We start from the raw sequence: 57,671 nt of genomic DNA on the forward strand, positions 1-57,671 counted from the left end.
ATTGAAAACAAAAACGCACTATGACAGTGCACAGTGCGTTGCATTTTTGCACCAACGATGAAATTTTGCGCTAATCAGGCGCTCAACGATTCCTCTTCACGTACGCTGGCAGCCAGTTCTTCTCCTGCAAGTTGCAGTTGGTACATCTGCCAGTAACGTCCCTGAGCCGCAAGCAGTTGCTGGTGCGTCCCCTGCTCCACGGCTTGTCCACGATGAAGCACCAGAATGGTGTCGGCATCAACAATGGTCGATAAGCGGTGAGCGATCACCACCAGCGTAGTATGTTCGCGCACCGCCGCCAGGGCGTGCTGAATCGCCTGTTCAGTACCGGAATCAATACTGGCGGTTGCTTCATCAAGGATCAGGATTTGCGGTGTTTCTACCAGCACACGCGCCAGCGCCAGCAACTGTTTTTGCCCGACTGAGAGATTATTCCCCTGCTCGCCCAACGGCGTATAAATGCCGTCGCTCATGCTGCGCGCCAGCTCTGCCAGTTGCACCGTTTCCAGCGCTTGCCAGACGCGTTCTTCGGAGATATCACGCCCCAGCGTAACGTTCGCCAGGAAGGAATCCGCCAGCACAACCGGATCTTGCTGCACCATTGCCACGCCCTGGCGCAGCGCGCTGTGACTTAGCGAACTTAACGGACGGCCGTCGAGACGAATCTCGCCTTCCGTTAGCGGGTAATAGCCCATCAGCAAACTTGCCAAAGTGCTTTTGCCACTGCCGGTATGCCCGACCAGCGCCACAAAGTTGCGCGAAGGCACAGACAGATTAATGTTTTTCAGTACCAGATTGTCATCACGATAGGCAAACGACACATTATCGACGTCAATGGTGCCGCTCTGTAACGGGCGATCATCATTGCCATATTGCTGGCGCGGCCCGTCCATCAGTTCAAATACACGCTCACCTGCGACAACAGCCTGTTGCAGCATTGCCTGTTGCGTGGTCAGTTCGATTAATGGTTCGTTAAGTCGCCCCAGATAGCTGATAAACGCATACAACACGCCCACTTCAATAGTGCCACTGGCAGAGAAACCAAACAGCATCAACAAACCGCAAAGAATGAGCGATGAAAACAGACTAAGCAGTGGTCGCAGTAAAAAGCCGTCGAGCCGCAGGGTTTGCATTCGCGCCATATAGTGCGAACGGCTGGCCTCCCCCATACGTTCACCAAATCGCGCCTGCTGACGGAACTGCTGGATAACGCTCATGCCATTGATGATTTCGTTAAAACCGTCGTTGATATCCGCCAGATAGGCGCGCACGCGGCGGACAATCGGCGTACTGTAACGCTGGTATATCACCATCACCACCAGCACGACCGGGAAGATCATTATTGCCACCAGCGCCATTCGCCAGTCGAGACTGAACATCGCCACCAGCATCGCACCCACAAGTGCGGCGCTACGCAAAACGGTTGCTACCACGGTAACGTAGAGATCGCGGATCACTTCTGTGTCATTGGTGACGCGGGAAATGACCTGCCCGACCGGCTGGGTATCAAACTCACTTAATGGCTGGCGTAGCGCAGCATCCATCACATCGGTACGCAACTGTTGTACAACGCCAACCGCCGCCCGGTTAAACAACAACGACTGCGCGTAGTGCAGTCCGGCGGCAAGCAGTTGCAGCCCAACATACGCCACCGCCAGACCAACAACCATCTTCAACGGCAGATTATTTTTCGCCACCATATTGTCGATAAAATAGCTGATGAGCAGCGGCCCACTCACTTCTGCCGCTGCTGCAACCCACATCATCAGAACCGCAATACCCAGCGGCTTACGCCACGGCGAACCGTATGCTAACAGGCGCTTCAGAGTCGGCCACAGTTGGCTAAAACTACGCATCAACGGCCTCCTCGTGAATTTCAGGGGCATCGTCAAGCGCCGCCTCCAGTTGTTGATAGCGATACATATCGCGATACCAGCCGCTTTGTTGCGCCAGCACATCATGATCGCCGCGTTGAGCGATATGCCCGTGCTGCATCACAATTATTTCACTGGCTTCTGTCAGTGCAGAAAGACGATGGGCGCTGATGATGACCGTTCGCCCCTGTCCCCACTGGCGCAGGTTATGCAGGATCTGGTACTCTGTGCGTCCGTCCACCGCAGAAAGCGCATCATCCAGAATGAGGATTTCCGCATTCACCAGTAACGCCCGGGCAATGGAGATACGCTGTTTTTGGCCACCGGAAAGCATCACGCCACGTTCGCCCACTTCTGTGTCGTAACCTTGCGGCAGACGAAGAATATCGTCATGCACACTGGCCAAACGCGCTACGTGCTCAATCTCTTGCTGGGTAGCATTCGGGCAACCCAGCGCAATGTTATTCGCCACGGTGTCGGAAAAAAGGAACGGCGTCTGACTGACGACTGCCAGGCGGCTACGCCAACTGTCGAGTTGTAGCTGCGTCAGAGGAATATCATGAAAGCGAATATCCCCCTCGCTGACGTCGAAATGACGCTGAATGAGTGACAGCACGGTACTTTTGCCGGAACCGGTCGGCCCGCAAATGCCCAGCATCTGACCGGGCTTCAATACGAAACTGACGTTTTCCAGCGCAGGATGGTGAGTTTGCGGATAGGTAAACTGGCGAATATTCACATCCAGTTTACCGCGTCCTTCCGGCACACTTTCGCTACCATCTTTGACGACCGGCGCTTCCGCCAGCATCGTTCGAATACGGCTGTACGCCGCGCTGCCGCGTTCCACAATGTTAAACATCCATGCCAGCGCCAGCATCGGCCAGATCATCAGGCCAAGATACATCATAAAACTGGTGAGCTGTCCCAGCGTTAAACTGCCCTGCACAACCATCCAGCTTCCCCCACCAATCGCCAGTAAATTCGCCATCCCAATAGCGATATAGATGGTCGGATCGAAACGGGCATCAATACGTGCCACACGCATGTTTTTCTTGCCAGTGTCCTCGGCATCTGCGGCAAATAGCGCCGACTGGCGATCTTCCAGACCAAAGGCTTTAATCATACGGATACTGGTGAGGCTCTCCTGGGTGCGGTCGTTGAGGCTGGAAAACGCCGCCTGCGCCAGCTTAAAACGCTCATGTAAAGCGTCGCCATTACGTTTGATCATGATCGCCATCACCGGCATCGGCAGCAGCGCTATTAAGGTCAACTGCCAGCTAATTTGCGTTGACATCATAATCAGCACCGCGCAGCCCATCACCAGCGAATCCACCAGCGTCAGCACCCCTTCCCCGGCGGCAAATACCACGCGATCAACGTCATTCGTCGCGCGGGCCATTAAGTCCCCCGTCCGGTGACGCAGGTAAAATTCTGGATGCTGGCGGCTTAACTGGCGGTAATAATCTTCACGCAGTTCAACAGCCAGTTGATAAGACGCACCGAACAACAGTACACGCCAGACATAACGCAGTAGATAAACCACGACTGCAATCAGCACCATAGTGGCGATCCACATCAGGATCTGTCCGGTCGTAAAGTGTTGTTCCGTCACGCCATCGACCACAATCCCGACTACTTTCGGCGGAACCAGTTGCAGCATCGCGATAATGACAAGCAAGGCCACAGCCCCGAGATAGCGACGCCATTCCCGACGGAAATACCAGCTTAGTTGAGCAAATAATCGCACGCGTTGTGTCCTGACCTGATTTTGGATATTTATTCGATGGGTAAAGAAGTGGTGTATTTAATCTGTTCCATCGCGAAACTGGAAGTAACGTCCGACAGCCCTGGCACGCTGTTTACCAGACGCTTATAAAACTCGTCGTAGCGTTTCATGTCGGCAACCTGGACACGCATCAGATAATCGTATTCACCGGCCATGCGCCAGAACCCCAGCACTTCTGGCATTTCCGTTACCACCGTGACAAAGCGGCAATACCATTCGCTGCTGTGATGTTGCGTTTTAATCAGTACAAAAGCGGTCAGCCCGAGGCCAATTTTTTCCGGGTCCAGTAAGGCAACTTTGCCGATAAGGATACCGTCATCCTCCAGCCGTTTCAGACGCTTCCAGCAAGGCGTGGTTGTCAGATTAACGGCTTCTGCCAGAGCCTGCAAAGAGAGGGTACAATCCTGCTGTAGTAAGGCCAGCAGCTTACGATCAATTTTATCTAACATAGCCCACCCACAGAGAATTATTTTCTCTTTTCATTCTATTTTAAAGGTCAAATACCGACAATTTATTCTGTGCGGTTTAAACGCCACTGCACAAAATGACAAATTCAAAGCAAAAAAAACCGGGCTATTGCCCGGTGCTGGAAGGGATCTCGTTATTCGGGGGAATAAGGTAGATGTGGATTGTCCAGCCAGTGCGTCAAATAGTGAGAGACAGCCTGATTTCGGCAGTGTCCAATCACCGGTAAATGAGGGAGTTCCGCGCGAAGTTGCGGCATCGCATTGCCCATAATAAAGCCGCTGCCGACGCTGCCTAACATTTCACGATCGTTCATCGCATCGCCAAAGGCCATGCAGTCGCGCAGCGAAAAACCTAAATATTGGGTCAGCACCACCAACGCTGCGCCTTTATTGCACCCCACCGGCAGTACTTCCAGGCAATTAATCGCGGAAAAACACAAATGTGCCCGCTCGCCTAATGCTTCCTGTAGTTGGATCTGCAAGCGCGTAAGATCGTCATGATCGCCACAGAAACAGACCTTGGTGACGCGGTCGAGAGGCATTTTTTTAACATTGATAATCTGATAACGAAACTTGCTATAGACAAATGCCTGCAACAACGCCGGAATTTCGCGTTCGGTAAACCAGCCATCATCATTGAAGATATGCATGCTGGCCTGGGTATCCCACTTCTGATAGAGCACCCGTTCCGCTACATCTGCAGGTAAATCATCACGATGTAACAATTCACCTTCCAGAGAATGCACGCGCGTACCGTTGCCGGTAATCAAATACGCATCCAGCGATAGCGCCCCGAGAATGTGCTGCATCTCCAACGCATGGCGACCCGTAGCAAAAGTAAGGGTGATATCGCGTTCACGCAGGCGCGCCAGAGTAGAGAGGGTTTTCTCACCTAAGTGGTGGTCAGGCATCAATAAAGTGCCGTCCATATCAAATGCTGCCAGACGAGCCATTTCTTTCTCCACTCTGTGGCAGGGTTAATGGTGATTGAGTATCACCTGATATATACGGAAGTAATAGTGAATAGTTAAATAATATTGTTCCGGGTTTATATGCGACTGCTTAACCGTCTTAACCAGTATCAACGTCTGTGGCAACCTTCCGCGGGAGAGACGCAGTCCGTGACCGTCAGCGAACTGGCCGAACGCTGTTTTTGCAGCGAACGGCATGTGCGCACACTGTTACGTCAGGCACAGGAGGCTGGATGGTTGGAGTGGCAGGCGCAATCAGGACGCGGAAAGCGCGGGCAACTACGCTTTCTGGTGACGCCGCAATTCCTGCGCAATACGATGATGGAACAGGCGCTGGAAACCGGGAAACAGCAGGATGTGCTGGAGCTGGCGCAACTGGCTCCTGGCGAGCTGCGTACCCTGTTACAACCGTTTATGGGCGGGCAATGGCATAACGATACACCGACGTTGCGTATCCCCTATTATCGCCCACTCGAACCGCTACAACCGGGCTTTTTGCCCGGCCGTGCCGAGCAGCATCTCGCCGGGCAAGTTTTTTCCGGCCTGACCCGCTTCGACAATAATACGCAACGCCCAATTGGCGATTTAGCGCACCACTGGGAAACGTCTACTGACGGGCTACGCTGGGATTTTTATCTTCGTTCAACGCTGCACTGGCATAACGGCGATGCTGTAAAAGCAACGCAACTGCATCAGCGGTTGTTGATGCTGCTCCAGCTACCTGCATTGGGTAAATTATTTATTAGCGTGAAGCGTATTGAAGTCCCCCATCCACAGTGCCTGACCTTCTTTTTACATCGCCCCGATTACTGGCTTGCCCACCGGCTGGCAAGCTATTGCAGTCATCTCGCGCATCCACAATTCCCGCAGGTGGGAACCGGTCCTTTTCGCTTAACACAATTCACAGCGGAACTGGTGCGTCTGGAAAGTCACGATTATTACCATTTACGTCATCCACTGCTAAAAGCGGTTGAATACTGGATAACTCCACCGCTTTTTGAAAAAGATTTGGGAACCAGTTGCCAGCATCCAGTGCAAATCACTATCGGTAAACCCGAGGATCTGCCTCTGGTCAGCCAGGTCAGTAGCGGCATCAGTTTAGGTTTTTGCTATTTAACGTTGCGCAAAAGCTCCCGACTAACCCTCTGGCAGGCGCGAAAAGTGATCACCATTATTCATCAATCTGGTTTACTGCAAACGTTAGAAGTCGGAGAAAACCTGATCACCGCCAGTAATGCATTGCTGCCTGGCTGGACTATTCCGCAATGGGAAGTGCCTGATGAGGTCAAACTACCGGAAACATTGACGCTGGCTTATCACCTGCCAGTGGAACTTCATGCTATGGCAGAACAGCTACGGACGACGCTGGCAGCAGAAGGTTGCGAATTAAAGATTATTTTTCATCATGCGAAAAACTGGGATGACACAACCCCACTGGCTCAGGCAGATTTGATGATGGGCGATAGACTAATTGGCGAAGCACCGGAATATACCCTTGAGCAATGGCTGCGTTGCGATCCGCTCTGGCCACATGTTTTCACTGCCAGCACATATGCACATCTGCACTCAACACTGGATGCCGTGCAATTGATGCCTGATGAGGAAAACCGACATAACGCCCTGAAAGCGGTCTTCACACAATTAATGGATAACGCCACGCTGACACCACTGTTTAACTATCACTATCGCATTAGCGCGCCGCCCGGTGTTAACGGTGTCCGTCTGACGCCGCGCGGCTGGTTTGAATTTACCGAAGCCTGGCTTCCCGCACCGTCGCAATGAAGCACTGGTCGGGGTTAACCACAGGCGTTACCATAAGGTTTTTACCGATTTAGCAGGATGATTTATGAAACGTGCTGTCGTTGTGTTCAGTGGAGGCCAGGATTCCACCACCTGTCTGGTACAGGCATTGCAGCAATATGATGAAGTCCATTGCGTGACATTTGATTACGGCCAGCGCCATCGCGCAGAGATCGACGTGGCCCGCGAACTGGCGCTAAAACTAGGGGCACGCGCGCATAAGGTGCTGGATGTGACGCTGCTCAACGAGCTGGCGGTTAGCAGCCTGACGCGTGACAGCATTCCAGTGCCAGATTATGAACCTGAAGCCGATGGTATCCCGAATACGTTTGTCCCAGGGCGTAATATTTTGTTCCTGACGCTGGCGGCAATATATGCGTATCAGGTAAAAGCAGAAGCAGTAATTACCGGCGTCTGCGAAACGGATTTCTCCGGTTACCCGGATTGCCGCGATGAGTTTGTGAAAGCACTGAACCATGCCGTCAGTCTGGGCATGGCGAAAGATATTCGCTTTGAAACACCGTTGATGTGGATTGATAAAGCGGAAACCTGGGCGCTGGCGGATTATTACGGCAAGCTGGATTTAGTCCGTAACGAAACGTTGACCTGCTATAACGGCATTAAAGGCGACGGTTGCTGTCATTGTGCTGCGTGTAATCTGCGTGCCAACGGGTTGCATCATTATCTGGCCGATAAATCGGCGGTGATGACGGCGATGAAACAGAAGACCGGATTGAAGTAATTATTCGGGGTGTCGCCTGATCCGATCTACGATTGTATCACGCCTGGAGGCCGGATAAGACGCACCCCGCGTCGCATCCGGCACAACAAAACGTTTACTGAACCATCTGCTCCAGCTTTTCGCGCAGTTCCCCCTCCAGGGCTAATGCTTTCTGCGTTTTGAGATCAATACAAACAAAGGTGATGAGCGCATCCGCCACCACCTGTCCTTCCGGCTCAAGGGTGATTAGTTGACTTAAAATGCCGCTTTTACCGTTTAATTGCTGCAACTGACTGGTAATGGTCAGCAGGTCGCTCAACACCGCCGGGCGGCGATAGTTAATATTGATATTGACTACCACAAAAGCGATGTTATGGGCGGTCATCCATTGAAAGCTGTCGCTATTTTCCAGCCCATCCCAGCGGGCTTCTTCGAGAAACTCAAGGTAGCGAGCGTTGTTAACGTGCTGGTAAACATCGAGATGGTATCCACGAACTTTGATTTGTGTTTGCATAGCGCAATAGCCTTACGTTGTTGTTATAAGAACAGTTATAAGCACAGAGGTCATAACTGGTATGACCTCTTCAGTCTGGCAAAAAATTGCCACTATGCAAATTAATTACAGACTTAATACCGCAAGGTTACGTTCCACCAGCGAATTGCCCATCCCCGGCACCTGTTTTAAATCTTCCACCGTTTTAAACGGACCGTACTCTTCCCGATAACTGACAATCGCCTGCGCTTTCTTCAGGCCAACACCATTCATAACGCGGGCTAACTCTTCCGCACTGGCATTGTTAATACTGACTCTGGTGCCTTCTTCGTCACTGGCTTTCGCCGGTATTGCCGCTTTGCTTTGTGCTGCGGGTGCCTCCGCTTTGGTTTCTACCGCTGCCGGTTTCGCCGTAGGGGCAGCCGCCAGCGCGCTATGAGACATTCCGGCACAAGCCAGAGACAGAGTAATGAGAAGTGCTTTGATTCCGTGTTTCATACTGTTTTCTCCTTGTTTGTTAACAGTGGAATCACCTTAACGGCAGTGAAAACAGTAAACAAATGGCAATATTCAGAAATGGAAAAGGCCGCGAAAGCGACCTTTTCTTGTTACAGCTACAAAGCATTTTTTTGCGAAGCGGCTTCAGGATTATTGCTGTTCCAGCGCGTCGCCAATTTTGATTTTCGCCTCTTTACGCAGGTTACTCATCAGCGCTTCAAAGACGATTTGTGCGTTGTTCTGGGTGATACCCTGCACCATCGCTTTTTTCTGATCTTCCGGCATTGAGCCTTGTTTCACTTCGTCCAGCGCCAGAAGAACCACATTACCTTGCATATCGGTCGCCATACCGTAGCTCGGTTTGTCTTTCGCTGGCAGAGGCAGTGCAAACGCGGCCTGGCTAATTGGGTCACGGCCGGAACGACTTAAGGTTTTAGGCTCGCCAAATTTCAAACCGGCAGCTTGCATAGCTTCCGCACCCTTGCCCGCTTTCAGATCAACCAGCAGTTTTTCAGCATCGATTTTCGCCTGCTGTTCAGCTTTGTTGTGCTGAACCAGCGCTTTAACCTGTTCCTGAACATCTGCCAATGGTTTAACCGCTTCTGGTTTATGCTCGCTGATGCGCAGCACGAATGCGCGATCGCCGTCTACGGTGATGATGTCAGAGTTGATGCCCGGCGCACCGTTTTCACCAACCAGACCGCCGTTGAAGATAGCGTCCGCAACCGGCTTAAAGTTTAACTCTTCCGGCAGTTTATCTTTACTAAACCAGCCAGTCTGGGTGGCTTTAACACCCGCGGCCTGCTCTGCACCGGCCAGAGATTCGGTGTCGTTGCTTGCCGCATCGCTCACTTTCTGCTGCAGCGCGTAGTACGCATCCAGGGCTTTTTCGTGTTTCACTTTCGCCGTGATGTCGTCACGGACTTCGTCTAACGACTTCACTTTCGCAGGCTGAATATCGTCCAGACGCACGATCAAGAAACCCACAGAAGATTTGATGACGCCGGACAGTTGGCCTTTTTCTTTCAGACCAGCATTTTTCAGTTCATCCGGGATAGTGGCATCTTCTAACCAACCCATATCGCCGCCGTTACGGGCAGAGATAATATCGGCAGATTTTTCTTTTGCTAACGCAGCAAAATCACCACCTTTGTTCAGCTCATCAAGTACCGCTTTCGCTTCATCTTCAGTTTTGGTCTGGATGATGCTGTAACGGGTACGCTGCGGCTGGGTGAATTGATCCTGATGCTGATCGTAGTAACTCTGGATATCCGCATCACTAACCGGTTGCTGCATCGTTGCGGCATCCAGTTTGATGTAGCTCACGCGGAATTGTTCCGGAGTCATGAAGCTGTTTTTGTTTTGCTCGTAGTAGCTGGCGATTTCCTGTTCGGTCACTGCCTGCTTAGCCGCCAGAGCGTTAACGTCGATAGTCGCTTCACGCACTACACGTTGTTGAGCAACCAGCGCTGCCAGCTCGTCGGTTTCACCTTTTAGCATAAAGTCAGTGCCCGCAACGCCGTTAATCAGTTGTTGGGTCATAAGCTGGTTACGCAGCGCCTGTGCGTACTGATCGGCACTCATCCCCATCTGGTTGAGGATACCGTTATAGCGGCTGTTATCAAACTTGCCGTCAACCTGAAAGGCTGGGGTTGCGAAAATAGCCTGTTTAACCTGCTCATCGCTGACACCCAGTTTTAGTTCGCGGGCGTACTGATCCAGCAGCGCCTCGTCGATCAGACGATTCAGCACCTGTTGACGCAGGGTTTTCATGTAGCCTTCGTTCGCAGCCAGCTCAGAGTATTGATCGCCAAGCTGTTGCTGCATCCGATTACGCTCGCTGTTGAAAGCGTTCTCAAACTGCCCGCGGCTGATTTCCAGGTCATTCACTTTTGCGGCGTAGTTATTGCCTCCGCCAATCAGGTAACCACTCACGCCGGTCAATATGAACGACACGATAATGATACCGAAAATAATCTTGAGCACGAGACTGTTTGCAGCCGTGCGTAAGCTGTCCATCATGGTGTAACAACACTCCGCTGTAGGTGACTGTATACCTCACGCAACATATCGCTGCGTGCAAAGGCCTATTGTGACAAGAAACGGGGGCAATTGTCAGCCCACAACTTGCAGAAAGTCACGGAATACAAATAAAAAAGGCACATCAGTAGATGCGCCCTTGAACTTCGTCACATCCCCAATGGGGACAATACTTAGTTTACCGCGTCTTTCAGCGCTTTACCTGCACGGAAGCTCGGTACTTTAGCTGCAGCGATGGTGATCTCTTTACCGGTCTGCGGGTTGCGACCAGTACGGGCAGCACGCTCTTTAACGGCAAAAGTACCAAAACCAACCAGTGCTACATCATCCCCTTCTTTCAGGGATTCAGTTACGGAAGCAATAATAGCATCTAACGCACGGCCAGCCGCAGCTTTAGAGATATCAGCCCCTGCAGCAATCTTGTCAATCAATTGAGATTTATTCACTCTTCTCTTCCTCTTTATAATTTATCCCGCACTTGAATCCTTCAAGGTGCGAACGCGCAGCAGTTATATCAGGCCAGCCATCCCCTTACAACACCCCTTAATAAGGGCAAGCCTAATCCGCCCTCTAACTTAACGAGACAAAAAAAGGCTGGCAAGCCCGAATTGACCCACCAGCCCTTTTTTTATTAGTGCAATTTGCGCGAAGTCACTATTTTGCAGTTACAACCTGCATTCCAGACGGTTCATTTTGCAGCGCCAGAGTCAGAACTTCCTCAATGCGCTTCACAGGATGAATGTCCAGATCGGCAATCACGTTGTCCGGAATCTCTTCCAGATCGCGTTTGTTCTCAAACGGAATTAACACTGTTTTAATCCCGCCGCGGTGCGCTGCCAGCAGTTTTTCTTTCAAACCGCCGATTGGCAACACCTGACCACGCAGAGTAATCTCACCAGTCATCGCCACATCAGCGCGAACCGGGTTACCGGTCAGGCAAGAAACCAGTGCGGTGCACATGGCAATACCGGCGCTCGGACCATCTTTCGGCGTCGCACCTTCCGGTACGTGCACGTGGATGTCGCGTTTTTCGTAAAAATCTGGATTGATCCCCAGTTTTTCCGCACGCGCGCGAACCACAGTTAACGCCGCCTGAATGGACTCTTGCATCACTTCGCCCAGCGAACCAGTGTAAGTGAGTTTACCTTTGCCTGGAACACACGCTGTCTCGATGGTCAGCAAGTCGCCGCCGACTTCCGTCCACGCCAGACCAGTTACCTGACCAACGCTGTTTTCGTTATCCGCGCGACCATAGTCGAAACGCTGAACACCGAGGTAGTCATGCAGGTTATCGCCGTTAATTTCGATATGTTTTAATGACTTATCGAGCAACAACTGCTTAACCGCTTTACGGCATAGTTTGGAGATTTCACGCTCCAGACCACGCACGCCCGCCTCACGGGTGTAGTAACGAATAATGCCAATAATGGCGCTATCGTCGACGGTCAGCTCACCTTTTTTCAGTGCATTACGTTCAATCTGCTTCGGCAGCAGGTGACGTTTGGCGATGTTCAGTTTTTCATCTTCGGTATAACCAGAGAGACGAATAACTTCCATACGATCCAGCAGTGGCGCCGGAATATTCATGGAGTTCGACGTCGCAACAAACATCACGTCGCTAAGGTCGTAATCCACTTCCAGATAGTGGTCGCTGAACGCCACGTTCTGCTCTGGATCCAGCACTTCAAGCAGTGCGGAAGCTGGATCGCCACGCATGTCAGAAGACATTTTGTCGATCTCATCGAGCAGGAACAGCGGGTTTTTCACGCCCACTTTCGCCATTTTCTGGATCAATTTACCCGGCATAGAACCGATGTAAGTACGGCGGTGACCACGGATTTCCGCTTCGTCACGCACACCGCCCAGCGCCATACGGACATATTTACGTCCGGTAGCTTTAGCGATGGACTGCCCCAGAGAAGTTTTACCTACCCCCGGCGGTCCAACCAGGCAGAGGATCGGCCCCTTGATTTTATTTACGCGGCTTTGAACCGCGAGATACTCAAGGATGCGATCTTTCACACGTTCCAGACCATAATGGTCGGTATCGAGGATTTCTTGCGCCTGACGCAGGTCTTTTTTGACCTTGCTACGTGCATTCCACGGCACCTGCACCATCCAGTCGATATAACCTCGCACCACGGTCGCTTCTGCCGACATTGGAGACATCATTTTCAGCTTCTGCAATTCTGCTTCCGCTTTCTCTTTTGCCTCTTTTGGCATTTTCGCCGCGTCGATTTTGCGCTTCAACGCTTCATTTTCGTCTGGCGCGTCGTCCATTTCACCGAGTTCTTTCTGAATAGCTTTCATTTGCTCGTTCAGATAGTACTCACGCTGGGATTTCTCCATCTGCTTTTTGACGCGGTTGCGAATACGTTTCTCAACCTGCAGCAGATCGATTTCCGACTCCATCATAGCCATCAGATATTCCAGACGTTCGTTAACGTCGGACATCTCAAGAACGGACTGTTTGTCAGCCAGTTTTAGCGGCATATGTGCGGCAATGGTGTCCGCCAGACGCGCCGGATCGTCGATGCTGTTCAGCGACGTCAGCACTTCTGGTGGGATTTTCTTATTCAGCTTGATGTAGCCTTCGAACTGGCTGATTGCGGTACGCACCAGCACTTCCTGTTCGCGCTCATCAATAGTCGGGGACTCCAGATACTCCGCCTTCGCAGAAAAGTGTTCGCCATTGTCAGAGAGCGCAGAAATACGCGCGCGCTGTAACCCCTCGACCAGCACTTTGACGGTGCCGTCAGGCAGTTTCAGCATCTGCAATATAGAGGCCACGGTCCCGACGGTGAAAAGATCGTTTACACCCGGCTCATCCGTTGAAGCTTCTTTCTGCGCGACCAGCATAATTTTTTTATCATGGTCCATCGCCGCTTCCAGACAACGGATAGATTTTTCCCGTCCGACAAATAAGGGGATGACCATGTGCGGATAAACCACCACATCGCGCAGCGGCAATACGGGGATTTCAATGCGTTCAGAACGCTCAGGATTCATAGAGCTCTCTCTTAGTTTAATGTCCGCCAGGTAATCAGATGACATGACTGTGCTTCACGCCATCTATTAACATGTACGTCAGTATATGGGGATGTTTCTCCCACATTCAACGTCGGGAATAGAGGAAAAATGAAAGGGGAGATAAAATCCCCCCTTTTTGGTTAACTAATTGTATGGGAATGGTTAATTATTCACCAGACGCCTGTTGCGCTTCCGGCTTGCCATAAATCAGCAGTGGCTTGCTTTGCCCTTCAATAACCGACTCGTCAATAACCACTTTTTCCACATCTTCCATAGAAGGCAGATCATACATGGTATCAAGCAGCGCAGCTTCTACGATGGAACGCAGACCACGGGCACCGGTTTTACGCGCCATCGCTTTCTTGGCGATAGCATCCAGCGCTTCGTCACGGAATTCCAGATCCACGCCCTCAAGGTTAAACAACGCCTGATACTGCTTGGTCAGGGCGTTTTTCGGCTCTTTGAGGATCTGAATCAAAGCTTCTTCGCTCAGTTCATTCAGCGTTGCCACAACTGGCAGACGACCGATGAACTCAGGGATCAGACCAAATTTGATCAAATCTTCCGGTTCAACCTGCGCCAGCAACTCACCTTCGCTTGCTTTGTCAGATTTCGCTTTTACCGTCGCACCAAAACCAATGCCGGAGCCAGTTTCGACACGATGGGAAATCACTTTATCCAGACCGGCAAATGCACCGCCACAGATAAACAGGATCTTGGAGGTATCAACCTGCAAGAATTCCTGCTGCGGATGCTTACGTCCGCCCTGCGGTGGAACGGCGGCAACCGTACCTTCGATCAGTTTCAACAGTGCCTGCTGTACGCCTTCACCGGAAACGTCACGGGTAATGGACGGGTTGTCAGACTTACGCGAAATCTTGTCGATTTCATCGATGTAGACAATCCCGCGCTGCGCTTTCTGTACGTCGTAGTCGCACTTCTGCAACAGCTTCTGAATGATGTTTTCAACATCTTCACCCACATAACCCGCTTCGGTCAGGGTGGTGGCATCAGCCATAGTGAACGGAACGTCCAGCAGACGCGCCAACGTTTCCGCCAGCAACGTTTTACCAGAGCCAGTCGGACCAATCAGCAGAATGTTACTTTTGCCCAACTCGACGCCATTGCTGGTATCGCCGTTGCGCAGACGTTTGTAGTGGTTGTACACCGCGACCGCCAGCACTTTTTTCGCCTGTTCCTGACCGATGACGTAATCGTCCAGGTGGTTGCGAATTTCATGCGGCGTCGGTAGCGAACTGCGTTCACGATGCGGTGCTACTTCTTTAATCTCTTCGCGAATGATGTCGTTACATAAATCAACACATTCGTCGCAGATATACACGGATGGACCGGCAATCAGCTTACGCACTTCATGCTGGCTTTTGCCGCAAAAAGAGCAATACAGCAACTTGCCTGAGCCATCTTTGCGTTTATCTGTCATGGGTCAAAACCTCTTCTTTGTTCTTTGTGCCGCACACGACGACGCAAATGCCATTCTCAGGCGCAAGCCGCTTACAGCGTTGTGCCAACCTGAATAAGTATAGCGGCACAGTTGCGCCTCTGGCATCAATTACGATGGGTCAGAATCGAATCGACCAGACCGTATTCCACCGCTTCAGGCGCGGAAAGGAAGCGATCGCGCTCAGTGTCACGTTCAATCTGTTCTAATGATTGACCCGTATGAAGCGCCATAAGTTCATTCATCCGCCCTTTAACTTTCAGAATTTCACGGGCATGAATTTCGATATCAGTCGCCTGGCCCTGATAGCCGCCCAACGGCTGGTGAATCATCACGCGCGAATTCGGCAGGCAGAAACGTTTACCTTTTGCCCCTGCGGTCAGCAGGAATGCCCCCATTGAGGCTGCCTGGCCCATACAAATGGTGCTGACATCAGGCTTGATAAACTGCATGGTGTCATAGATAGACATCCCGGCAGTGATCACCCCACCTGGGGAGTTAATGTACAGATAGATATCTTTTTCCGGGTTTTCTGCTTCCAGGAACAGCATCTGCGCCACAATCAGGTTAGCCATATGGTCTTCAACCTGGCCAGTCAGAAAAATAACGCGTTCCTTAAGTAGACGAGAATAGATATCAAAAGAGCGCTCACCGCGTGAGGTCTGTTCAATGACCATCGGCACCAGCGCCATATGGGGTGCAAAGTTATCTCGTTCGCCGCTGTATGACATTTCCGTCTCCTGGATAAAATTGAAAAAACCTGCTGTACCGATTGTAACCTTATGGACGGATTATCAGCTAGTCCCTGTGTTATGGGTACGGCATCATCCTATTTCAAGCATAACAATCTTTTGTTGTTACGCTAACACCGAAAGAGGGTTTTCGCACGGTTCCATGCAAAATTCATGACAAAAAAAAGCCCACCACCTGGCGGTGACGGGCCTTTGTGCGAATTTAGCGCGTTAGGCTGCGCAAATTACGCCTGCTGGTTCATCAGCTCGTTGAAAGTGGTTTCTTTTTCAGTCACTTTCGCTTTCGCCAGAACGGCTTCAACAGCCTGTTCTTCCAGAGCCACGTTACGCATGTTGTCCATCAGCTCTTTGTTTTTGCTGTAGAACTCGATAACTTCTTTCGGATCTTCGTACGCAGAAGCCATCTCTTCGATCAGGCCTTTAACACGCTCTTCGTCAGCTTTCAGCTCGTTAGCGCGAATAACTTCGCCCAGCAGCAGGCCAACAACTACGCGGCGTTTAGCCTGTTCTTCGAACAGTTCACGCGGCAGTTCCAGAGCTTGTTTTTCGTTGCCACCGAAACGCTGTGCAGCCTGGCGACGCAGAACGTCGATTTCGCTGTCGATCAGCGCAGCCGGAACGTCGATGTCGTTAGCTTTTACCAGACCTTCGATCGCCTGAGACTTAACGCGGTTACGAATGGCGCTCTTCAGCTCGCGCTCCATGTTTTTACGCACTTCAGCGCGCAGACCTTCTACGGAACCATCTTCAACGCCGAAACGTTTGATGAATTCAGCAGTCAGTTCCGGCAGTTCACGCTCTTCAACTTTCTTCAGGTTGATAGCGAATTTCGCTGCTTTACCTTTCAGGTTTTCTGCGTGGTATTCTTCCGGGAAGGTCACGTCGATGGTGAACTCTTCGCCTGCTTTGTGGCCTTTGATACCGTCTTCAAAGCCCGGGATCATACGACCCTGGCCCATCGCCAGTACGAAATCAGACGCTTTTCCACCTTCGAACTCTTCGCCGTCTACAGAACCGGTGAAGTCGATGGTCACGCGGTCTTCAGCTTCAACAGCGCCGTCTTTTTCTTTCCAGGTCGCCTGCTGTTTACGCAGAGTATCCAGCATGCCGTCAACGTCAGCGTCGGTCACTTCCACGATCGGTTTTTCAACTTCGATCGCTTCCAGACCCTGCAGTTCAACTTCCGGATAAACTTCAAACTCTACAGAGTAGGTGAAGTCTTCACCCGGCTTGTATTCGCCCGGAACGTAGGTCGGTGCGCCAGCCGGATTGATTTTTTCTTTAATGATGGCGTCAATGAAGTTACGGCTCATCAGGTCACCCAGAACGTCCTGGCGTACAGACGCGCCATAACGCTGAGCAACGATATTCATTGGCACTTTGCCTTTGCGGAAGCCGTCAATACGTACTTTTTTCGCAACGTTGACCAGCTCGCTTTTAACAGCGGTCTCGATGCTGTCAGCAGCGATAGTAATCGTTACACGGCGGCCAAGGCCTTGAGTGGTTTCAACTGAAACTTGCATCTTGTTACCTCAAAAAATCACAGTGCTCGGTCAACTCTTACCCCGCAAGCACAGGTTGTTGGCTTCGCGGAACCGGGATGTTCTTATAATCAATCACATTCCCTGTTACCAGAATCATCCCGAAAGCATTCAAATAGGACGCGGCATTATAGCGGCATCACTTTTATGAGTCGAGAACGGTTATTGCGCGCTGCCGCGTATTTTTTCACAATTCCCGGGCAATTTTCGTCTGAATGCTGGGCAAAAAGCGCAAAATCCAGACAAAACAAAACGGCCCGCAGGCCGTTTTTCATAAAATCTTTAGCAACATACTGGAAAAACGCTAACTGTTGCAAATGCGTTTTTAGGCGATGCTTCCCGCTCCACGACAAGGAGGAGAAGCAAAGATGGTATCCTGCAATCCTTCCCACTCCTTAATGGTATAAGTATGCAGAGCCAGCGCATGAACGGTAGTAGAGAGTTCCTCCGCTAAAGTACTGTAAATCATTCGATGACGATTCAGAAAACGTTCACCCATAAAACGATCGCTGACCAGCACAACTTTAAAATGGCTTTCAGAGCCGGCTGGGACATTGTGACGATAGCTTTCATCCACAACTTCGAGGAATACGGGTTGGAACGCAGTCCTTAATTTTTCTTCTATCCGCTCACGTATCATCATGAAATATCTCCTCCGACAACGCTGAGATGTCACCCATCCCTTTAAATACTAGCCGCTTTAACCGTTTCCATTACAGCTTAACAACAAATAATTAGCTTTCATCCTGTTTTTTCTGTCAAGCGTATGAAGTTTACTGATTTAAAGATTGATTCACCGGCTTCACATCGGTGTTTCTTTTACCTAAGGCGATTATTTCGTCAACATAATGAATTTACATGTCTTACCCACTTCCCCTCGTCGTTGGCGATGTTATGATGGCGGGAATCTTTACCAAACACGCTTAAAAGTCTCTGAGAGCCAGAACATGTTCAAAAAAATCCTCTTCCCGTTAGTTGCTCTGTTTATGCTTGCAGGATGCGCGAAACCGCCAACAACCATTGAAGTTTCTCCGACGATGACACTGCCACAGCAAGATCCAAGTCTGATGGGCGTCACCGTTAGCATTAATGGTGCCGATCAGCGTACCGATCAGGCGTTAGCAAAAGTCACCCGTGACAACCAAATTGTTACCCTGACCGCGTCCCGCGATCTGCGTTTCCTGCTGCAAGAAGTGCTGGAAAAACAAATGACCGCTCGCGGTTATATGGTTGGCCCGAATGGCCCGGTTAATCTGCAAATCATCGTTAGCCAGTTGTATGCCGACGTGTCCCAGGGCAATGTGCGCTACAACATTGCTACCAAAGCGGATATCGCCATCATCGCCACCGCGCAGAATGGCAACAAAATGACCAAAAACTATCGTGCCAGCTACAACGTTGAGGGCGCTTTTCAGGCCTCTAACAAAAACATCGCTGACGCGGTTAACAGCGTGCTGACCGACACCATCGCTGACATGTCTCAGGACACCAGCATCCACGAATTCATTAAGCAGAACGCACGTTAATTTCTGCCCTCTGGCCCGGTGCAAGTCGGGCCTGTAGACGCCCATGTCCAGTCAATATTTACGTATTTTCCAACAGCCTCGTTCAGCTATTTTGTTGATTCTGGGTTTTGCTTCCGGGCTGCCGCTCGCCCTGACATCCGGCACGTTACAGGCGTGGATGACAGTCGAGAATATCGATCTTAAAACCATTGGTTTCTTCTCGTTGGTGGGTCAGGCTTACGTATTTAAATTTCTCTGGTCGCCGCTGATGGACCGCTATACTCCGCCGTTTCTCGGGCGACGGCGCGGCTGGCTGCTCGCCACGCAAGCGTTATTGTTGCTGGCGATTGCGGCGATGGGTTTTCTCGAACCTGGTACGCAACTTCGCTGGATGGCGGCACTGGCAGTCGTTATCGCTTTTTGCTCGGCCTCCCAGGATATCGTCTTTGATGCGTGGAAAACGGATGTGCTTCCCGCGGAAGAACGCGGCGCAGGTGCGGCAATCAGCGTGCTGGGTTACCGTTTAGGGATGCTGGTTTCCGGCGGTTTAGCCTTATGGCTGGCGGATAAATGGTTGGGCTGGCAAGGCATGTACTGGCTAATGGCAGCTCTGTTAATCCCGTGCATCATTGCGACTTTGCTTGCGCCAGAACCAACCGACACCATTCCTGTACCCAAAACGCTGGAGCAAGCTGTTGTTGCGCCACTACGTGATTTCTTTGGTCGCAATAACGCATGGTTAATTCTGCTTTTAATTGTGCTGTATAAGCTGGGCGATGCTTTCGCCATGAGCCTGACAACCACCTTTTTGATTCGCGGTGTCGGATTTGATGCCGGCGAAGTGGGCGTGGTTAACAAAACGCTCGGCTTGCTGGCGACCATCGTCGGCGCATTGTACGGCGGTATTTTGATGCAGCGTCTTTCACTGTTCCGTGCGCTGCTGATTTTCGGCCTTTTACAAGGTGCGTCCAACGCCGGTTACTGGCTGCTTTCTGTGACTGATAAGCATCTCTACAGCATGGGCGCGGCAGTCTTTTTCGAAAACCTGTGTGGCGGGATGGGCACATCGGCATTTGTGGCGCTGTTAATGACCCTGTGTAATAAGTCATTTTCCGCTACTCAGTTCGCCCTGCTCTCAGCGCTTTCTGCTGTAGGACGGGTTTATGTAGGCCCCGTAGCGGGCTGGTTTGTTGAAGCTCACGGCTGGTCGACATTCTATCTGTTCTCTGTTGCGGCCGCTGTACCTGGACTTATTTTGCTGCTGGTTTGCCGCCAGACGCTGGAGTACACGCGGGTCAACGACAACTTTATCCCACGTACCGAGTATCCATCTGGTTATACCTTTGCCATGTGGACACTGGCAGCAGGCGTCAGTCTGTTGGCCATGTGGTTACTGCTGTTAACGATGAATGCGCTGGATTTGACTCACTTCTCTTTCCTGCCTGCACTGCTGGAAATCGGCGTTTTAGTCGCTCTGGGTGGTGTCATACTTGGTGGTTTATTGGACTATCTGGCACTACGAAAAACGCATTTGACGTAATCAGTGAATATTATTTAGCTGTAGTAATCACCCGGCGTAATTATTACGGCTAAATAAACATCAGCAGCGCTTAATAATATTTGTTCTTTTGTGCGGCTTAGCTTTCGGAAATTATTGACCCCATCTATATATTTTATTTTTTACACGATTCAGCTAATGACTCTTTATTTCCCCACGCCCGTTTTGTCACCTTAATGATAATTATTTGTTAAATAATTGTTTTATTTTGAGATTGGTTATACCAATTGCCATCCCCACCCCCTCCTTCAGTCCCCTTTCGTTATAACGCCCTTTTGCAACAGCTTCTTAAAATCAATCCGATATGTTTTGCAACATATGTGACCTGCAAGCCAAACTCAAGTAACAGTAATTTAATCATGTTTACAGTAATGTAACCTTCCCGTAAAATGCCCACACACTTTAAACGCCACCAGATCCCGTGGAATTGAGGTCGTTAAATGAGACTCAGGAAATACAATAAAAGTTTGGGATGGTTGTCATTATTTGCAGGCTCTGTATTGCTCAGTGGCTGTAATTCTGCGCTGTTAGATCCCAAAGGACAGATTGGTCTGGAGCAACGTTCGCTGATACTGACGGCATTTGGCCTGATGTTGATTGTCGTTATTCCCGCAATCTTGATGGCTGTCGGTTTCGCCTGGAAGTACCGTGCGAGCAATAAAGATGCTAAGTACAGCCCGAACTGGTCACACTCCAATAAAGTGGAAGCTGTGGTCTGGACGGTGCCAATCTTAATCATCATCTTCCTTGCGGTATTGACCTGGAAAACCACTCACGCTCTTGAGCCTAGCAAGCCGCTGGCACACGACGAGAAGCCCATTACCATCGAAGTGGTTTCCATGGACTGGAAATGGTTCTTCATCTACCCGGAACAGGGCATTGCTACCGTGAATGAAATCGCTTTCCCGGCGAACACTCCGGTGTACTTCAAAGTGACCTCCAACTCCGTGATGAACTCCTTCTTTATTCCGCGTCTGGGTAGCCAGATTTATGCCATGGCCGGTATGCAGACTCGCTTGCATCTGATCGCCAACGAACCCGGTACTTATGACGGTATTTCCGCCAGCTATAGCGGTCAGGGCTTCTCCGGCATGAAGTTCAACGCTATCGCCACACCGGATCGTGCCGCATTCGACCAATGGGTCGCAAAAGCAAAACAGTCGACGAAAACCATGTCTGACATGGCCACCTTCGAAAAACTGGCTGCGCCTAGCGAATACAACCAGGTGGAATATTTCTCCAACGTGAAACCCGACTTGTTTTCCGATGTGATTAACAAGTTTATGGCTCACGGTAAGAGCATGGACATGACTCAGCCCGAAGGTGAGCACAGCGCACACGAAGGTATGGAAGGCATGGACATGAGCCACGCGGAATCCGCCCATTAAAGGGGTTGAGGAAGAATAAAGATGTTCGGAAAATTAACACTTGATGCAGTCCCGTTCCATGAACCTATCATCATGGTTACGATCGCTGGCATTATTTTGGGAGGTCTGGCGCTCGTTGGCCTGATCACTTACTTCGGTAAGTGGACCTACCTGTGGAAAGAGTGGCTGACCTCTGTCGACCATAAACGCCTTGGTATCATGTATATCATCGTAGCGATTGTGATGCTGCTGCGTGGTTTTGCAGATGCCATTATGATGCGTAGTCAACAGGCACTGGCCTCGGCTGGCGAAGCAGGCTTCCTGCCGCCACACCACTATGATCAAGTTTTCACCGCTCACGGTGTGATTATGATCTTCTTCGTGGCGATGCCTTTCGTTATCGGTCTGATGAACCTGGTGGTTCCGCTGCAAATTGGCGCGCGTGACGTTGCGTTCCCGTTCCTCAACAACTTAAGCTTCTGGTTTACCGTTGTTGGTGTGATTCTGGTTAACGTTTCTCTCGGCGTGGGCGAATTCGCGCAGACTGGCTGGCTGGCCTATCCACCGCTATCGGGAATAGAGTACAGTCCGGGAGTCGGTGTCGATTACTGGATATGGAGTCTCCAGCTATCCGGTATAGGTACGACGCTAACCGGTATTAACTTCTTCGTTACCATTCTGAAGATGCGTGCACCGGGCATGACCATGTTCAAGATGCCGGTATTTACCTGGGCATCACTGTGCGCAAACATTCTGATTATCGCCTCCTTCCCAATTCTGACGGTTACCGTCGCGTTGCTAACCCTGGATCGCTATCTGGGCACCCATTTCTTTACCAACGATATGGGTGGCAACATGATGATGTACATCAACCTGATTTGGGCATGGGGACACCCGGAAGTTTACATCCTGATCCTGCCTGTTTTCGGTGTGTTCTCCGAAATTGCAGCGACCTTCTCGCGTAAACGTCTGTTTGGTTATACCTCGCTGGTATGGGCGACTGTCTGTATTACCGTGCTGTCGTTCATCGTCTGGCTGCACCACTTCTTTACGATGGGTGCGGGCGCGAACGTAAATGCCTTCTTCGGTATCACCACGATGATTATCGCCATCCCGACCGGGGTGAAGATCTTCAACTGGCTGTTCACCATGTATCAGGGTCGCATCGTGTTCCATTCTGCGATGCTGTGGACCATCGGTTTTATCGTCACCTTCTCGGTGGGCGGTATGACTGGCGTGCTGCTGGCAGTACCGGGCGCAGACTTCGTTCTGCATAACAGCCTGTTCCTGATTGCACACTTCCATAACGTTATCATCGGCGGCGTGGTCTTCGGCTGCTTCGCAGGGATGACCTACTGGTGGCCTAAAGCGTTCGGTTTCAAACTGAACGAGACCTGGGGTAAACGCGCGTTCTGGTTCTGGATTATCGGCTTCTTCGTTGCCTTTATGCCGCTGTACGCGCTGGGCTTCATGGGCATGACCCGTCGTTTGAGCCAGCAGATTGACCCGCAGTTCCACACGATGCTGATGATTGCAGCCAGCGGTGCGGTACTGATTGCGCTGGGTATTCTCTGCCTCGTGATTCAGATGTACGTCTCTATTCGCGACCGCGATCAGAACCGTGATCTGACTGGCGACCCGTGGGGTGGCCGCACGCTGGAGTGGGCAACCTCTTCCCCGCCTCCGTTCTATAACTTTGCCGTTGTGCCGCACGTTCACGAGCGTGATGCATTCTGGGAAATGAAAGAGAAAGGCGAAGCGTACAAAAAGCCTGACCACTATGAAGAAATTCATATGCCGAAAAACAGCGGCGCCGGTATCGTCATCGCTGCTTTCTCCACCATCTTCGGTTTCGCCATGATCTGGCATATCTGGTGGCTGGCGATTGTTGGCTTCGCAGGCATGATCATCACCTGGATCGTGAAAAGCTTCGACGAGGACGTGGATTACTACGTGCCGGTGGCAGAAATCGAAAAACTGGAAAATCAGCATTTCGATGAGATTACTAAGGCAGGGCTGAAAAATGGCAACTGATACTTTGACGCACGCGACTGCCCACGCGCACGAACACGGGCACCACGATGCAGGCGGAACCAAAATCTTCGGATTTTGGATCTACCTGATGAGCGACTGCATTCTGTTTTCTATCTTGTTTGCTACCTATGCCGTTCTGGTGAACGGCACCGCAGGCGGCCCGACAGGTAAGGACATTTTCGAACTGCCGTTCGTTCTGGTTGAAACTTTCTTGCTGTTGTTCAGCTCCATCACCTACGGCATGGCGGCTATCGCCATGTACAAAAACAACAAAAGCCAGGTTATCTCCTGGCTGGCGTTGACCTGGTTGTTTGGTGCTGGATTTATCGGGATGGAACTCTATGAATTCCATCACCTGATTGTTAACGACATGGGCCCGGATCGCAGCGGCTTCCTATCAGCGTTCTTTGCGCTAGTGGGTACGCACGGTCTGCACGTCACTTCCGGTCTTATCTGGATGGCGGTGCTGATGGTGCAAATCGCGCGTCGCGGCCTGACCAGCACTAACCGTACCCGCATCATGTGTCTGAGTCTGTTCTGGCACTTCCTCGATGTGGTGTGGATCTGTGTGTTCACTGTTGTTTATCTGATGGGGGCGATGTAATGAGTCATTCTAACGTGAGCGGCGGCGCGTCCCATGGCAGCGTAAAAACCTACATGACAGGCTTTATCCTGTCGATAATCCTGACGGTGATCCCGTTCTGGATGGTAATGACAGGAACTGCCTCCCCGGCCGTAATTCTGGGAACGATCCTGGCAATGGCAGTGGTACAGGTTCTGGTGCATCTGGTGTGCTTCCTGCACATGAATACCAAATCAGATGAAGGCTGGAACATGACGGCGTTTGTCTTCACCGTGCTAATCATCGCTATTCTGGTTGTAGGCTCCATCTGGATTATGTGGAACCTCAACTACAACATGATGATGCACTAAGAGCGGCGGTTATGATGTTTAAGCAATACCTGCAAGTAACGAAACCAGGCATCATCTTTGGCAACCTGATCTCGGTGATTGGGGGATTCCTGCTGGCCTCAAAGGGCAGCATTGATTATCCCCTGTTTATCTACACGTTGGTTGGGGTGTCACTGGTTGTGGCGTCGGGTTGTGTGTTTAACAACTACATCGACAGGGATATCGACAGAAAGATGGAAAGGACGAAGAACCGGGTGCTGGTTAAAGGCCTGATCTCTCCTGCTGTCTCGCTGGTGTACGCCACCGTGCTGGGTATTGCTGGCTTTATGCTGCTGTGGTTTGGCGCGAATCCGCTGGCCTGCTGGCTGGGGGTAATGGGCTTTGTGGTTTATGTCGGCGTTTATAGCCTGTACATGAAACGCCACTCGGTCTACGGCACGTTGATTGGTTCTCTCTCCGGCGCTGCGCCGCCGGTGATTGGCTATTGTGCAGTGACCGGTGATTTCGATAGTGGCGCAGCGATTCTGCTGGCTATCTTCAGCCTGTGGCAAATGCCTCACTCTTATGCTATCGCCATTTTCCGCTTTAAAGATTATCAGGCGGCAAACATTCCGGTACTGCCGGTAGTGAAAGGCATTTCCGTGGCGAAGAATCACATCACGCTGTACATCATCGCCTTTGCCGTTGCCACACTGATGCTCTCTCTCGGCGGTTACGCAGGGTATAAATATCTGGTGGTCGCCGCGGCAGTTAGCGTCTGGTGGTTAGGTATGGCCCTGCGCGGTTATAAAGTCGCTGATGACAGAGTCTGGGCGCGTAAACTGTTCGGCTTCTCGATCATCGCCATCACTGCTCTCTCGGTAATGATGTCCATTGATTTTATGGTGCCGGACTCGCATACGCTGCTGGCTGCCGTCTGGTAACGCAACATCCCTGTTAAAAAAGGTGCTACGGCACCTTTTTTCTTAGCATTAGAAACATATCCCCCACGAAATATTTACTAAAAAATCCGCTTGTTTACCCCATTCGTTTACCGCTTTACACTAGTCGCGAATTTAAAATAGAGGTGGTAATGAACGATTATAAAATGACGCCAGGTGAGCGGCGCGCGACCTGGGGTTTAGGGATCGTATTTTCATTGCGCATGCTGGGCATGTTTATGGTTCTGCCGGTTCTGACCACGTATGGTATGGCTCTGCAAGGAGCCAGCGAAGCGTTGATCGGTATTGCGATTGGCATTTACGGTCTGACTCAGGCCGTTTTTCAGATTCCGTTTGGCCTGCTTTCTGACCGCATTGGTCGCAAGCCATTAATTGTCGGCGGGTTAGCCGTATTTGTCGCCGGTAGCGTTATCGCCGCGCTCTCTGACTCCATCTGGGGAATTATTCTGGGCCGGGCGTTACAAGGTTCCGGTGCAATTGCCGCTGCCGTTATGGCGTTGCTGTCCGATCTCACCCGCGAACAAAACCGTACCAAAGCGATGGCGTTTATCGGCGTTAGCTTTGGCATTACCTTCGCCATTGCGATGGTGCTTGGCCCAATTATCACTCACAAACTTGGGCTACATGCGCTGTTCTGGATGATCGCTATTCTGGCAACGACCGGCATTGCGTTGACCATTTGGGTTGTACCCAACAGCAGCACGCACGTACTTAATCGTGAGTCCGGGATGGTGAAAGGCAGTTTCAGCAAAGTGCTGGCAGAACCGCGACTACTGAAACTCAACTTTGGCATTATGTGTCTGCACATGCTACTGATGTCGACGTTTGTCGCTCTTCCTGGGCAACTTGCTGGCGCGGGTTTTCCGGCAGCGGAACATTGGAAAGTCTATCTGGCAACGATGTTAATCGCCTTTGGCTCTGTCGTGCCTTTCATTATCTACGCTGAAGTTAAGCGTAAGATGAAGCAAGTCTTTGTCTTCTGCGTCGGGCTGATCGTGGTTGCGGAAATCGTGCTGTGGAACGCGCAAACGCAGTTCTGGCAACTGGTGGTCGGCGTGCAGCTTTTCTTTGTGGCGTTTAACCTGATGGAAGCCCTCCTGCCCTCGCTTATCAGTAAAGAGTCGCCAGCAGGTTACAAAGGTACGGCGATGGGCGTTTACTCCACCAGCCAGTTTCTTGGCGTGGCGATTGGCGGTTCGCTCGGCGGCTGGATTGACGGCATGTTTGACGGCCAGGGCGTATTTCTCGCGGGCGCAATGCTGGCAGCAGTGTGGCTGGCAGTCGCCAGTACCATGAAAGAACCGCCGTATGTCAGCAGTTTGCGCATTGAAATCCCGGCGGATATTGCCGCAAACGAGGCGTTAAAAGTGCGTTTACAGGAAACTGCAGGCGTCAAAGAAGTGTTGATTGCAGAAGAAGAACATTCAGCTTACGTGAAAATCGACAGCAAAGTGACGAATCGCTTTGAGGTTGAACAGGCAATTCGTCAGGCATAAAAACGAGGCGAAATTGCCTGATGCGCTATGCTTATCTGGCCTACAAAGTTGCAGCAATCTTTTGAATTCACAAACTTTTGTAGGCCAGAAAAGGCATTCACGCCGCAGCCGGCATGAACAAAGCGTATGTTATCGCGATTAATCGCGGAAATTTTTGAACTGGAATGGCTGGCCGAGATCGCCACCACGCACCATCGCCATCACTGCCTGCAAATCGTCACGAGATTTACCCGTTACGCGGATCTCATCACCCTGAATTTGCGCCTGCACTTTCAGTTTGCTGTCTTTGATCATCTTGACGATTTTCTTCTGGGTCGCGCTTTCAATGCCCTGCTTCAGTTTCGCTTCCACAAACCAGGTTTTACCGCTATGAACGATATTTTCCGGTACATCCAGCGAGCTGCCTTCAATGCCGCGTTTCAGCAATTTGGCACGCAGAATGTCCAGCAACTGATTGACCTGGAAATCGGACTCGCTCAACACTTTAATGGTTTTGCTGGCGTCGTTCAGCTCAAACGACGCTTCAACGTTACGGAAGTCAAAACGAGACTCTACTTCGCGACTCGCGTTATCGACCGCGTTACGCGCTTCCTGAAGATCAACTTCAGAGACAATATCGAAAGATGGCATCTTTTTCTCTCCCTTCATTTTTGATGCGAAGCATAATACCTGCAAAGTTAAATAACAGACAGTCCTGCGCCAGGACGCATCCCTTAATTGTGCATGGTCACAACACCATGCACAATTAAGGGATAGCCTTATTGAACACCCGGTGTGGTTGCGGGTGAGGAGGAACAATGAAAATTACCGTATTGGGATGCGGTGCCTTAGGGCAATTATGGCTTACAGCACTTTGCAAACAGGGCCACGAAGTTCAGGGCTGGCTGCGGGTGCCACAACCGTACTGTAGCGTGAATCTGGTTGAAACAGACGGTTCGATATTTAACGAATCTCTGACCGCCAATGATCCAGATTTTCTGGCCACCAGCGATCTGTTACTGGTGACGTTGAAAGCCTGGCAGGTGTCTGATGCCGTCAAAAGTCTGGCATCAACACTACCTGTAACCACGCCAATTTTGCTGATCCACAACGGCATGGGCACCATTGAAGAGTTACAGAACATTGAGCAACCTTTACTGATGGGCACGACCACCCATGCAGCGCGCCGCGACGGCAACGTCATCATTCACGTGGCAAGCGGTATTACTCATATAGGCCCGGCGCGTCAACAGGATGGTGATTACAGCTATCTGGCAGATATTTTGCAAACCGTTTTACCTGACGTCGCCTGGCATAACAATATTCGCGCCGAGCTGTGGCGAAAACTGGCGGTTAACTGTGTGATTAATCCGCTGACTGCCATCTGGAATTGCCCGAATGGCGAATTACGTCATCATCCGCAAGAAATTATGCAGATATGCGAAGAAGTTGCGGCGGTGATTGAACGCGAAGGGCATCATACTTCTGCGGAAGATCTGCGTGATTATGTGATGCAGGTGATTGATGCTACGGCAGAAAACATCTCGTCAATGCTGCAGGATATTCGCGCGTTGCGCCATACAGAAATCGACTATATCAACGGTTTTCTGCTACGTCGTGCCCGCGCGCATGGGATTGCTGTACCGGAAAACACCCGCCTGTTTGAAATGGTAAAAAGAAAGGAGAGTGAATATGAGCGCATCGGCACTGGTTTGCCTCGCCCCTGGTAGTGAAGAGACTGAAGCGGTCACCACTATCGACCTGTTGGTTCGCGGTGGCATTAATGTCACTACTGCCAGCGTCGCCAGCGATGGCAACCTGGCAATTACCTGCTCGCGCGGCGTGAAGCTGCTGGCGGATGCGCCGCTGGTCGAAGTGGCCGATGGCGAATATGACGTGATTGTACTGCCTGGTGGGATCAAAGGTGCAGAGTGTTTTCGTGACAGCACCCTACTGGTCGAAACGGTTAAACAGTTCCACCGTTCCGGGCGTATCGTTGCGGCGATTTGTGCTGTGCCAGCCACGGTGTTGGTGCCGCACGACATCTTCCCGATTGGCAATATGACCGGCTTCCCGACGCTGAAAGATAAAATTCCCGCAGAACAATGGCAAGACAAGCGCGTCGTCTGGGACGCACGCGTAAAATTGCTGACCAGCCAGGGGCCAGGCACGGCTATTGATTTTGGTCTGAAAATTATCGACCTGCTGGTTGGGCGCGAGAAAGCCCATGAAGTCGCATCACAACTGGTGATGGCGGCAGGGATTTATAATTATTACGAGTAATGTCGATGCGGTAAGCGTCGCATCTGGCCAGATGCGACGTAAATACCCATAATTACGGGCGATACACTTTCACATTCTTAAAGCCCTGCTCGCGCAGATAGAGCGCCTGCAAGCGGCTCATCACCCCGCGCTCACACCACAACAGCCAGGTTTTGCTCTGGTCGAGATCGCCAAATTTAGTGCTCAATTTGTAGAACGGCAGGGAAACTACATCGATCCCTTCGACTTTCAGCGGTTTATCTTCCTGTTCATCGATAGAGCGAATATCGAGGATCACGTCATTCGGGCCGAAGCCATTGACGGTTTCCACTTCCACCACTTCCTGCTCGGTCTGCTGGGCGATTTCGCGAATATCAACGTTATTCGCTTCCTCAACCACTTTGTCGAGAATGCTGAAGTCGAACTTCTCTTCTTCCGCTTCAATCTTCGACTTAACCGCTTTCACCGTCGGGCTTTTGGAGATCACGCCGCAATATTCCGGCATCGTGCGGGCAAAGTCTTCAGTGCCAATCTGACGAGCAAGGTTAATGATGTGCTCTTTGTCGTAAGAGATCAGCGGACGCAGGATTAGCGTGTCAGAAACGTTATCAATCAGACGCAGGTTGGTCAGCGTCTGACTGGACACCTGGCCCAACGCCTCGCCGGTCACCAGCGCCTGTACGCCGTAACGCTCAGCCACTTTAGATGCGGCACGCACCATCATACGTTTGAGAATGACGCCCATCTGACCGTCGTCGATTTTCTCAAGAATTTCACCGACTACCGGTTCGAAGTTAATGGCGACAAAACGCACGCGGTGAGAGCTGCCAAAGCGATTCCACAGATAATGTGCCACCTGACGAACACCAATTTCGTGTGCCGCGCCGCCGAGGTTAAAGAAGCAGTAATGCACACGGCAACCGCGGCGCATCAGCATATAACTGGAAACGCCAGAGTCGAAACCACCAGAGATCAGCGACAGCACATCTTCCTGGGTGCCTATCGGGAAACCACCAATACCTTCGTAGCGGCCTTTGATCAGCAGCAGACGATCGTCTTCCACTTCCAGATGGACAGTCACATCCGGGTTAGTCAGCTTCACGCGAGCGGATTCAATATGTTGATTCAAGCCACCGCCGACGTAACGTTCCACATCAATCGAGCTAAAATCGTGCTTACCGCGACGCTTCACGCGTACACAGAAGGTCTTACCTTCCAGTTGGTCACGGTACTGAACCAACGCTTTCTCGAAAATATCGTGCATGTCGGTAAACGGCACGTCTTCGACTTCGAGAATATGGTGGATACCCGGAATGCGGGTCAAAGCGTCGCGAATTGCCAGACGCTGGTTTTCATCTTTCGCGCGAACTTCGATGTTATCCCAGTGACGGACAACTGCGAGCGTCTCATCATAGTGCTTTAAAACGTTACGAATATTCCCGGTAAGGATTTTTATAAAGCGCAAGCGCACAGATTGGCTCTTGATGGTGATTTCCGGGAACAATTTAATGATAAACTTCATGGCGGCAATGGTTCTTTGGCAAGTCTTAAGCGACTTGTTTGGGGAAAAATACAGCAGCCCACACCTGCGGCTGCATCCAGGCGCGGAAGTATACCACTAACATCGCTTTGCTGCGCATATCACCTTACCATTGCGCGTTATTTGCTATTTGCCCTGAGTCCGTTACCATGACGGGGCGTAAAATATTGAGAGTCAGACATTCATTATGCCGAAGAAAAATGAGGCGCCCGCCAGCTTTGAAAAGGCGCTAAGCGAGCTGGAACAGATTGTGACCCGTCTGGAAAGTGGCGACCTGCCGCTGGAAGAGGCACTGAATGAGTTCGAACGTGGCGTGCAGCTTGCACGTCAGGGGCAGGCCAAATTACAACAAGCCGAACAGCGCGTACAGATCCTGCTGTCTGACAACGAAGACGCCTCTCCAACACCTTTTACACCGGACAATGAGTAATGGACTTTCCGCAGCAACTCGAAGCCTGCGTTAAGCAGGCCAACCAGGCGCTGAGCCGTTTTATCGCCCCACTGCCCTTTCAGAACACTCCCGTGGTAGAAACCATGCAGTATGGCGCATTATTAGGTGGTAAGCGCCTGCGACCTTTCCTGGTTTATGCTACTGGTCAAATGCTCGGCGTAAGTCTGAATACTTTGGACGCACCAGCAGCAGCCGTAGAGTGTATCCACGCTTACTCATTAATTCATGATGATCTACCGGCAATGGATGATGACGATTTACGTCGTGGTTTACCCACCTGTCATGTGAAGTTTGGCGAAGCGAACGCCATCCTCGCCGGGGATGCTTTACAAACGTTAGCATTCTCGATTTTAAGCGATGCGGATATGCCAGAAGTTTCAGACCGTGACAGAATCGCGATGATTTCAGAACTGGCAAATGCCAGCGGTATTGCCGGAATGTGTGGCGGCCAGGCGTTAGATTTAGACGCGGAAGGCAAACACGTACCTCTGGACGCACTTGAACGTATTCATCGTCATAAAACAGGTGCGTTAATTCGTGCCGCCGTTCGTCTTGGTGCGTTAAGCGCCGGAGATAAAGGACGTCATGCCCTGCCAATACTCGACAAGTATGCAGAGAGCATCGGTCTTGCCTTCCAGGTTCAGGATGACATCCTGGATGTGGTGGGAGATACTGCAACGTTGGGTAAACGTCAGGGTGCCGACCAGCAGCTTGGCAAAAGTACTTACCCTGCACTTCTGGGACTTGAGCAAGCCCGGAAGAAAGCCAGAGATCTTATCGACGATGCTCGCCAGTCGCTGAAACAACTGGCTGAACAGTCGCTCGATACCTCGGCACTGGAAGCGCTAGCGGACTACATTATCCAGCGTAATAAATAAACAATAAGTATTAATAGGCCTCTGATGAGTTTTGATATTGCCAAATACCCGACCCTGGCACTGGTCGACTCCACCCAGGAGTTGCGACTGCTACCAAAAGAGAGTTTACCGAAACTCTGCGACGAACTGCGCCGTTATTTACTCGACAGCGTGAGCCGTTCCAGCGGACACTTCGCCTCTGGGCTGGGCACGGTCGAACTGACCGTGGCGCTGCACTATGTCTATAACACTCCATTTGACCAGTTAATCTGGGATGTGGGGCATCAGGCTTATCCGCATAAAATTTTAACCGGGCGCCGCGACAAAATCGGTACTATCCGCCAGAAAGGCGGCCTACACCCGTTCCCGTGGCGCGGCGAAAGCGAATATGACGTGTTAAGCGTCGGGCATTCATCAACCTCCATCAGTGCCGGAATCGGTATTGCGGTGGCTGCCGAGAAAGAAGGTAAGGATCGCCGCACCGTCTGCGTAATTGGCGACGGCGCGATTACCGCAGGCATGGCATTTGAAGCGATGAACCATGCGGGCGATATTCGTCCTGATATGCTGGTGATCCTCAACGACAACGAAATGTCGATTTCCGAAAATGTCGGCGCGCTCAACAACCATCTGGCACAGCTACTTTCCGGTAAACTTTACTCATCACTGCGCGAAGGCGGTAAAAAAGTCTTCTCTGGCGTGCCGCCAATTAAAGAACTGCTCAAACGCACTGAAGAACATATTAAAGGCATGGTAGTGCCTGGCACGCTGTTTGAAGAGCTGGGCTTTAACTACATCGGCCCGGTTGACGGTCACGACGTGCTGGGGCTTATCACCACGCTAAAAAATATGCGCGACCTGAAAGGCCCGCAGTTCCTGCATATCATGACCAAAAAAGGTCGTGGTTATGAACCAGCAGAAAAAGACCCAATCACTTTCCACGCCGTGCCTAAATTTGACCCGTCCAGCGGTTGCCTGCCCAAAAGCAGCGGCGGTCTGCCGAGCTATTCAAAAATCTTTGGCGACTGGTTGTGCGAAACGGCAGCGAAAGACAACAAGCTGATGGCGATTACGCCGGCGATGCGTGAAGGTTCCGGCATGGTCGAGTTTTCGCGGAAATTCCCGGATCGCTACTTTGACGTGGCAATCGCTGAGCAACACGCGGTGACTTTTGCCGCTGGTCTGGCGATTGGCGGGTACAAACCGATCGTGGCTATTTACTCCACCTTCCTGCAACGCGCCTACGATCAGGTGCTGCATGACGTCGCAATTCAAAAGCTACCGGTTCTGTTCGCTATCGACCGCGCGGGCATTGTTGGTGCTGATGGTCAAACCCACCAAGGGGCTTTTGATCTCTCCTTCCTGCGCTGCATCCCGGAAATGGTCATTATGACCCCAAGCGATGAAAACGAATGTCGCCAAATGCTTTACACCGGTTACCACTACAACGATGGCCCGTCAGCGGTGCGTTACCCGCGCGGCAATGCAGTTGGCGTGGAACTGACGCCGCTGGAAAAACTGCCGATTGGTAAAGGTATCGTGAAGCGTCGCGGTGAAAAACTGGCGATCCTCAACTTTGGTACTTTGATGCAGGAAGCGGTGAAAGTCGCTGAATCGCTAAATGCTACGCTGGTCGATATGCGTTTTGTGAAGCCGCTTGATGAAGCGTTAATTCTGGAAATGGCCGCCAGCCATGAGGCGCTGGTCACCGTTGAAGAGAACGCCATTATGGGCGGCGCAGGCAGCGGCGTGAACGAAGTATTGATGGCACATCGTAAACCGGTGCCAGTGCTGAATATTGGCCTACCGGACTTCTTTATTCCACAAGGAACGCAGGAAGAAATGCGCGCCGAGCTCGGCCTCGATGCCGCCGGAATGGAAGCCAAAATCAAAGCCTGGCTGGCATAATCCCTACTCCACTCCTGCTATGCTTAAAAGATTGTTCATAGACTCTAAATAATTCGAGTTGCAGGAAGGCGGCAAACGAGTGAAGCCCCAGGAGCTTACATAAGTAAGTGACTGGGGTGAACGACAAATCCGCATGGAGCGGATTTGAACGCTGTTTGCAGCGGCCCTGTTAAGGGTGAGGCCATGGATGGGCCGAATAACTCGCAGCCGCAGCACATGCAACCTGAAGTATGACGAGTATAACGGGAGTGGCAGCATGCAATACAACCTCTTAGGGAAAACCGACCTTCGCGTTTCCCGACTTTGCCTCGGCTGTATGACCTTTGGCGAGCCAGATCGCGGTAATCACGCATGGACGCTGCCGGAAGAAAGCAGTCGCCCAATAATCAAACGCGCCCTTGAGGGCGGCATTAACTTTTTTGATACCGCGAATAGCTATTCCGATGGCAGCAGCGAAGAGATCGTCGGTCGCGCATTGCGGGATTTCGCCCGTCGCGATGACGTGGTCGTCGCGACAAAAGTTTTCCATCGTGTCGGTGACTTACCAGAAGGATTATCCCGCACGCAAATTTTGCGCTCTATTGACGACAGCCTGCGTCGTCTCGGCATGGATTATGTCGATATCCTGCAAATTCATCGCTGGGATTACAACACGCCGATTGAAGAGACGCTTGAAGCCCTGAACGACGTCGTAAAAGCCGGAAAAGCGCGTTATATCGGCGCGTCATCAATGTACGCCTCCCAGTTTGCTCAGGCGTTGGAACTGCAAAAACAGCACGGCTGGGCGCAGTTTGTCAGTATGCAGGATCACTATAATCTGATTTATCGTGAAGAAGAGCGCGAGATGCTGCCGCTGTGTTATCAGGAAGGCGTGGCGGTTATTCCGTGGAGCCCGCTGGCACGGGGCCGTCTGACGCGTCCGTGGGGTGAAACCACTGCACGACTGGTTTCTGACGAAGTGGGAAAAAATCTCTATAAAGAAAGCGATGAGAATGACGCGCAAATAGCTGCCCGTTTAGCCGGTGTAAGTGAAGAACTGGGCGTTACGCGGGCACAAGTTGCACTGGCATGGCTATTGAGCAAACCCGGCATTGCCGCACCGATTATCGGAACTTCGCGGGAAGAACAGCTAGATGAGTTACTGAATGCGGTGGATATCACGTTGAAGCCGGAACAAATTGCCGAGCTGGAAACGCCATATAAACCGCATCCGATAGTGGGATTTAAATAGGTATGCAGGTCTGATAAGACGCGGCAAGCGTCATATCAGACATCGCGCACAACCGCCGGATGCAGCGTGAACGCCTTACCCGGCCTGCTACAGAATACCCATCGGCCAGTGATGGCCGATAAAATAGAGTATTCCAGCGGAAATCACTCCGGCGACAATATCGTCGATCATGATCCCCATGCCCATGCACATTGCGATCAAACCAGCGGATCGGCCACGGTTTCCACATATCCAGAATCCGGAAAATGACAAACCCGGCAGCGACCCACTGCCAGTCATTGGTCGGCAGCGCCATCAGGGTGATCCACATGCCGATAAACTCATCCCAGACGATACTGCCGTGATCGTGCACACCCATATCTTTCGCCGTCTGATGGCAAAGATAGACGCCGATGCAGATCCCCAGCATTACCACCAGTGAGTAGAGTTGCCAGGGCAAAAAAGTCATCAGATACCAGAAGGGGATCGCCGCCAGCGAGCCCATCGTACCTGGAACAATCGGGCTTAACCCACTCCCAAACCCTGTAGCCAACAAGTGCCACGGGTTACTCATCTTCAGGCGACTTTTCGCGACATCTTTATGGCGTGGCAAAATGGTCATATCCTTTCCAGTCAACCGTGACAGGTTCGCCGTCACGCACAAAATAAAGCCCTTCGATATCGGCGGTCATTTGCCCGATACAAGTAAACGGTACGCCCAGGTGCCCCAGAGCAACATCCAGCGCGCCACGGTTAAGCTCCGGCACAGTAAAGCACAACTCATAATCTTCGCCACCAGAGAGCGCCCAACGCAGCGCCTGTTCCGGTTCAACATGACGTGAAAGTGCGTCAGAGAATGGCAACAATGTCAGATCAATTCGTGCGCCGCAGTCGCTGGCTTTCACGATATGCCCGAGATCGGAGATCAGACCGTCAGAGAGATCGATGGCTGAACTCGCCAGATCGCGCAGTGCCTGCCCCTGTAAAATACGCGGCGATGGGCGGAGATGACGTTTTATTAAATACTCCGCATCTTTAGCATCTGCAACCTGCAAACGGTTTTGCAAAATCGCCAGCCCGGCGGCGCTATCGCCCGGCGTACCGGTCACATAGATCCAGTCACCCGGTTTCGCACCTGAGCGCGTTAAAGCTCGTCCCATCGGGACAAAGCCGTGGATACCCAACGTCATTGATAGCGGTCCACGCGTGGTATCGCCGCCAATGAGCTGCATATCGTAATAATTGAGGAGCTCGAAAAGACTGTCGCTGAAGGATTCAAGCCACGCTTCGTCCACGTTCGGTAAAGTCAATGCCAGCGTCAGCCAGGCTGGATCGGCCCCCATCGCCGCCAGATCGCTTAAGTTTACCGCCAGTGCTTTATACGCCAGATCAGCAGGATCGATGTCAGGGAGGAAATGGTTACCCGCCACCAGCGTATCAGTGCTGATTGCCAGGGTCTGTTTCTCGGGGATATTGAGAAGTGCACAATCGTCACCGATGCCAAGTTCGACATCAAGACGAGAGCTTCTTACTCGGTCAAAATAACGGGCAATCAGGGAGAACTCGCCACATGCCATACGTTACGCCTCAGCAGGTAAAAAAGAAAAGGCCGGCGAGTGCGGAACTGTTTTCCGTTACTCTACCGGCCTGGATATCACTTTTTGTTAGGGCGAATCACAGGTGCTGCTTTATCGAGTACACCGTTGACGAACTTATGGCTGTCTTCTGCGCCGAACGATTTCGCCAGCTCGATCGCTTCGTTAATAGCCACTTTGTACGGCACATCGCTACGTTTAGACAGCTCGTACAGCGCAATGCGCAGTACCGCTTTTTCTACCTGGCCCAGCTCTTCCAGCAGGCGAGACAGATATGGCTTCATCAGTCCGTCGAGGTATGCGGTGTTAGTCGCCACCCCGGCCAGCAGCTCACGGAAGTACAGGATGTCAACGTCTTTTACATCCTGTTCAGCCAGGAACTGGTATTCAACATCAGCGATGTCGTTCTGGGACAACTGCCAGGAGTAGAGCGCCTGGACGGCACACTCACGAGCGCGGCGACGAGCAGCAGGTTTCACGGATTTCCCCTTACTAATTTCAGGCCTTGATGGCTTTCAATACATTAATCATTTCAAGCGCGGTCAGTGCAGCTTCTGCACCTTTGTTACCAGCTTTGGTGCCAGCACGTTCGATCGCTTGTTCAATGCTTTCGGTGGTCAACACACCAAAAGCAACCGGAATTTCGCTGTCCTGGGCAACATGCGCCAGGCCGTTGCTTGCACCGCCAGCGACATATTCAAAGTGGGCAGTGCCACCACGAATAACGGTTCCCAACGCAATCACCGCGTCGTATTTACCGGTTTTTGCCAGTGCGCCTGCCGCCAGCGGCAGCTCATAGGCACCAGGCACCCAAACAACGGTAATGTTTTCATCTTTTACCTGACCGATACGTTTCAGTGCGTCAATCGCACCTTCCAGCAGGCTGTCATTGATAAAGTTGTTGAAACGCGCAATGGTGATGGCGACGCGAGCGTCCGGGGTAGCAACGTTAGCTTCAATAATGTTCATTTTTTTCCTTCGGGTTCGAGTATGGCCCCGCAGGGGGGCGGATTTTAGCATAATATTTCGTGCGCTGCTTCCCTTTCGAGCCGGGAGATCATGCGCCCACTAAATGCAGGCAAACATCCGGGCCTACATGACGTATCTCTTTGAATTTAAATTGGGGCGCGTCGGCTAATTTCTCAAGCCCCGGCAGCGTACATAATCCGCGGGCGTCGCTGCCTAATAGTTTAGGTGCGATATAGACAATCAGTTCATCGACTAAACCCGCCTGTAGCAGTGCTCCAGCGAGCGTTGGCCCCGCTTCCACCCAGATGCTGTTAATTTGCTGTTTACCCAGTTGCATCATCAGCACAACCAGATCCAGATGACCTTTATGTTCTGGAATCAGCAAGGTGCGCACCGTTTCCGGCCATTCACGAGAATCATCCTGAGTGCGCGCGAACCAGGTTTCACCCGGCTGCTGCACAATGCGATGTTCCGGCGTTACGCGATTTTGGCTATCAATCACAATGCGTACCGGCTGGCGTAGATTTTGTTGCGGATAAAGCGCCTGAGTTTGTTCATCCAGTTCAGACCAACGCACCGTTAAAGCCGGATCGTCCGCCAGCACCGTGGCGCTGCTGGTTAAAATAGCATGACTTTGCGCACGCAAACGCTGAACATCGCGACGCGCCTGGGGAGAAGTGATCCACTGGCTTTCGCCGTTGGCCATCGCCGTGCGGCCATCAAGCGACGCGCCAAGTTTCAGTTGGATATAAGGAAAGCCAGTGCGCATCCGCTTAAGAAAGCCTTTATTCAACGGCTCGGCTTCGCTCATCATCAGGCCGTGGCTGACGTCAATCCCTGCTTGTTGCAGACGATAAAGTCCACGCCCTGCGACCTGCGGGTTAGGATCCTGCATTGCGGCAACCACACGCGCCACGCCAGCAGCAATTAGCGCATCACAGCACGGTGGTGTACGACCATGATGGCTACAAGGTTCGAGTGTCACATACGCAGTTGCACCTTTAGCTTTTTCACCTGCCATGCGCAACGCGTGTACCTCGGCATGTGGTTCACCCGCACGGTGATGATAACCTTCACCGACAATTTCGCCATCTTTGACAATGACGCATCCGACATTCGGATTGGGATGCGTGGTGAAACGTCCTCGTTGCGCCAGCTTTAGCGCCCGCGCCATGTAATACTCATCCTGCACGGTTTAGTCCTCCAGGCGCGCGATCTCTTCGCCAAATTCTTTGATATCTTCGAAACTGCGATAGACAGAGGCAAAACGGATATAGGCGACTTTATCGAGTTTTTTCAATTGCTCCATCACCAGATTGCCAATCATCTTGCTCGGCACCTCGCGCTCACCGGTGGCGCGGAGCTGTGACTTTATATGGTTAATCGCCATTTCGACATCATCGGAACTTACCGGACGTTTTTCCAGCGCCCGCAGCATTCCGCTACGCAATTTTTCTTCATTAAACGGTTCGCGCACGTCGTTGCTTTTAACAACGCGTGGCATAACCAGTTCCGCCACTTCAAACGTGGTGAAACGTTCATTACACACCAGACACTGCCGACGGCGGCGTACGGATGAACCCTCGCCCACGAGACGAGAGTCAATAACCTTAGTGTCCACGGCGAAACAGAATGGGCAATGCATACGGCATCCTGACCAGGTGGTTAACAGAAATCTATTTTACCCTGAACTGACGATACAACAAAGGCGCAACGCTTTTGAGACAAAGGATCGATGTTTTCGCTGCTTTTTCCCTCTACCATTAGGCTAATTGCGACAAGAAAGGGACAAGCATGAACACTCACGTTTTTCGACTGCTCTTGCTGGGAAGCCTGTTCAGCTTAAGCGCCTGTGTACAGCAAAGCGAAGTACGACAGATGAAACAAAGCGTCAGCACGCTGAATCAAGAGATGATGCAACTCAATAAAGAGACCGTCAAAATCACTCAGCAAAACAGGCTGAATGCACAATCCAGCAGTGGGGTTTACCTTCTGCCGGGAGCAAAGACACCAGCGCGTCTGGAAAGCCAGATCGGCACCTTACGTATGTCGCTGGTGAATATTACGCCAAATGCAGATGGCACTACGCTGACGCTGCGTATTCAGGGCGAATCCAATGATCCCTTACCCGCGTTCAGCGGTACCGTTGAATATGGGAAAATTCAGGGAACAATCGACAACTTTCAGGAGATCAATGTGCAGAATCAATTGATTAACGCCCCTGCCAGTGTCCTCGCGCCCAGTGATGTTGATATTCCGTTACAGTTAAATGGCATTTCAGTGGATCAGTTAGGCTTTATACGCATCCACGACATTCAACCTGTTATGCAGTAAACGTTTCGCGGGGCATTTTGTGTGTCCCGCAACATCTTTCCCCATCATTTTGTTATTCCGCTTACATCACCCGGATTGATAGTAAAAGTTTGCAACAAAGGTGAAAGTCAGTACAATCCCCGCCCGAATGTGTGTAAACGTGAACGCAATCGATTACGTAAATGATAGAACTGTGAAACGAAACATATTTTTGTGAGCAATGATTTTTATAATAGGCTCCTCTGTATACGAAATATTTAGAAACGCAATTTGCGCCTTTTTCACTCCCGTAAGGGATTTTCAAACAGTGGCATACATATGAAAAAAACATTACTGGCAGCCGGTGCGGTACTGGCGCTCTCTTCGTCTTTTACTGTCAACGCAGCTGAAAACGACAAACCGCAGTACCTTTCCGACTGGTGGCACCAGAGCGTTAACGTTGTCGGAAGCTATCACACCCGTTTCGGACCGCAGATCCGCAACGATACCTACCTGGAGTACGAAGCATTCGCTAAAAAAGACTGGTTCGACTTCTATGGTTACGCGGATGCGCCGGTATTCTTCGGCGGTAACTCCGATGCAAAAGGTATCTGGAACCACGGTTCTCCGCTGTTTATGGAAATCGAACCGCGTTTCTCCATCGACAAACTGACTAATACCGATCTCAGCTTCGGTCCGTTCAAAGAGTGGTACTTCGCGAACAACTACATCTACGACATGGGCCGTAACAAAGATGGTCGCCAGAGCACCTGGTATATGGGTCTGGGTACGGACATCGATACTGGCCTGCCGATGAGCCTGTCCCTGAACGTGTATGCGAAATACCAGTGGCAGAACTACGGCGCAGCGAACGAAAACGAGTGGGACGGCTACCGTTTTAAAGTGAAATACTTTGTACCGATTACCGATCTGTGGGGCGGCCAGTTGAGCTACATCGGTTTCACCAACTTCGACTGGGGTTCCGATCTGGGTGATGACAGCGGTAACGCAATCAACGGTATTAAAACGCGTAGCAATAACTCTATCGCTTCCAGCCATATTCTGGCGCTGAACTATGATCACTGGCACTACTCTGTCGTCGCGCGTTACTGGCATGACGGTGGTCAGTGGAACGACGATGCAGAACTGAACTTCGGTAACGGCAACTTCAACGTTCGCTCTACCGGTTGGGGTGGTTACCTGGTGGTAGGTTACAACTTCTGATTATGAAAATGCCGGATCTTGTATCCGGCATTTTTTTATCACTTCTTCTTGTTCATCATCGCTTTTAAATCAGCGAACGGATTGTATTTCGCTTCGCCAACATCTTTCTGCGCATCTTCCCCTGCAATAACGCTCGTACCATACTGATCTGCCTCGGTATATTTCGAATGTTCATGATCGTGGCAATAAAGACACAGTAATTCCCAGTTACTACCATCTTCCGGGTTGTTGGTATGGTCGTGATCAATATGGTGCACAGTTAGCTCACGCAGGTTGGAATAGACAAACTCGCGGGAACAACGTCCACACACCCACGGATAGAGTTTCAGCGCCTTTTCACGATAACCGCTTTCTAACCGCGCATAGTTTTTGGGGATGACAGCCATAATAAATTACCTGGAAGAAATGTAGGGTTACGCGCAGTTTCCCAAGATGTAGGGATTTTCGCAATCCTGAGTAAATAAATTCTCACATTACCAGTGACGGCGAGGTTCCATCTGCTGATGAAGAATACGCACAATGAGAATGTCATCTACTCTTATAACGTAATAAACAGTATGAAACCTAAATGCGATATTCTTTACCTCTGGAACCGCATCATAGTCTTGCCCTATCCCGGGCATTTTCTAGTTATTCGCCAACGCTTACTAAGGTAATTTTGCGCATAAGCGATCTCCACGTATTAACTATTAATACAAAGTATATGTCAGAACTATCTCTACAACCAAAGCTGTATTCAGTTCAATATGCAATAACCAAAAAAAACCGCAGCGCAAAAACGCCACGGTTTTTTTAACTGAACGGCTTTAAAACACCCTTACGGCAGAATTGACGGTTGATCCGCCCCTTCTTTTTCCACTTTCTGCTGCAGCATGTGCTCACGCTTCATGCCCAGTTTCAGAGCCAGTGCCGATGCTACGTAGATAGAAGATGCCGTACCGATGGAAACACCAATTAGCATGGTCAGCGAGAAGCCTTCCAGCACCGGGCCACCGAAGAGATACAGCATCAGGATAACCATCAAAGTAGTACCGGATGTGATCAAAGTACGGTGCAGCGTCTGGGTCAAGGACACGTTAAAGATTTCGTAAGGCGTACCGCGACGGATTTTGCGGAAGTTTTCACGAATACGGTCCGATACCACGATACTGTCGTTAAGTGAGTAACCGATGACCGACATCAACGATGCCACAATGGTCAGGTCAATCTCGATATGGAATAACGACAAAATACCCAGCGTAATGATAACGTCGTGTGCCAGCGCGATAACCACCCCTGCCGCCAGTCGCCACTCAAAGCGGAAACCCACGTAGACAAGGATAGACAGCAGCGCCGCCATCAACGCCATCGCACCGGTTTGCGCAAGGTCTGCCCCCACGCTCGGGCCGACGAACTCAATACGCTTCACCGCCGCGTTCTGGTTGGTAGATTCGTTAATAACTTTCAGAACCTGACTACCCAGCACCTGACCGCCTATTTCGCCTTCAGCAGGCGGCATACGGACCATGATGTCGTGGCTGCTACCGAAGTTTTGCAGCATCGGCTCTTCAAAGCCCGCTTTCTGCAATGCATCACGCATTACGTCAATTTCAGCCGGTTTTTCGAGCGTAATTTCGATAACCGTACCACCGGTAAAATCCAGCCCCCAGTTAAAGCCACGCACGCCCATAATGACGATAGCAGCAATTAACAGCAGACCAGAGATGCCGAAGGCCCAGTAGTCCCAGCGCATAAAGTCATAGACTTTACGACCGTGGTTTAGTTGTTCAACAGTATATTCCTGTGCCACATCGCACTCCTCAGATTGACAGCTTCTTGACGCGCTTGCCGCCATATAGCAGGTTTACGATGGCACGCGTACCGACAATCGCGGTAAACATCGACGTCGCCACACCGATACCGGTAGTAATCGCGAACCCTTTAATTGCCCCAGTACCAACCGCATACAGGATGATGACTTTAATCAGCGTGGTGATGTTCGCATCGAAGATAGAACTGAACGCGCCACGATAACCTTCGTCAATCGCCTGCTGAACGGTACGTCCGTTGCTCAACTCTTCTTTAATACGTTCGTTGATCAGTACGTTCGCATCGACCGCCACCGCAAGGGTTAAGACGATACCCGCAATACCCGGCATACTCAGCGTTGCACCTGGCAACAGCGACATAATGCCGACGATCAAGATCAGGTTGGCAATCAGTGCACTGGTCGCAATCAGACCAAACTTCTTATAGAAGAGGATCATGAACAGAATAGAAACCAGCAGACCGGCGAGACACGCTTCCAGCCCCTGCTCAATGTTCTGCATACCCAGAGTCGGACCAATGGTACGTTCTTCAACAATCTGAATCGGCGCAATCAACGCACCGGCACGCAGCAGCAGCGACAACTGACGCGCTTCGTTCGGGTTGTTGATACCGGTGATACGGAAGCTGTTACCCAGACGAGACTGGATATTCGCGATGTTAATCACCTCTTCCTGTTTCACCAGAACCGCACGACCGTTAGCATCTTTCTTACCGCTGTCTTTGTACTCCACGAACAGGGTTGCCATCGGTTTACCGATGTTGTCCTTGGTGAAGTTAGACATGATGTTGCCACCAGCGCTGTCGAGCGAGATGTTAACCTGCGGCTGGTTGTATTCGTCCTGGCTGGAAGTGGAGTCGGTGATATGGTCACCGGTCAGGATCACGCGTTTGTACAGCACAACCGGCTGACCTTCGCGGGTCTGTTTCACTTCAGAGTCACCCGGTACGCGGCCAGATGCGGCAGCAGCCTGGTCAACGTTGGTGTTTACCAGACGGAATTCCAGCGTTGCTGTCGCCCCCAGAATCTCTTTCGCACGCGCAGTGTCCTGAATACCAGGCAATTCAACAACGATACGATCTGCACCCTGGCGTTGTACCACAGGCTCAGCGACACCAAGCTGGTTTACACGGTTACGCAGGATGTTGATATTCTGCTGCACCGCATATTCACGCGCTTCACTGAGACGCGCATCGCTCATCACCGCACGCAGTTGGTTGCCACCCTGGCTGCTAATGACCAGATCGGGATGGCGTTTGCTCAGATACGCAATGGCTTCATCACGCGCATTAGAGTCACGGAAGGTGATGCTCAGACCGTAATTATTTTCTTTACGAACAGTGGTATACGGGATGCCTTTTTCGCGCAAGTCGCTGCGCAGGCTGTCGATATTTTGTTCCTGGAGTTTGCCCAGCGCAGTGTCCATATCCACTTCCATCAGGAAGTGAACGCCACCACGCAGGTCAAGACCGAGCTTCATCGGCTCAGCGTGAATAGCTGCCAGCCAGCGCGGCGTTGCCGGGGCAAGGTTAAGCGCCACGACGTATTTGTCACCCATAACGCCCATTAATGCTTCACGAGCGCGCAGTTGGGTGTCAGTGGAGTCGAAGCGCGCAAGAATAGCGCCCTCTTCCAGTGCCACAGACTTAGCAGTTATTTTTTCTTCTTGTAACGTTTTCTGGACCTGGATCAGCGTTTGCTCACTGGCGGCGACTCCGCGCGCGCCAGTGATCTGAACAGCCGGATCCTCACCAAACAGGTTGGGAAGCGCGTAGAGCAGACCGATGACAATCACCACGATCAGCATGACGTACTTCCACAAAGGATAACGGTTTAACACGGCAATTCCCTTAGGGAAAAATTTTAATTACAGCGCCTTCATGGTGCCTTTCGGCAGAACGGCGGCTACGAAGTCACGTTTAATAACTACTTCAGTGGTGTCATTCAGTGCGATAGCAATGTAGCCGTTTTCCGCTACTTTGGTTACGCGACCTACCAGGCCACCGTTCGTCAGCACTTCATCACCTTTGGCGATGGAGTCCATCAGCTTTTTGTGTTCTTTGGTGCGCTTCTGCTGTGGGCGCAGGATCATGAAATAGAAAATCAGACCGAATACCACCAGCATCAAAATCAAAGACATCGGGCTACCTTGTGCCGGAGCACCCGTTGCCGCTACCGCATCAGAAATAAAAAAGCTCATTAAATTTCCCTCATTATTAATATTAATCAACGTTCAAAGGTGGTACTTCTCGCCCCTGACGCTGGTAAAAATCAGCTACGAAGCTCTCTAATTTACCCTCTTCAATAGCCTTGCGTAAACCCGCCATCAAACGCTGGTAGTAACGAAGGTTATGAATGGTGTTGAGTCGCGCGCCTAATATTTCGTTGCAACGGTCGAGATGATGCAAGTAGGCACGTGAATAATTGCGACAGGTGTAGCAATCACACTCAGGATCGAGCGGCCCGGTGTCGCTCTTATACTTCGCGTTGCGAATTTTCACCACGCCATCGGTCACGAACAGATGACCGTTACGCGCATTACGTGTTGGCATTACGCAGTCAAACATATCGATACCGCGGCGCACGCCTTCAACCAGGTCTTCCGGTTTACCAACGCCCATCAGGTAACGCGGTTTGTCTGCCGGAATTTGCGGGCACACATGCTCCAGAATACGGTGCATATCTGCTTTCGGCTCACCCACAGCCAGACCGCCGACAGCGTAGCCATCAAAACCGATATCTACCAGACCTTTAACAGAGATATCACGTAAATCTTCGTAAACGCTGCCCTGAATGATGCCAAACAGCGCATTTTTGTTTCCGAGACTGTCAAAACGCTCACGGCTACGCTTCGCCCAACGCAGAGACATCTCCATGGAACGTTTTGCGTAATCCCAGTCAGCGGGATACGGCGTACACTCGTCAAAAATCATGACAATATCTGAACCAAGATCGTACTGAATCTCCATCGATTTTTCAGGATCGAGGAAAATCGGGTCGCCGTTGATAGGGTTACGGAAGTGCACGCCCTGTTCGGTGATTTTACGGATATCGCCAAGGCTGAAGACCTGGAAACCACCGGAATCGGTGAGGATTGGGCCTTTCCACTGCATAAAATCGTGCAGATCGCCATGCAGTTTCATGATTTCCTGGCCCGGGCGCAGCCACAGGTGGAAAGTATTGCCGAGGATAATTTGTGCGCCAGTGGCTTCAACTTCTTCCGGCGTCATTCCTTTTACGGTGCCGTAAGTGCCCACGGGCATAAAACAAGGCGTTTCCACTACGCCGCGATCAAAGACCAGGCGGCCACGGCGTGCGCGACCGTCGGTGGTGTCCAGTTCAAATTTCATTTTTTCTCCACTACGTCAGAAAAACAGTCCAACGTTTAAACCAGCGCCGCGGAATTACTCCCCGACGCGCTCATTAATTGCCTGCGGATTGTACGTGATAAACATCGCATCACCGTAACTAAAAAAGCGATATTTCTCTTCAACCGCCGCTTTATAGGCGTTCATGGTGTGTTGATAACCGGCAAATGCCGAAACCAGCATAATCAGCGTCGACTCCGGCAAATGGAAGTTAGTCACCAGCGCATCGACCACTTTGTACTGAAAGCCCGGATAGATAAAGATTTGGGTATCGTCAAAGAACGGTTCGATGAGAGCGTTTTTCGCCGCCTGGGCCGCGCTTTCCAGCGAGCGCACAGAGGTGGTGCCAACCGCAATTACCCGATTTCCGCGCGCTTTCGCTGCCAGCACCGCGTCTACCACATCCTGCGGCACTTCGGCGTACTCCGAGTGCATGATGTGATCTTCAATCGTGTCGACGCGTACCGGCTGGAAGGTGCCCGCGCCAACGTGCAGAGTCACGAACGCCATCTCAACGCCTTTAGCGCGTAATTTTTCCAACAGCGGTTCGTCGAAATGCAGTCCGGCGGTCGGGGCCGCAACTGCGCCCGGTTTTTCGCTATATACCGTCTGATAAAGTTCACGGTCTGCATCTTCATCCGGACGGTCGATGTACGGCGGCAGCGGCATATGACCGATGCTGTTGAGAATATCCAGCACCGAACGTTGATCATTAAATTCGACTTCAAACAGCGCGCCGTGGCGGGCAGTCATCGTTGCTTTAATGCTTTCGTCATCACCCAGCAGCAGTTCAGCGCCCGGCTTTGGTGCTTTTGAGGCACGAATATGCGCGAGAATACGTTTGTCATCGAGCATCCGCTCAACCAGCACTTCAATCTTGCCGCCGCTGGCTTTACGACCAAACAGGCGCGCCGGGATCACCCGGGTATTATTAAAAACCAGAAGATCGCCAGGGTTGAGCTTATCGAGTAAATCGGTGAAAGTACCGTGCGTCAGCGCGCCCGTCGGCCCGTCCAGCGACAGTAAACGACAGCTACTGCGTTCAGGCATGGGATAGTGGGCAATCAGGGATTCGGGCAATTCAAAAGAGAAATCGGTAACGCGCATGACACTGACTCAGACTAAAATAAGAGGCGGGTAGTCTAGTGCCGGGGCGTCCTCCCTGCAACCTTTACCCTCCTTGATGGATGACATAATCTATACACAAAATCATTCAAGATGCATCGAGATGGCAACTGAATGAGTCCCCAGGAGCTTACATTAAGTAAGTGACTGGGGTGAGTGACAAATCTGTCCGTAACAGATTTGAACACCGTGTAACGGTGGCCCGTAAGGGCGAGGCTCATGGATGAGCCGAGTAACTAGCAGCCAACGAAGAGGCAGTTTGAAGGATGAAGTGTATATGAATTTTTTAGCTCACCTGCATTTAGCCCATCTCGCTGAAAGCTCGCTTTCTGGCAACTTACTGGCTGATTTTGTTCGTGGAAACCCTGAAGAAAGTTTTCCACCCGACGTCGTGGCTGGCATTCATATGCATCGGCGTATCGACGTTTTGACCGACAATCTGCCGGAAGTCCGCGAAGCACGTGAGTGGTTTCGTCGTGAAACCCGCCGGGTTGCGCCTATCACGCTGGATGTCATGTGGGATCACTTTCTTTCCCGCCACTGGTCGCAGCTATCGCCCGATTTTCCGTTAGAGGAATTTGTCTGTTATGCCCGCGAGCAAGTAATCACTATTCTGCCGGATTCACCACCACGCTTTATCAATTTGAACAATTACTTATGGTCAGAGCAGTGGCTGGTGCGTTATCGCGATATGGATTTCATCCAGAGTGTGTTAAACGGCATGGCAAGCCGTCGCCCACGCCTGGATGCCCTGCGTGACTCCTGGTACGATTTAGACACCCATTACGACGCGCTCGAAAGCCGCTTCTGGCAGTTTTATCCGCGGATGATGGCGCAGGCTTCACGCAAAGCGTTGTAAGGCGTTAATTCATCCACACTGTGGCCGATATCGCTGGCAATGTCAGAATCCCGTCCGCCAGTTGCCCGTGCCCTTCTTTGCGTTGCCACGCTGTAACATTGAGCAACGGTGACGCGGGCAGCACCACTTCACACGCTTCGCCACGGTTAATCGCCACCAGCACACGCTGCTGATTTAGCAAGCGCACAAACACCACCACATTATCTTCCGCGTACAGCACCTGACAGCCACCGCGACGCAGTGCCAGGCTCTTCTTACGCAGCGCAATCATTCGCTGGTACAACGAGAATAGCTCCGCATCTTGTTTTTCCACCTGCCACGGAAATGGCTTACGGCAAAACGGATCATTGTTACCATCCAACCCCACTTCATCACCGTAATAAATACAAGGCACGCCTGGCCAGGTAAACAACCAGACAACGGCCAACGGCAGACGCGCGACGTCTCGTCCGAGCAGCGTTTTAAATCGCGCAGTATCGTGGCTGTCGAGCTGATTAAACATACGCAATTGCTGTTGATGAGAAAGCCCGGCGCGATAATTATCCATCCAGGTCATACAGGTTTGGGCGTCAATCTGCTGGGGATCGTAAGAGATATCGGTGTTGGCCAGAAATCCCCACAACGGGAATGTAAAGCCACGGTAGTTCATGGCGGCATCTTCCACATCTGCCTGCAACCACTGCCGCGCATCACCAAAATATTCACCCACAATGTACGCTTCCGGCTGGGTTTCTTTCGCAGCCCTGGTGATCCCGGCGACATGCAGCAAATTATTGCGCGCACCACCCGCTTCTCCCAGCATATGCATCACATCCAACCGCCAGCCGTCCATATTCCACGGCGCTTTCAGCCAGTGACGGACAATGCTGTCTTCACCGCGATAAATTTCATTCACCAGACTTTCCGACTGATAGTCCAGTTTCGGCAAACTGGCATAGCCCAGCCAGTCGAGCGCCGTGCCATCATCACTAAATGAATACCAGTCACGCCAGGGCGATTCGGGGTTGTGACAAGCGCCGCCCGTTCCACGATTGTGCCGGTCAAACCAGGCATGAGAGTCACCACTGTGGTTAAACACACCGTCCAGTACCAGCCGCATTCCCTGTTGCTGCGTATTGTGCCTCAAACGCAGCAACGCCCCGTCGCCGCCAAACTGCGGATCGACGTGGCGATAATCTTCGGTATCGTACTTATGCACGCTGGGAGCTTTGAATACCGGATTGAGATACAGCGCTGTCACGCCGAGTTTTTTCAGGTACGGCAGTTTTTCGCTTATCCCGTCCAGATCACCGCCATAGAACGTTGATCCGCCCGCTTGTGCCGTGACGGGTTCGTCCCAGCCACGCAGTATGATCTCCCGTCCGGCTGCGTGATGATAATAGACATGATCCTGCGTTGCTTCACGTGACTGACTTCGGGCAAAACGATCCGGGAAGATCTGATAAAAGATTTGATCCGCTGCCCATTGTGGCCCGATATCCGGCACATCGACGGCAAACTGCTCCAACCGTGCTGGCGGTATTTGGCTAAAACCTTGCGGCGTAAACCATCGCTGGCGATCGTGCCACAGCAATTTGAAACTGTAGCGCCGCCGTGGCTGCCCGGTGGAGAGAGAGAGCGCAGCCCGCCATGCTGTTACGCCTGGATGCGGCTGACTGCGCTGTTTATGCATCGGCACTGATGTTTCTTCGTTATCGTTTTCCATGCGCAGCATAATGCGCTGTGGCGGCTCTTCGCCTGTCAACCACAGTGTAATAAGCAGTTGATCTTTGCTTTGCTTAACAAACGGGGACACCGGCAGGTGCCATGCATTCAACATCATAATTCCCCTGTGATTAAAATATGATCACCTTGCCACAGCCTGATTCAGGATCAATCATCATCTGAAGGATATTTGGGGGGAGGAGGACGGGGGCGGATAACTTTCGGAATAGCCGGATCAGGATGTGTCCTGATCCGGCTGACAAAAGCGGGAACTAGTGGTTTTCAGCCAACTGGCGGTCGTGGCGGCGTTTAAACATCCAGCCAATCAACAGCACAACAATCCACGCGAAACCAACGTACAGAGAGATGCGCGTTTCAGGGTGATAACCAATTAGTCCGATGATAAAGATCAGGAAAATCAGCCCCGCGATAGTCGTTGCCACCCCACCTGGGACTTTAAATTTCAGCGCCTTAACTTCTTCTGGCGGTAGACGGCGACGGAAGGCTATCTGCGACAGTAGGATCATAATCCACACCCACACGGTAGCGAAGGTCGCCAGCGAAGCGATCACCAGGAAGACGTTTTCCGGCATGATGTAGTTCAGATACACCGCAAACAGCAGCGCGGTGGTCATTACCAGCACTGTGACCCACGGAATACCACGACGCGACGTTTTGCTGAAGATTTTCGGCGCACTACCCTGCTCTGCCATGCCGTGCAGCATACGGCCTACGCCAAACACGTCGCTGTTAATTGCCGACAGCGAGGCAGTCAGCACAACGAAGTTAAGAATGCTGGCGGCAAAAGTAATGCCCATATGCTGGAACGTCAGCACAAACGGGCTACCGGCAGTGCCGACCTGATTCCACGGATAGATAGACATAATGACGAACAGCGTACCGACATAGAACACCAGAATACGCATCGGCACTGAGTTGATCGCACGCGGAATAGATTTCTCAGGATCTTTTGCTTCACCGGCGGTGATCCCGATAATTTCGATCCCACCGTAGGCAAACATCACCATTTGCAACGACATCACCATGCCTAGCCAGCCGTTACTGAAGAAGCCGCCGTTGCTCCACAGGTTATGGATACCTGTCGGTTGCCCACCGTTGCCAATCCCCCAGATGATGATGCCGAAACCAGCAACGATCATGATGATAATGGTGGCGACTTTAAAGAACGAGAACCAGAACTCCAGCTCGCCAAACACTTTCACGCTCATCAGGTTGATGGCGCAGATAATCAGCACTACGCTCAGCACCCAAATCCAGTGCGGCACCGTCGGAAACCAGACGCCCATATAGATACCGAAAGCGGTCACATCAGCGATGGCGACAATAAGGATTTCAAAGCAGTAGGTCCAGCCGGTAATGTAACCTGCCAGTGGGCCAAGGTTTTCCTGCGCATAACGCGAGAAAGAACTGGCAGCAGGGTTATGTACCGACATTTCCCCCAGCGCACGCATAATGATATACGCCGCGGCACCACCGATAATATAGGCCAACAACACGCTCGGACCGGCCATTTTGATGGCGTCTGCCGAACCGTAAAACAACCCGGTGCCAATTGCTGAACCCAGTGCCATAAAGCGTATGTGTCGGGTACTTAGCCCACGCTTTAGCTTGTTCTTACTTTCCATCAATTCCTAACCCATCAACACAATAAAAAACCACGGGGCATCGCAGCCCCGTGGTTAAAACAAATTTTCAGTGATTTAGTGAGCGCTGGAGGCCACCTGACGACCTGCCGCGCGATCCCAGATAATGGCCAGAACCACCATCACCACTGTTGGCATTAACCACGCCAGACCTTGTTCGGCCAGCGGTAAACGCTGCGCCCAGGACGGTAAGATATCGCTGAATGCAGATGCTTTGATCCCGTCGAGAATACCAAAAAGCAGACTGATAAACATCGGCGGAGCAATCACACGGGACGAATTATGCCACCATGAGCGTGTAAAACTTAATACAACCAGTGCGATACATGGCGGATAAATGGCAGTCAGCACCGGCACAGAGATCTGAATCAACTGGCTCAAACCGAGGTTAGACACCACCATCGAGAAGCCGCCGAGGATAAATACCAAGGTACGATAAGAGAGCGGTACATACTGGGCGAAGAACTCCGCACAGGCACAGGTCAGGCCAACCGCCGTGACCAGGCAGGCGATGAAGATTAACGCTGCCAGCAGGAAGCTCCCGCCGCCGCCAAAGGTGTGCTGAACGTAAGCATGCAGAATAGCCGCACCGTTTGCGGATTGGTCAACCAACGACGCGCTGTCTGAACCCAGACGGAACAACGCCAGATAAAGCAGAGTTAAACCAACGCCCGCCATCAGGCCAGCCCAGACGGTGTAACGGGTTAGCAGACGCGCTTCAGTAACGCCGCGAGAACGCGCCGCGTTAACAATAACGATACCAAACACCATCGCACCCAGCGTATCCATCGTCAGATAGCCATTAACAAAGCCGTTAGAAAACGCAGCGTTTTGATAAGCCTCAGTCGCGGTGCTAATAGAACCCGCAGGCCAGACAATTGCAGCAACAGACAGAATGACCAGCGCGATAATTTTCAGCGGCGCAAGGAAGTTACCGACGGTATCCAGCAGTTTGCCCGGATAGAGCGAAACCAGAATGACGATAGCGAAATAGACCAGGCTGTAGATAAACAGCGGCAGTGCAGAATCACCCGTCAGCGGCGCAATACCGACTTCAAAGGAGACGGTTGCCGTACGTGGCGTAGCGAACAGCGGCCCCACCGCCAGAAACTTCGCCAGGCCAATTCCGCCAGTGAGCACAATGAAGATTGTCATCACCCATAAGCTGCGCGTGCGTAGGGTAATCAGTGTACGGATGGCGTTAAGGATGGCACTGGCACCGGCAGGATAGGTGCCCAGGAGAAAGAAATGCACGCCGATAACGGCGCTATAGACCGAAAGCTGCTTTTTGAAGCGACGTTCGTCACGATTGAAAAATGTTGTGATACCAATCAGAAAGGCGATGACACCCACGCCCTGGGCCAGCCAATACGCGGTCATGATAAATCCTTAGCAGGTATGGAAAAGCAAACGGCGCTTCACATTATGAAACGCCGTTTTTTATTAACAACTCATTTCGATCTTATAACGTTACGCCGCTTTTAAAGATCGCCAGTTCGCGGAAGTCGTTACGCTCGTTGCAAGTTTGCTTACCGTTGGCAAACTCAACGATGGTGTCGATAAACTCTTCCAGCAACTGCGGCATCGCTTTACCATGGATCAACTGACCCGCGTCAAAGTCGATCCAGTGTTTTTTCTTCGCCGCCAGTTCGCTGTTGGTGGCGATTTTCACTGTTGGAACAAAACCACCATACGGCGTACCGCGACCAGTACTGAACAACACCATATGGCAGCCTGCGCCCGCCAGTGCGCTGGTTGCCACGGCATCGTTACCCGGCGCGCTTAACAGGTTCAGTCCCGGCGTTTTCAGACGTTCGCCATAACGCAACACATCAACCACTTCGCTGGAACCCGCTTTCTGAGTACAACCAAGTGATTTGTCTTCCAGCGTGGTAATACCGCCTGCTTTGTTCCCCGGTGATGGGTTTTCGTAGATCGGCTGGTCATGGGCAATAAAGTACTGTTTGAAGTCGTTAACCATAGTGACCAGTTTTTCAAACGTCGCTTCATCGCGGCAATGACTCATCAGCAACTGCTCTGCACCGAACATCTCCGGCACTTCTGTCAGTACGGTAGTACCGCCATTAGCAATCACGTAGTCAGAAAAACGCCCCAGCATCGGGTTAGCGGTAATACCAGAAAGACCGTCGGAACCGCCGCACTCCAGACCAAACTTCAGTTCACTGAGTTTGCCCGGCTCGCGCTTGTCGTTGCGCATCACGTTATACAACTGATGCAGATGTTCGATCCCGGCTTCGATTTCATCGTCCTGCTGCTGGCAGATCATGAAATGAACGCGTTCAGGATCAATATCCCCCAGCGTTTCGCGGAAAGCATCAACCTGGTTGTTTTCACAACCCAGACCAATCACCAGTACTGCGCCCGCATTCGGATGGCGCACCATGTTTTGCAGCATAGTACGAGTATTGATGTGATCGTCGCCCAACTGCGAGCAGCCGTAGGTGTGGCTGAAGAGGAACACACCATCAGTCCCTTCGGCGTTGTTAGTTTCTTTCAGGAAACGATTCTGGATCTGCCGCGCGATGCCATTGACACACCCAACGGTCGGCAAGATCCACAACTCATTACGCACCCCGACATCGCCGTTAGCGCGACGATAGATCTGTACTTCACGATCTGCCGCTTGTGCTGGCAGATCGTGAAAATCAGGTTGATAGCGATACTGATCCAGATCGCTCAGATTCGTGCGCGTATTGTGGGCGTGAACGTGTTCCCCCGCCGCAATATCCGCCAATGCATAACCAATCGGCAGACCATATTTAATGACGTTGGCTCCTTTTGCGATATCCGTTAACGCAAATTTATGTCCACGAGCGACGTCCTGACGCAGCGTAACAGTCTGGCTATCGACACTGACTTCTGTGCCTTCAGCCAGATCCGCTAAAGCGACCGCGACGTTATCCAGCGCATGGATCTTGATGTATTGCATATCAACCCCAGACCTTAGTTCAGTTCAATGGCGAAGTAGTCACGCGCATTGTTAAAGCAAATATTTTTCACCATCTCGCCCAGCAGGTTGATGTCCGCCGGTGCTTCGCCTGCTTCCACCCAGCGACCGATCATCTGGCACAGAATGCGGCGGAAGTATTCGTGACGGGTGTATGACAGGAAACTACGGCTGTCAGTCAGCATACCGACAAAGCGGCTCAGCAGACCGAGCTGCGCCAGTTGGGTCATCTGACGTTCCATACCGTCTTTCTGGTCGTTAAACCACCAGCCGGAACCGAACTGCATTTTGCCCGGCATACCTTCGCCCTGGAAGTTACCGATCATGGTGCCCAGCACTTCGTTATCGCGCGGGTTCAGGCAGTAAAGAATGGTTTTTGGCAGCAGGTTTTCTTCGTTCTGTTTGCTCAGCAGCTTAGACAGTTCTTCCGCCATCGGACGGTCGTTGATGGAGTCGAAGCCTACATCCGGCCCCAGCAGTTTGAACTGACGCAGGTTGTTATTACGCAGTGCGCCAATGTGGTACTGCTGCACCCAACCGCGACGTGCGTATTCGGCACCAAGGAACACCAGTACCGCAGTTTTAAACTGTGCCACTTCGTGCTCACTCAGAGTTTCACCAGCCAGACGGCGTGCCAGGATGCTATCCAGTTCCGCTTCGTTCGCTTCGGCAAACATCACCACATCCAGCGCGTGGTCAGACACTTTACAACCGTGAGCGGCGAAGTGATCCAGACGTTTGGTCAGGGCGGTTTGCAGATCAGCAAAGCGGCGAATGTCGGTGTCGGAAACTTCGCCCAGCTTCGCCATATAGTCGTTAAAAGTCGCCTGTTCGATGTTGAAGGCTTTATCCGGACGCCAGCTCGGCAGCACTTTAATGGTGAAAGAACCGTCTTTGGCGATCTCTGCGTGATGTTCCAGAGAATCAATCGGATCGTCGGTGGTGCCAACCATTTTCACATTCATCTGCTGCATGATGCCGCGCGCGGAGAAGTTATCCTGCGCCAGCAATTCGTTACATTCGTTCCAGATCTCATCGGCAGTCGACGGAGACAGCAGTTTACCGGTGATACCAAACGGACGGCGCAGTTCCAGATGCGTCCAGTGGTATAACGGGTTGCCGATAGTGTGTGGAACGGTCGCCGCCCACGCATCAAACTTCTCACGGTCAGAGGCATCACCTGTACACAAGCGTTCAGCCACGCCATTGGTACGCATTGCACGCCATTTGTAGTGATCACCTTTCAACCAGATGTCATACAAATTCTTAAAGCGATAATCTTCTGCGATCTGCTGCGGCGGCAAATGACAGTGGTAATCGAAAATCGGCTGGTCTTTTGCGTAGTCGTGATACAGGCGGCGGGCAAATTCAGTATCTAACAGGAAATCTTCAGTCATAAACGGAGTCATTTTCGTCTTCCTCTCAACGAGTGAGCTAGCTTGCTTATGGTGCGATGCTGACAAAGTTATCACACCAATTTCCAGAGCCAGAAGATATTTTCGTGAGTTAGATCAATAAACGTAGTTAAAAAAATTACTCTCAAAGTGGTAAACACCGCCGCAAGCCGCGCCATTTCTGGCCTCGTCATTATCCAGTAATGTCCCTACAAATATTCGCACATTTGTGATGGCTCTCACCTTTTAAAGTTGTATGACAAGTTATCTTTCTGCCGTCGCAAATCATAAGTCGACGGAATGCAAATTGCTGATTCATTCATTTGTTAGATGAATCGGGTTGACCGGTACGGAAGCCGAATTAGCACGAAACTTTCATGGCAACGTTCGGGGCGTGCCGGTTTTTTTTTCGGTTACCCGGTCGTAACTAACATCTTCAGCCTCTGGCGGGATGATGGCCGCGATTCCTGCGGATATAACAAAACGATGAGGTTTTACATGCGTAAAATTAAAGGGTTACGTTGGTACATGATCGCACTGGTGACGCTCGGCACCGTGCTTGGCTACCTGACGCGTAACACTGTAGCGGCGGCTGCGCCAACTCTGATGGAAGAGTTAAACATCTCCACCCAACAGTATTCCTACATCATCGCAGCCTATTCTGCTGCTTATACGATCATGCAACCGGTAGCGGGTTATGTACTGGATGTTCTGGGTACAAAAATCGGTTACGCGATGTTTGCCGTGTTGTGGGCAGTGTTCTGTGGCGCTACCGCGCTGGCGGGTAGCTGGGGCGGCCTGGCGATTGCTCGTGGTGCAGTAGGTGCTGCTGAAGCGGCAATGATCCCGGCGGGTCTGAAAGCCAGCTCCGAATGGTTCCCGGCGAAAGAGCGTTCCATCGCAGTAGGTTACTTTAACGTTGGTTCTTCAATTGGCGCGATGATTGCACCGCCGCTGGTAGTATGGGCAATCGTAATGCATAGCTGGCAGATGGCATTTATCATCTCTGGTGCATTGAGCTTTATCTGGGCGATGGCATGGCTGATTTTCTATAAGCATCCACGCGACCAGAAGCATCTGACCGATGAAGAACGCGACTACATTATTAATGGTCAGGAAGCCCAGCACCAGGTTGGCACGGCGAAAAAACTGTCCGTTGGTCAGATCCTGCGTAACCGTCAGTTCTGGGGTATCGCACTGCCGCGCTTCCTGGCGGAACCCGCCTGGGGTACTTTCAACGCGTGGATCCC

The 57,671-nt window shown here is 51.5% G+C and carries 50 protein-coding genes and 4 pseudogenes (1 of these 54 only partly in view); 20 read left to right on the forward strand and 34 right to left on the reverse strand.

Going from position 1 to position 57,671, the window contains the following annotated elements; all coding sequences use genetic code 11:
* Window positions 1-74: 74 nt before the first annotated feature.
* From ESM_RS0115260 to cof, 4 genes are all read right to left on the reverse strand, one after another.
* Window positions 75-1,856 (reverse strand): SmdB family multidrug efflux ABC transporter permease/ATP-binding protein, encoded by a 1,782-nt coding sequence (locus tag ESM_RS0115260; protein ID WP_001256183.1) that lies wholly within the window; start codon window positions 1,854-1,856, stop codon window positions 75-77.
* Window positions 1,849-3,621 (reverse strand): SmdA family multidrug ABC transporter permease/ATP-binding protein, encoded by a 1,773-nt coding sequence (locus ESM_RS0115265; RefSeq protein ID WP_001235650.1) that lies wholly within the window; start codon window positions 3,619-3,621, stop codon window positions 1,849-1,851. Before ESM_RS0115265 ends, ESM_RS0115260 begins: the two co-directional genes overlap by 8 nt.
* A 29-nt stretch (window positions 3,622-3,650) precedes the next feature.
* Window positions 3,651-4,109, reverse strand: coding sequence for a DNA-binding transcriptional regulator DecR (decR, locus tag ESM_RS0115270; RefSeq protein ID WP_000884589.1), 459 nt, complete (start codon window positions 4,107-4,109; stop codon window positions 3,651-3,653).
* A 152-nt stretch (window positions 4,110-4,261) separates the two neighbouring features.
* Window positions 4,262-5,080, reverse strand: coding sequence for an HMP-PP phosphatase (cof, locus tag ESM_RS0115275; protein ID WP_001515892.1), 819 nt, complete (start codon window positions 5,078-5,080; stop codon window positions 4,262-4,264).
* A 99-nt stretch (window positions 5,081-5,179) separates the two neighbouring features.
* Between cof and ESM_RS0115280 the strand changes: the two genes are divergently transcribed.
* Window positions 5,180-6,880, forward strand: coding sequence for an SgrR family transcriptional regulator (locus tag ESM_RS0115280; protein ID WP_001238185.1), 1,701 nt, complete (start codon window positions 5,180-5,182; stop codon window positions 6,878-6,880).
* A 64-nt stretch (window positions 6,881-6,944) separates the two neighbouring features.
* Window positions 6,945-7,640, forward strand: a complete 696-nt coding sequence (gene queC / locus ESM_RS0115285) for a 7-cyano-7-deazaguanine synthase QueC (RefSeq protein ID WP_000817221.1) — start codon at window positions 6,945-6,947, stop codon at window positions 7,638-7,640.
* A 94-nt stretch (window positions 7,641-7,734) separates the two neighbouring features.
* On the opposite strand, the gene fadM is transcribed toward queC, so the two are convergent.
* The 9 genes from fadM to bolA form a co-directional block, all read right to left on the reverse strand.
* Complete coding sequence (gene fadM, locus ESM_RS0115290; protein ID WP_001194532.1) at window positions 7,735-8,133, reverse strand: long-chain acyl-CoA thioesterase FadM; 399 nt, start codon at window positions 8,131-8,133, stop codon at window positions 7,735-7,737.
* Window positions 8,134-8,238: 105 nt separating this feature from the next.
* Window positions 8,239-8,610 (reverse strand): helix-hairpin-helix domain-containing protein, encoded by a 372-nt coding sequence (locus tag ESM_RS0115295; RefSeq protein ID WP_000680305.1) that lies wholly within the window; start codon window positions 8,608-8,610, stop codon window positions 8,239-8,241.
* A gap of 150 nt (window positions 8,611-8,760) precedes the next feature.
* A complete protein-coding gene (gene ppiD / locus ESM_RS0115300) occupies window positions 8,761-10,632 on the reverse strand; it encodes a peptidylprolyl isomerase (protein WP_000969351.1) in 1,872 nt (623 codons plus the stop codon).
* Window positions 10,633-10,823: 191 nt separating this feature from the next.
* Entirely contained in the window at window positions 10,824-11,114 is a 291-nt protein-coding gene (gene hupB, locus ESM_RS0115305) for a nucleoid-associated protein HU-beta (RefSeq protein WP_254892905.1), read from the reverse strand.
* 190 nt (window positions 11,115-11,304) lie between these two features.
* The gene (lon, locus tag ESM_RS0115310) at window positions 11,305-13,659 is read right to left on the reverse strand and encodes an endopeptidase La (RefSeq protein WP_010379099.1); all 2,355 of its coding nucleotides are present in this window, start codon (window positions 13,657-13,659) and stop codon (window positions 11,305-11,307) included.
* A 187-nt stretch (window positions 13,660-13,846) separates the two neighbouring features.
* Entirely contained in the window at window positions 13,847-15,121 is a 1,275-nt protein-coding gene (gene clpX, locus ESM_RS0115315) for an ATP-dependent protease ATP-binding subunit ClpX (RefSeq protein WP_000130317.1), read from the reverse strand.
* Between the two features lie 125 nt (window positions 15,122-15,246).
* Window positions 15,247-15,870 (reverse strand): ATP-dependent Clp endopeptidase proteolytic subunit ClpP, encoded by a 624-nt coding sequence (gene clpP, locus ESM_RS0115320; protein WP_000122253.1) that lies wholly within the window; start codon window positions 15,868-15,870, stop codon window positions 15,247-15,249.
* Between the two features lie 245 nt (window positions 15,871-16,115).
* On the reverse strand, window positions 16,116-17,414 hold the full coding sequence (gene tig / locus ESM_RS0115325; protein WP_001198397.1) for a trigger factor: 1,299 nt from the start codon (window positions 17,412-17,414) through the stop codon (window positions 16,116-16,118).
* Between the two features lie 343 nt (window positions 17,415-17,757).
* Window positions 17,758-18,075: a transcriptional regulator BolA gene (gene bolA, locus ESM_RS0115335; protein WP_000973458.1), complete on the reverse strand. Its 318-nt coding sequence runs from the start codon at window positions 18,073-18,075 to the stop codon at window positions 17,758-17,760.
* A gap of 304 nt (window positions 18,076-18,379) precedes the next feature.
* Between bolA and ESM_RS0115340 the strand changes: the two genes are divergently transcribed.
* The 8 genes from ESM_RS0115340 (at window position 18,380) to ESM_RS0115375 (ending at window position 27,245) form a co-directional block, all read left to right on the forward strand.
* On the forward strand, window positions 18,380-18,958 hold the full coding sequence (locus ESM_RS0115340; RefSeq protein WP_000473501.1) for a lipoprotein: 579 nt from the start codon (window positions 18,380-18,382) through the stop codon (window positions 18,956-18,958).
* Window positions 18,959-19,001: 43 nt separating this feature from the next.
* Window positions 19,002-20,477: a muropeptide MFS transporter AmpG gene (gene ampG / locus ESM_RS0115345; RefSeq protein ID WP_000098458.1), complete on the forward strand. Its 1,476-nt coding sequence runs from the start codon at window positions 19,002-19,004 to the stop codon at window positions 20,475-20,477.
* 458 nt (window positions 20,478-20,935) lie between these two features.
* Window positions 20,936-21,883, forward strand: coding sequence for a cytochrome o ubiquinol oxidase subunit II (cyoA, locus tag ESM_RS0115350; RefSeq protein ID WP_001239425.1), 948 nt, complete (start codon window positions 20,936-20,938; stop codon window positions 21,881-21,883).
* 21 nt (window positions 21,884-21,904) lie between these two features.
* Entirely contained in the window at window positions 21,905-23,896 is a 1,992-nt protein-coding gene (gene cyoB, locus ESM_RS0115355) for a cytochrome o ubiquinol oxidase subunit I (protein ID WP_000467192.1), read from the forward strand.
* Window positions 23,886-24,500, forward strand: coding sequence for a cytochrome o ubiquinol oxidase subunit III (locus ESM_RS0115360; protein ID WP_000179822.1), 615 nt, complete (start codon window positions 23,886-23,888; stop codon window positions 24,498-24,500). The genes cyoB and ESM_RS0115360 overlap by 11 nt, the downstream gene beginning before the upstream one ends.
* Window positions 24,500-24,829: a cytochrome o ubiquinol oxidase subunit IV gene (locus ESM_RS0115365; protein ID WP_000019804.1), complete on the forward strand. Its 330-nt coding sequence runs from the start codon at window positions 24,500-24,502 to the stop codon at window positions 24,827-24,829. Before ESM_RS0115360 ends, ESM_RS0115365 begins: the two co-directional genes overlap by 1 nt.
* An 11-nt stretch (window positions 24,830-24,840) precedes the next feature.
* Complete coding sequence (gene cyoE / locus ESM_RS0115370) at window positions 24,841-25,731, forward strand: heme o synthase (protein WP_000971348.1); 891 nt, start codon at window positions 24,841-24,843, stop codon at window positions 25,729-25,731.
* A gap of 149 nt (window positions 25,732-25,880) precedes the next feature.
* A complete protein-coding gene (locus ESM_RS0115375; protein WP_001000941.1) occupies window positions 25,881-27,245 on the forward strand; it encodes an MFS transporter in 1,365 nt (454 codons plus the stop codon).
* A 138-nt stretch (window positions 27,246-27,383) separates the two neighbouring features.
* Here the strand turns inward: ESM_RS0115375 and yajQ are convergent, their stop codons facing one another.
* Window positions 27,384-27,875, reverse strand: coding sequence for a nucleotide binding protein YajQ (gene yajQ, locus ESM_RS0115380; RefSeq protein ID WP_001138904.1), 492 nt, complete (start codon window positions 27,873-27,875; stop codon window positions 27,384-27,386).
* 167 nt (window positions 27,876-28,042) lie between these two features.
* On the opposite strand from yajQ, the gene panE reads away from it, so the two are divergent.
* On the forward strand, window positions 28,043-28,954 hold the full coding sequence (gene panE, locus ESM_RS0115385) for a 2-dehydropantoate 2-reductase (RefSeq protein WP_000705856.1): 912 nt from the start codon (window positions 28,043-28,045) through the stop codon (window positions 28,952-28,954).
* Window positions 28,917-29,507, forward strand: a complete 591-nt coding sequence (gene yajL, locus ESM_RS0115390; protein WP_001276331.1) for a protein deglycase YajL — start codon at window positions 28,917-28,919, stop codon at window positions 29,505-29,507. Before panE ends, yajL begins: the two co-directional genes overlap by 38 nt.
* 52 nt (window positions 29,508-29,559) lie before the next feature.
* Here the strand turns inward: yajL and thiI are convergent, their stop codons facing one another.
* Entirely contained in the window at window positions 29,560-31,008 is a 1,449-nt protein-coding gene (gene thiI / locus ESM_RS0115395) for a tRNA uracil 4-sulfurtransferase ThiI (protein WP_000668664.1), read from the reverse strand.
* A 205-nt stretch (window positions 31,009-31,213) separates the two neighbouring features.
* Here thiI and xseB point away from each other — a divergent pair, with 205 nt between their 5' ends.
* The 4 genes from xseB (at window position 31,214) to yajO (ending at window position 35,473) form a co-directional block, all read left to right on the forward strand.
* Window positions 31,214-31,456, forward strand: coding sequence for an exodeoxyribonuclease VII small subunit (gene xseB, locus ESM_RS0115405; protein WP_001124936.1), 243 nt, complete (start codon window positions 31,214-31,216; stop codon window positions 31,454-31,456).
* Window positions 31,456-32,355 carry a (2E,6E)-farnesyl diphosphate synthase gene (ispA, locus tag ESM_RS0115410; RefSeq protein ID WP_000347244.1) on the forward strand — a complete coding sequence of 300 codons (900 nt, stop codon included), beginning with the start codon at window positions 31,456-31,458 and terminating at the stop codon, window positions 32,353-32,355. The genes xseB and ispA overlap by 1 nt, the downstream gene beginning before the upstream one ends.
* 24 nt (window positions 32,356-32,379) lie before the next feature.
* Complete coding sequence (gene dxs / locus ESM_RS0115415) at window positions 32,380-34,242, forward strand: 1-deoxy-D-xylulose-5-phosphate synthase (protein ID WP_000006775.1); 1,863 nt, start codon at window positions 32,380-32,382, stop codon at window positions 34,240-34,242.
* Window positions 34,243-34,498: 256 nt separating this feature from the next.
* The gene (gene yajO / locus ESM_RS0115420) at window positions 34,499-35,473 is read left to right on the forward strand and encodes a 1-deoxyxylulose-5-phosphate synthase YajO (protein WP_001199769.1); all 975 of its coding nucleotides are present in this window, start codon (window positions 34,499-34,501) and stop codon (window positions 35,471-35,473) included.
* Window positions 35,474-35,560: 87 nt separating this feature from the next.
* Here the strand turns inward: yajO and pgpA are convergent.
* The 6 genes and pseudogenes from pgpA to nrdR all read right to left on the reverse strand — a co-directional run bounded on the left by pgpA (window position 35,561) and on the right by nrdR (window position 39,661).
* Window positions 35,561-36,074: pseudogene (gene pgpA, locus ESM_RS01000000125030) on the reverse strand (phosphatidylglycerophosphatase A).
* Window positions 36,052-37,029, reverse strand: coding sequence for a thiamine-phosphate kinase (gene thiL / locus ESM_RS0115430; RefSeq protein WP_000752126.1), 978 nt, complete (start codon window positions 37,027-37,029; stop codon window positions 36,052-36,054). The pseudogene pgpA and the gene thiL overlap by 23 nt, the downstream one beginning before the upstream one ends.
* A gap of 77 nt (window positions 37,030-37,106) precedes the next feature.
* On the reverse strand, window positions 37,107-37,526 hold the full coding sequence (gene nusB, locus ESM_RS0115435; protein ID WP_000801121.1) for a transcription antitermination factor NusB: 420 nt from the start codon (window positions 37,524-37,526) through the stop codon (window positions 37,107-37,109).
* A 19-nt stretch (window positions 37,527-37,545) separates the two neighbouring features.
* On the reverse strand, window positions 37,546-38,016 hold the full coding sequence (gene ribH / locus ESM_RS0115440; protein ID WP_001021161.1) for a 6,7-dimethyl-8-ribityllumazine synthase: 471 nt from the start codon (window positions 38,014-38,016) through the stop codon (window positions 37,546-37,548).
* An 88-nt stretch (window positions 38,017-38,104) separates the two neighbouring features.
* Window positions 38,105-39,208 carry a bifunctional diaminohydroxyphosphoribosylaminopyrimidine deaminase/5-amino-6-(5-phosphoribosylamino)uracil reductase RibD gene (gene ribD / locus ESM_RS0115445; RefSeq protein WP_001150410.1) on the reverse strand — a complete coding sequence of 368 codons (1,104 nt, stop codon included), beginning with the start codon at window positions 39,206-39,208 and terminating at the stop codon, window positions 38,105-38,107.
* A gap of 3 nt (window positions 39,209-39,211) precedes the next feature.
* Window positions 39,212-39,661 carry a transcriptional regulator NrdR gene (gene nrdR / locus ESM_RS0115450; RefSeq protein ID WP_000543535.1) on the reverse strand — a complete coding sequence of 150 codons (450 nt, stop codon included), beginning with the start codon at window positions 39,659-39,661 and terminating at the stop codon, window positions 39,212-39,214.
* A 149-nt stretch (window positions 39,662-39,810) separates the two neighbouring features.
* Here nrdR and ESM_RS0115455 point away from each other — a divergent pair, with 149 nt between their 5' ends.
* Together ESM_RS0115455 and tsx are read left to right on the forward strand one after the other, a co-directional pair.
* Window positions 39,811-40,350: a DUF3251 domain-containing protein gene (locus tag ESM_RS0115455; RefSeq protein ID WP_001091897.1), complete on the forward strand. Its 540-nt coding sequence runs from the start codon at window positions 39,811-39,813 to the stop codon at window positions 40,348-40,350.
* Window positions 40,351-40,647: 297 nt separating this feature from the next.
* On the forward strand, window positions 40,648-41,532 hold the full coding sequence (tsx, locus tag ESM_RS0115460; RefSeq protein WP_001515883.1) for a nucleoside-specific channel-forming protein Tsx: 885 nt from the start codon (window positions 40,648-40,650) through the stop codon (window positions 41,530-41,532).
* A gap of 38 nt (window positions 41,533-41,570) precedes the next feature.
* Here tsx and yajD read toward each other — a convergent pair whose 3' ends face one another.
* The 7 genes and pseudogenes from yajD to queA form a co-directional block, all read right to left on the reverse strand.
* Entirely contained in the window at window positions 41,571-41,918 is a 348-nt protein-coding gene (gene yajD, locus ESM_RS0115465) for an HNH nuclease YajD (protein WP_000268400.1), read from the reverse strand.
* A gap of 87 nt (window positions 41,919-42,005) precedes the next feature.
* Window positions 42,006-42,158, reverse strand: a pseudogene (locus ESM_RS01000000125035) (type II toxin-antitoxin system RelE/ParE family toxin); the annotation flags it as partial.
* 191 nt (window positions 42,159-42,349) lie between these two features.
* Window positions 42,350-43,321, reverse strand: coding sequence for a protein translocase subunit SecF (gene secF, locus ESM_RS0115470; protein WP_000046634.1), 972 nt, complete (start codon window positions 43,319-43,321; stop codon window positions 42,350-42,352).
* A 10-nt stretch (window positions 43,322-43,331) separates the two neighbouring features.
* The gene (secD, locus tag ESM_RS0115475) at window positions 43,332-45,179 is read right to left on the reverse strand and encodes a protein translocase subunit SecD (RefSeq protein ID WP_000934829.1); all 1,848 of its coding nucleotides are present in this window, start codon (window positions 45,177-45,179) and stop codon (window positions 43,332-43,334) included.
* Between the two features lie 27 nt (window positions 45,180-45,206).
* A complete protein-coding gene (yajC, locus tag ESM_RS0115480) occupies window positions 45,207-45,539 on the reverse strand; it encodes a preprotein translocase subunit YajC (protein WP_000007629.1) in 333 nt (110 codons plus the stop codon).
* Between the two features lie 22 nt (window positions 45,540-45,561).
* Window positions 45,562-46,689, reverse strand: a complete 1,128-nt coding sequence (gene tgt / locus ESM_RS0115485; RefSeq protein WP_000667317.1) for a tRNA guanosine(34) transglycosylase Tgt — start codon at window positions 46,687-46,689, stop codon at window positions 45,562-45,564.
* Window positions 46,690-46,743: 54 nt separating this feature from the next.
* Window positions 46,744-47,814, reverse strand: coding sequence for a tRNA preQ1(34) S-adenosylmethionine ribosyltransferase-isomerase QueA (gene queA / locus ESM_RS0115490; RefSeq protein WP_001266487.1), 1,071 nt, complete (start codon window positions 47,812-47,814; stop codon window positions 46,744-46,746).
* A gap of 295 nt (window positions 47,815-48,109) precedes the next feature.
* Here queA and acpH point away from each other — a divergent pair, with 295 nt between their 5' ends.
* Window positions 48,110-48,691: an ACP phosphodiesterase gene (gene acpH / locus ESM_RS0115495; RefSeq protein ID WP_001009874.1), complete on the forward strand. Its 582-nt coding sequence runs from the start codon at window positions 48,110-48,112 to the stop codon at window positions 48,689-48,691.
* A gap of 4 nt (window positions 48,692-48,695) precedes the next feature.
* On the opposite strand, the gene malZ is transcribed toward acpH, so the two are convergent.
* The 6 genes and pseudogenes from malZ to uxaC form a co-directional block, all read right to left on the reverse strand.
* On the reverse strand, window positions 48,696-50,513 hold the full coding sequence (gene malZ / locus ESM_RS0115500) for a maltodextrin glucosidase (protein WP_000979379.1): 1,818 nt from the start codon (window positions 50,511-50,513) through the stop codon (window positions 48,696-48,698).
* 154 nt (window positions 50,514-50,667) lie between these two features.
* Window positions 50,668-52,041 carry a proline-specific permease ProY gene (gene proY, locus ESM_RS0115505; RefSeq protein ID WP_001515878.1) on the reverse strand — a complete coding sequence of 458 codons (1,374 nt, stop codon included), beginning with the start codon at window positions 52,039-52,041 and terminating at the stop codon, window positions 50,668-50,670.
* 75 nt (window positions 52,042-52,116) lie between these two features.
* Window positions 52,117-53,169: pseudogene (gene brnQ / locus ESM_RS01000000125040) on the reverse strand (branched-chain amino acid transport system II carrier protein); the annotation flags it as partial.
* Window positions 53,167-53,439, reverse strand: a pseudogene (locus ESM_RS1000000129665) (YgjV family protein); the annotation flags it as partial. The pseudogenes brnQ and ESM_RS1000000129665, both read right to left, overlap by 3 nt.
* An 82-nt stretch (window positions 53,440-53,521) precedes the next feature.
* Entirely contained in the window at window positions 53,522-55,009 is a 1,488-nt protein-coding gene (gene uxaA / locus ESM_RS0115515) for an altronate dehydratase (RefSeq protein WP_001199399.1), read from the reverse strand.
* A gap of 14 nt (window positions 55,010-55,023) precedes the next feature.
* Window positions 55,024-56,436 (reverse strand): glucuronate isomerase, encoded by a 1,413-nt coding sequence (uxaC, locus tag ESM_RS0115520; protein ID WP_000187442.1) that lies wholly within the window; start codon window positions 56,434-56,436, stop codon window positions 55,024-55,026.
* Between the two features lie 483 nt (window positions 56,437-56,919).
* Here uxaC and exuT point away from each other — a divergent pair, with 483 nt between their 5' ends.
* Window positions 56,920-57,671, forward strand: the 5' portion of a protein-coding gene (exuT, locus tag ESM_RS0115525; RefSeq protein WP_001517135.1) for a hexuronate transporter ExuT. Its footprint extends 547 nt past the window's final position; 752 of the gene's 1,299 nt are visible here — the first part of the coding sequence; its start codon is at window positions 56,920-56,922; its stop codon lies off the right edge, out of view.

It is taken from the genome of Escherichia sp. TW09308 (assembly GCF_000208565.1).
GTDB lineage: Bacteria > Pseudomonadota > Gammaproteobacteria > Enterobacterales > Enterobacteriaceae > Escherichia > Escherichia marmotae.

Excerpts from the sequence above, each read along its gene's own strand:
- ESM_RS0115260 (WP_001256183.1), bottom strand. The coding sequence starts at position 1,856 with ATGCGTAGTTTTAGCCAACTGTGGCCGACTCTGAAGCGCCTGTTAGCA.
- decR (WP_000884589.1), bottom strand. The coding sequence starts at position 4,109 with ATGTTAGATAAAATTGATCGTAAGCTGCTGGCCTTACTACAGCAGGAT.
- cof (WP_001515892.1), bottom strand. The coding sequence starts at position 5,080 with ATGGCTCGTCTGGCAGCATTTGATATGGACGGCACTTTATTGATGCCT.
- ESM_RS0115280 (WP_001238185.1), top strand. The coding sequence starts at position 5,180 with ATGCGACTGCTTAACCGTCTTAACCAGTATCAACGTCTGTGGCAACCT.
- queC (WP_000817221.1), top strand. The coding sequence starts at position 6,945 with ATGAAACGTGCTGTCGTTGTGTTCAGTGGAGGCCAGGATTCCACCACC.
- fadM (WP_001194532.1), bottom strand. The coding sequence starts at position 8,133 with ATGCAAACACAAATCAAAGTTCGTGGATACCATCTCGATGTTTACCAG.
- ESM_RS0115295 (WP_000680305.1), bottom strand. The coding sequence starts at position 8,610 with ATGAAACACGGAATCAAAGCACTTCTCATTACTCTGTCTCTGGCTTGT.
- ppiD (WP_000969351.1), bottom strand. The coding sequence starts at position 10,632 with ATGATGGACAGCTTACGCACGGCTGCAAACAGTCTCGTGCTCAAGATT.
- lon (WP_010379099.1), bottom strand. The coding sequence starts at position 13,659 with ATGAATCCTGAGCGTTCTGAACGCATTGAAATCCCCGTATTGCCGCTG.
- clpX (WP_000130317.1), bottom strand. The coding sequence starts at position 15,121 with ATGACAGATAAACGCAAAGATGGCTCAGGCAAGTTGCTGTATTGCTCT.
- clpP (WP_000122253.1), bottom strand. The coding sequence starts at position 15,870 with ATGTCATACAGCGGCGAACGAGATAACTTTGCACCCCATATGGCGCTG.
- tig (WP_001198397.1), bottom strand. The coding sequence starts at position 17,414 with ATGCAAGTTTCAGTTGAAACCACTCAAGGCCTTGGCCGCCGTGTAACG.
- bolA (WP_000973458.1), bottom strand. The coding sequence starts at position 18,075 with ATGATGATACGTGAGCGGATAGAAGAAAAATTAAGGACTGCGTTCCAA.
- ESM_RS0115340 (WP_000473501.1), top strand. The coding sequence starts at position 18,380 with ATGTTCAAAAAAATCCTCTTCCCGTTAGTTGCTCTGTTTATGCTTGCA.
- ampG (WP_000098458.1), top strand. The coding sequence starts at position 19,002 with ATGTCCAGTCAATATTTACGTATTTTCCAACAGCCTCGTTCAGCTATT.
- cyoA (WP_001239425.1), top strand. The coding sequence starts at position 20,936 with ATGAGACTCAGGAAATACAATAAAAGTTTGGGATGGTTGTCATTATTT.
- cyoB (WP_000467192.1), top strand. The coding sequence starts at position 21,905 with ATGTTCGGAAAATTAACACTTGATGCAGTCCCGTTCCATGAACCTATC.
- ESM_RS0115360 (WP_000179822.1), top strand. The coding sequence starts at position 23,886 with ATGGCAACTGATACTTTGACGCACGCGACTGCCCACGCGCACGAACAC.
- ESM_RS0115365 (WP_000019804.1), top strand. The coding sequence starts at position 24,500 with ATGAGTCATTCTAACGTGAGCGGCGGCGCGTCCCATGGCAGCGTAAAA.
- cyoE (WP_000971348.1), top strand. The coding sequence starts at position 24,841 with ATGATGTTTAAGCAATACCTGCAAGTAACGAAACCAGGCATCATCTTT.
- ESM_RS0115375 (WP_001000941.1), top strand. The coding sequence starts at position 25,881 with ATGAACGATTATAAAATGACGCCAGGTGAGCGGCGCGCGACCTGGGGT.
- yajQ (WP_001138904.1), bottom strand. The coding sequence starts at position 27,875 with ATGCCATCTTTCGATATTGTCTCTGAAGTTGATCTTCAGGAAGCGCGT.
- panE (WP_000705856.1), top strand. The coding sequence starts at position 28,043 with ATGAAAATTACCGTATTGGGATGCGGTGCCTTAGGGCAATTATGGCTT.
- yajL (WP_001276331.1), top strand. The coding sequence starts at position 28,917 with ATGAGCGCATCGGCACTGGTTTGCCTCGCCCCTGGTAGTGAAGAGACT.
- thiI (WP_000668664.1), bottom strand. The coding sequence starts at position 31,008 with ATGAAGTTTATCATTAAATTGTTCCCGGAAATCACCATCAAGAGCCAA.
- xseB (WP_001124936.1), top strand. The coding sequence starts at position 31,214 with ATGCCGAAGAAAAATGAGGCGCCCGCCAGCTTTGAAAAGGCGCTAAGC.
- ispA (WP_000347244.1), top strand. The coding sequence starts at position 31,456 with ATGGACTTTCCGCAGCAACTCGAAGCCTGCGTTAAGCAGGCCAACCAG.
- dxs (WP_000006775.1), top strand. The coding sequence starts at position 32,380 with ATGAGTTTTGATATTGCCAAATACCCGACCCTGGCACTGGTCGACTCC.
- yajO (WP_001199769.1), top strand. The coding sequence starts at position 34,499 with ATGCAATACAACCTCTTAGGGAAAACCGACCTTCGCGTTTCCCGACTT.
- thiL (WP_000752126.1), bottom strand. The coding sequence starts at position 37,029 with ATGGCATGTGGCGAGTTCTCCCTGATTGCCCGTTATTTTGACCGAGTA.
- ribH (WP_001021161.1), bottom strand. The coding sequence starts at position 38,016 with ATGAACATTATTGAAGCTAACGTTGCTACCCCGGACGCTCGCGTCGCC.
- nrdR (WP_000543535.1), bottom strand. The coding sequence starts at position 39,661 with ATGCATTGCCCATTCTGTTTCGCCGTGGACACTAAGGTTATTGACTCT.
- ESM_RS0115455 (WP_001091897.1), top strand. The coding sequence starts at position 39,811 with ATGAACACTCACGTTTTTCGACTGCTCTTGCTGGGAAGCCTGTTCAGC.
- tsx (WP_001515883.1), top strand. The coding sequence starts at position 40,648 with ATGAAAAAAACATTACTGGCAGCCGGTGCGGTACTGGCGCTCTCTTCG.
- yajD (WP_000268400.1), bottom strand. The coding sequence starts at position 41,918 with ATGGCTGTCATCCCCAAAAACTATGCGCGGTTAGAAAGCGGTTATCGT.
- yajC (WP_000007629.1), bottom strand. The coding sequence starts at position 45,539 with ATGAGCTTTTTTATTTCTGATGCGGTAGCGGCAACGGGTGCTCCGGCA.
- tgt (WP_000667317.1), bottom strand. The coding sequence starts at position 46,689 with ATGAAATTTGAACTGGACACCACCGACGGTCGCGCACGCCGTGGCCGC.
- queA (WP_001266487.1), bottom strand. The coding sequence starts at position 47,814 with ATGCGCGTTACCGATTTCTCTTTTGAATTGCCCGAATCCCTGATTGCC.
- acpH (WP_001009874.1), top strand. The coding sequence starts at position 48,110 with ATGAATTTTTTAGCTCACCTGCATTTAGCCCATCTCGCTGAAAGCTCG.
- malZ (WP_000979379.1), bottom strand. The coding sequence starts at position 50,513 with ATGATGTTGAATGCATGGCACCTGCCGGTGTCCCCGTTTGTTAAGCAA.
- proY (WP_001515878.1), bottom strand. The coding sequence starts at position 52,041 with ATGGAAAGTAAGAACAAGCTAAAGCGTGGGCTAAGTACCCGACACATA.
- uxaA (WP_001199399.1), bottom strand. The coding sequence starts at position 55,009 with ATGCAATACATCAAGATCCATGCGCTGGATAACGTCGCGGTCGCTTTA.
- uxaC (WP_000187442.1), bottom strand. The coding sequence starts at position 56,436 with ATGACTCCGTTTATGACTGAAGATTTCCTGTTAGATACTGAATTTGCC.